The organism is Bacillus sp. V26 (assembly GCF_034296245.1).
Classification (GTDB): Bacteria; Bacillota; Bacilli; order Bacillales; family Bacillaceae; genus Bacillus; species Bacillus halotolerans.
Genome location: NZ_JAXKQF010000001.1, coordinates 1,258,256 through 1,315,926, shown reverse-complemented (window position 1 = coordinate 1,315,926; position 57,671 = coordinate 1,258,256). Strand labels below are relative to the sequence as shown.

60 protein-coding genes (2 of these 60 running past the window's edge) are annotated in these 57,671 nt (G+C 42.4%); all 60 read left to right on the top strand.

Annotated elements, in window-relative coordinates:
- Window positions 1–309, top strand: the 3' portion of a protein-coding gene (gene rimM, locus UJ203_RS06675; RefSeq protein ID WP_044155911.1) for a ribosome maturation factor RimM. It extends 216 nt beyond the left edge of the window; only the last 309 of its 525 coding nucleotides appear in the window; the start codon falls outside the window, past its left edge; it ends in the stop codon at window positions 307–309.
- Window positions 306–1,037, top strand: coding sequence for a tRNA (guanosine(37)-N1)-methyltransferase TrmD (gene trmD / locus UJ203_RS06670; RefSeq protein WP_322009291.1), 732 nt, complete (start codon window positions 306–308; stop codon window positions 1,035–1,037). The genes rimM and trmD overlap by 4 nt, the downstream gene beginning before the upstream one ends.
- Before the next feature lie 139 nt (window positions 1,038–1,176).
- Entirely contained in the window at window positions 1,177–1,524 is a 348-nt protein-coding gene (gene rplS, locus UJ203_RS06665) for a 50S ribosomal protein L19 (RefSeq protein WP_010334229.1), read from the top strand.
- A gap of 144 nt (window positions 1,525–1,668) precedes the next feature.
- Window positions 1,669–2,517, top strand: coding sequence for a ribosome biogenesis GTPase YlqF (gene ylqF, locus UJ203_RS06660; RefSeq protein ID WP_010334231.1), 849 nt, complete (start codon window positions 1,669–1,671; stop codon window positions 2,515–2,517).
- A 70-nt stretch (window positions 2,518–2,587) separates the two neighbouring features.
- On the top strand, window positions 2,588–3,355 hold the full coding sequence (locus UJ203_RS06655) for a ribonuclease HII (protein WP_322009286.1): 768 nt from the start codon (window positions 2,588–2,590) through the stop codon (window positions 3,353–3,355).
- Window positions 3,356–3,383: 28 nt separating this feature from the next.
- The gene (locus tag UJ203_RS06650; RefSeq protein WP_322009284.1) at window positions 3,384–5,117 is read left to right on the top strand and encodes a hypothetical protein; all 1,734 of its coding nucleotides are present in this window, start codon (window positions 3,384–3,386) and stop codon (window positions 5,115–5,117) included.
- Window positions 5,114–5,395 (top strand): FlhB-like flagellar biosynthesis protein, encoded by a 282-nt coding sequence (locus UJ203_RS06645; RefSeq protein WP_322009282.1) that lies wholly within the window; start codon window positions 5,114–5,116, stop codon window positions 5,393–5,395. Before UJ203_RS06650 ends, UJ203_RS06645 begins: the two co-directional genes overlap by 4 nt.
- 173 nt (window positions 5,396–5,568) lie before the next feature.
- Window positions 5,569–6,726: an ADP-forming succinate--CoA ligase subunit beta gene (gene sucC / locus UJ203_RS06640; protein ID WP_322009281.1), complete on the top strand. Its 1,158-nt coding sequence runs from the start codon at window positions 5,569–5,571 to the stop codon at window positions 6,724–6,726.
- Between the two features lie 28 nt (window positions 6,727–6,754).
- Complete coding sequence (gene sucD / locus UJ203_RS06635) at window positions 6,755–7,657, top strand: succinate--CoA ligase subunit alpha (RefSeq protein ID WP_024121388.1); 903 nt, start codon at window positions 6,755–6,757, stop codon at window positions 7,655–7,657.
- A gap of 60 nt (window positions 7,658–7,717) precedes the next feature.
- Window positions 7,718–8,617 carry a DNA-processing protein DprA gene (dprA, locus tag UJ203_RS06630; RefSeq protein ID WP_322009278.1) on the top strand — a complete coding sequence of 300 codons (900 nt, stop codon included), beginning with the start codon at window positions 7,718–7,720 and terminating at the stop codon, window positions 8,615–8,617.
- Window positions 8,618–8,807: 190 nt separating this feature from the next.
- The gene (gene topA / locus UJ203_RS06625; RefSeq protein ID WP_044155905.1) at window positions 8,808–10,883 is read left to right on the top strand and encodes a type I DNA topoisomerase; all 2,076 of its coding nucleotides are present in this window, start codon (window positions 8,808–8,810) and stop codon (window positions 10,881–10,883) included.
- 75 nt (window positions 10,884–10,958) lie between these two features.
- Entirely contained in the window at window positions 10,959–12,266 is a 1,308-nt protein-coding gene (gene trmFO, locus UJ203_RS06620) for an FADH(2)-oxidizing methylenetetrahydrofolate--tRNA-(uracil(54)-C(5))-methyltransferase TrmFO (protein ID WP_322009274.1), read from the top strand.
- A gap of 67 nt (window positions 12,267–12,333) precedes the next feature.
- Window positions 12,334–13,248: a tyrosine recombinase XerC gene (gene xerC / locus UJ203_RS06615; RefSeq protein ID WP_322009272.1), complete on the top strand. Its 915-nt coding sequence runs from the start codon at window positions 12,334–12,336 to the stop codon at window positions 13,246–13,248.
- 12 nt (window positions 13,249–13,260) lie between these two features.
- A complete protein-coding gene (clpQ, locus tag UJ203_RS06610; protein WP_014663962.1) occupies window positions 13,261–13,806 on the top strand; it encodes an ATP-dependent protease subunit ClpQ in 546 nt (181 codons plus the stop codon).
- Between the two features lie 16 nt (window positions 13,807–13,822).
- Entirely contained in the window at window positions 13,823–15,226 is a 1,404-nt protein-coding gene (gene hslU / locus UJ203_RS06605) for an HslU--HslV peptidase ATPase subunit (protein WP_415859179.1), read from the top strand.
- A 38-nt stretch (window positions 15,227–15,264) separates the two neighbouring features.
- The gene (codY, locus tag UJ203_RS06600) at window positions 15,265–16,044 is read left to right on the top strand and encodes a GTP-sensing pleiotropic transcriptional regulator CodY (RefSeq protein ID WP_003220850.1); all 780 of its coding nucleotides are present in this window, start codon (window positions 15,265–15,267) and stop codon (window positions 16,042–16,044) included.
- 379 nt (window positions 16,045–16,423) lie between these two features.
- The gene (gene flgB, locus UJ203_RS06595) at window positions 16,424–16,813 is read left to right on the top strand and encodes a flagellar basal body rod protein FlgB (protein WP_322009268.1); all 390 of its coding nucleotides are present in this window, start codon (window positions 16,424–16,426) and stop codon (window positions 16,811–16,813) included.
- Entirely contained in the window at window positions 16,813–17,265 is a 453-nt protein-coding gene (gene flgC, locus UJ203_RS06590) for a flagellar basal body rod protein FlgC (protein ID WP_044155899.1), read from the top strand. Before flgB ends, flgC begins: the two co-directional genes overlap by 1 nt.
- 10 nt (window positions 17,266–17,275) lie before the next feature.
- Window positions 17,276–17,596 (top strand): flagellar hook-basal body complex protein FliE, encoded by a 321-nt coding sequence (gene fliE / locus UJ203_RS06585; protein ID WP_024121395.1) that lies wholly within the window; start codon window positions 17,276–17,278, stop codon window positions 17,594–17,596.
- A 45-nt stretch (window positions 17,597–17,641) separates the two neighbouring features.
- On the top strand, window positions 17,642–19,252 hold the full coding sequence (gene fliF / locus UJ203_RS06580) for a flagellar basal-body MS-ring/collar protein FliF (RefSeq protein ID WP_322009265.1): 1,611 nt from the start codon (window positions 17,642–17,644) through the stop codon (window positions 19,250–19,252).
- A 12-nt stretch (window positions 19,253–19,264) separates the two neighbouring features.
- A complete protein-coding gene (gene fliG, locus UJ203_RS06575) occupies window positions 19,265–20,281 on the top strand; it encodes a flagellar motor switch protein FliG (protein WP_003231981.1) in 1,017 nt (338 codons plus the stop codon).
- Window positions 20,274–21,026: a flagellar assembly protein FliH gene (gene fliH, locus UJ203_RS06570; protein WP_322009262.1), complete on the top strand. Its 753-nt coding sequence runs from the start codon at window positions 20,274–20,276 to the stop codon at window positions 21,024–21,026. The genes fliG and fliH overlap by 8 nt, the downstream gene beginning before the upstream one ends.
- Complete coding sequence (gene fliI, locus UJ203_RS06565; protein ID WP_095713837.1) at window positions 21,023–22,339, top strand: flagellar protein export ATPase FliI; 1,317 nt, start codon at window positions 21,023–21,025, stop codon at window positions 22,337–22,339. Before fliH ends, fliI begins: the two co-directional genes overlap by 4 nt.
- Window positions 22,340–22,342: 3 nt before the next feature.
- Window positions 22,343–22,786 carry a flagellar export protein FliJ gene (gene fliJ, locus UJ203_RS06560; protein ID WP_322009259.1) on the top strand — a complete coding sequence of 148 codons (444 nt, stop codon included), beginning with the start codon at window positions 22,343–22,345 and terminating at the stop codon, window positions 22,784–22,786.
- Window positions 22,787–22,797: 11 nt separating this feature from the next.
- A complete protein-coding gene (locus UJ203_RS06555) occupies window positions 22,798–23,412 on the top strand; it encodes a MotE family protein (RefSeq protein WP_059292785.1) in 615 nt (204 codons plus the stop codon).
- A gap of 11 nt (window positions 23,413–23,423) precedes the next feature.
- A complete protein-coding gene (locus UJ203_RS06550) occupies window positions 23,424–24,899 on the top strand; it encodes a flagellar hook-length control protein FliK (protein WP_322009256.1) in 1,476 nt (491 codons plus the stop codon).
- The gene (gene flgD, locus UJ203_RS06545) at window positions 24,887–25,312 is read left to right on the top strand and encodes a flagellar hook assembly protein FlgD (RefSeq protein WP_322009254.1); all 426 of its coding nucleotides are present in this window, start codon (window positions 24,887–24,889) and stop codon (window positions 25,310–25,312) included. Before UJ203_RS06550 ends, flgD begins: the two co-directional genes overlap by 13 nt.
- 21 nt (window positions 25,313–25,333) lie before the next feature.
- Window positions 25,334–26,128, top strand: coding sequence for a flagellar basal body rod protein FlgG (gene flgG, locus UJ203_RS06540; protein WP_024121402.1), 795 nt, complete (start codon window positions 25,334–25,336; stop codon window positions 26,126–26,128).
- 39 nt (window positions 26,129–26,167) lie between these two features.
- Entirely contained in the window at window positions 26,168–26,383 is a 216-nt protein-coding gene (locus UJ203_RS06535) for a flagellar FlbD family protein (RefSeq protein WP_202853057.1), read from the top strand.
- Entirely contained in the window at window positions 26,380–26,802 is a 423-nt protein-coding gene (gene fliL / locus UJ203_RS06530) for a flagellar basal body-associated protein FliL (protein WP_202853056.1), read from the top strand. The genes UJ203_RS06535 and fliL overlap by 4 nt, the downstream gene beginning before the upstream one ends.
- Before the next feature lie 33 nt (window positions 26,803–26,835).
- Entirely contained in the window at window positions 26,836–27,834 is a 999-nt protein-coding gene (gene fliM / locus UJ203_RS06525; RefSeq protein WP_010334255.1) for a flagellar motor switch protein FliM, read from the top strand.
- The gene (fliY, locus tag UJ203_RS06520) at window positions 27,824–28,960 is read left to right on the top strand and encodes a flagellar motor switch phosphatase FliY (protein WP_202853055.1); all 1,137 of its coding nucleotides are present in this window, start codon (window positions 27,824–27,826) and stop codon (window positions 28,958–28,960) included. Before fliM ends, fliY begins: the two co-directional genes overlap by 11 nt.
- Window positions 28,961–28,987: 27 nt before the next feature.
- Complete coding sequence (gene cheY, locus UJ203_RS06515) at window positions 28,988–29,350, top strand: chemotaxis protein CheY (RefSeq protein ID WP_010334256.1); 363 nt, start codon at window positions 28,988–28,990, stop codon at window positions 29,348–29,350.
- Window positions 29,351–29,364: 14 nt separating this feature from the next.
- Window positions 29,365–30,024, top strand: a complete 660-nt coding sequence (gene fliZ / locus UJ203_RS06510) for a flagella biosynthesis regulatory protein FliZ (protein ID WP_322009246.1) — start codon at window positions 29,365–29,367, stop codon at window positions 30,022–30,024.
- The gene (gene fliP, locus UJ203_RS06505) at window positions 30,017–30,682 is read left to right on the top strand and encodes a flagellar type III secretion system pore protein FliP (RefSeq protein ID WP_024121406.1); all 666 of its coding nucleotides are present in this window, start codon (window positions 30,017–30,019) and stop codon (window positions 30,680–30,682) included. Before fliZ ends, fliP begins: the two co-directional genes overlap by 8 nt.
- A 14-nt stretch (window positions 30,683–30,696) precedes the next feature.
- A complete protein-coding gene (gene fliQ, locus UJ203_RS06500) occupies window positions 30,697–30,966 on the top strand; it encodes a flagellar biosynthesis protein FliQ (protein WP_010334259.1) in 270 nt (89 codons plus the stop codon).
- 7 nt (window positions 30,967–30,973) lie between these two features.
- Window positions 30,974–31,753, top strand: coding sequence for a flagellar biosynthetic protein FliR (gene fliR / locus UJ203_RS06495; RefSeq protein WP_024121407.1), 780 nt, complete (start codon window positions 30,974–30,976; stop codon window positions 31,751–31,753).
- Window positions 31,753–32,835, top strand: a complete 1,083-nt coding sequence (gene flhB / locus UJ203_RS06490) for a flagellar biosynthesis protein FlhB (protein ID WP_024121408.1) — start codon at window positions 31,753–31,755, stop codon at window positions 32,833–32,835. The genes fliR and flhB overlap by 1 nt, the downstream gene beginning before the upstream one ends.
- A gap of 32 nt (window positions 32,836–32,867) precedes the next feature.
- Window positions 32,868–34,901, top strand: coding sequence for a flagellar biosynthesis protein FlhA (gene flhA / locus UJ203_RS06485; protein ID WP_322009242.1), 2,034 nt, complete (start codon window positions 32,868–32,870; stop codon window positions 34,899–34,901).
- Window positions 34,901–35,998 (top strand): flagellar biosynthesis protein FlhF, encoded by a 1,098-nt coding sequence (locus UJ203_RS06480; protein WP_254503459.1) that lies wholly within the window; start codon window positions 34,901–34,903, stop codon window positions 35,996–35,998. Before flhA ends, UJ203_RS06480 begins: the two co-directional genes overlap by 1 nt.
- Window positions 35,989–36,885: a MinD/ParA family protein gene (locus UJ203_RS06475; RefSeq protein WP_322009238.1), complete on the top strand. Its 897-nt coding sequence runs from the start codon at window positions 35,989–35,991 to the stop codon at window positions 36,883–36,885. The genes UJ203_RS06480 and UJ203_RS06475 overlap by 10 nt, the downstream gene beginning before the upstream one ends.
- A gap of 1 nt (window position 36,886) precedes the next feature.
- Complete coding sequence (gene cheB, locus UJ203_RS06470; protein ID WP_044155877.1) at window positions 36,887–37,954, top strand: protein-glutamate O-methylesterase CheB; 1,068 nt, start codon at window positions 36,887–36,889, stop codon at window positions 37,952–37,954.
- Between the two features lie 5 nt (window positions 37,955–37,959).
- The gene (gene cheA, locus UJ203_RS06465) at window positions 37,960–39,978 is read left to right on the top strand and encodes a chemotaxis protein CheA (RefSeq protein WP_322009235.1); all 2,019 of its coding nucleotides are present in this window, start codon (window positions 37,960–37,962) and stop codon (window positions 39,976–39,978) included.
- 21 nt (window positions 39,979–39,999) lie between these two features.
- Window positions 40,000–40,470: a chemotaxis protein CheW gene (gene cheW, locus UJ203_RS06460; protein WP_105954241.1), complete on the top strand. Its 471-nt coding sequence runs from the start codon at window positions 40,000–40,002 to the stop codon at window positions 40,468–40,470.
- A gap of 18 nt (window positions 40,471–40,488) precedes the next feature.
- A complete protein-coding gene (cheC, locus tag UJ203_RS06455; protein WP_024121415.1) occupies window positions 40,489–41,118 on the top strand; it encodes a CheY-P phosphatase CheC in 630 nt (209 codons plus the stop codon).
- Entirely contained in the window at window positions 41,115–41,615 is a 501-nt protein-coding gene (gene cheD / locus UJ203_RS06450) for a chemoreceptor glutamine deamidase CheD (protein WP_059292774.1), read from the top strand. Before cheC ends, cheD begins: the two co-directional genes overlap by 4 nt.
- A gap of 22 nt (window positions 41,616–41,637) precedes the next feature.
- Window positions 41,638–42,402 (top strand): RNA polymerase sigma-28 factor SigD, encoded by a 765-nt coding sequence (gene sigD / locus UJ203_RS06445; protein ID WP_010334270.1) that lies wholly within the window; start codon window positions 41,638–41,640, stop codon window positions 42,400–42,402.
- Between the two features lie 29 nt (window positions 42,403–42,431).
- Entirely contained in the window at window positions 42,432–42,935 is a 504-nt protein-coding gene (locus UJ203_RS06440; protein WP_322009230.1) for a Swarming motility protein SwrB, read from the top strand.
- Between the two features lie 143 nt (window positions 42,936–43,078).
- Window positions 43,079–43,819: a 30S ribosomal protein S2 gene (gene rpsB, locus UJ203_RS06435; RefSeq protein WP_024121418.1), complete on the top strand. Its 741-nt coding sequence runs from the start codon at window positions 43,079–43,081 to the stop codon at window positions 43,817–43,819.
- A gap of 99 nt (window positions 43,820–43,918) precedes the next feature.
- Window positions 43,919–44,800, top strand: coding sequence for a translation elongation factor Ts (gene tsf, locus UJ203_RS06430; RefSeq protein WP_024121419.1), 882 nt, complete (start codon window positions 43,919–43,921; stop codon window positions 44,798–44,800).
- Window positions 44,801–44,945: 145 nt separating this feature from the next.
- Window positions 44,946–45,668 carry a UMP kinase gene (gene pyrH, locus UJ203_RS06425; RefSeq protein ID WP_010334275.1) on the top strand — a complete coding sequence of 241 codons (723 nt, stop codon included), beginning with the start codon at window positions 44,946–44,948 and terminating at the stop codon, window positions 45,666–45,668.
- A 1-nt stretch (window position 45,669) separates the two neighbouring features.
- Window positions 45,670–46,227: a ribosome recycling factor gene (gene frr, locus UJ203_RS06420; protein ID WP_024121420.1), complete on the top strand. Its 558-nt coding sequence runs from the start codon at window positions 45,670–45,672 to the stop codon at window positions 46,225–46,227.
- Window positions 46,228–46,357: 130 nt separating this feature from the next.
- Window positions 46,358–47,140, top strand: a complete 783-nt coding sequence (locus tag UJ203_RS06415) for an isoprenyl transferase (RefSeq protein ID WP_024121421.1) — start codon at window positions 46,358–46,360, stop codon at window positions 47,138–47,140.
- 3 nt (window positions 47,141–47,143) lie between these two features.
- Window positions 47,144–47,953: a phosphatidate cytidylyltransferase gene (gene cdsA / locus UJ203_RS06410; protein ID WP_081638302.1), complete on the top strand. Its 810-nt coding sequence runs from the start codon at window positions 47,144–47,146 to the stop codon at window positions 47,951–47,953.
- Window positions 47,954–48,013: 60 nt separating this feature from the next.
- Window positions 48,014–49,165 carry a 1-deoxy-D-xylulose-5-phosphate reductoisomerase gene (dxr, locus tag UJ203_RS06405; protein WP_322009223.1) on the top strand — a complete coding sequence of 384 codons (1,152 nt, stop codon included), beginning with the start codon at window positions 48,014–48,016 and terminating at the stop codon, window positions 49,163–49,165.
- Between the two features lie 6 nt (window positions 49,166–49,171).
- Window positions 49,172–50,440 carry an RIP metalloprotease RseP gene (gene rseP / locus UJ203_RS06400; protein WP_105954244.1) on the top strand — a complete coding sequence of 423 codons (1,269 nt, stop codon included), beginning with the start codon at window positions 49,172–49,174 and terminating at the stop codon, window positions 50,438–50,440.
- 32 nt (window positions 50,441–50,472) lie between these two features.
- Complete coding sequence (gene proS, locus UJ203_RS06395) at window positions 50,473–52,167, top strand: proline--tRNA ligase (RefSeq protein ID WP_322009220.1); 1,695 nt, start codon at window positions 50,473–50,475, stop codon at window positions 52,165–52,167.
- A gap of 107 nt (window positions 52,168–52,274) precedes the next feature.
- On the top strand, window positions 52,275–56,588 hold the full coding sequence (locus UJ203_RS06390) for a PolC-type DNA polymerase III (RefSeq protein ID WP_322009216.1): 4,314 nt from the start codon (window positions 52,275–52,277) through the stop codon (window positions 56,586–56,588).
- Window positions 56,589–56,922: 334 nt separating this feature from the next.
- On the top strand, window positions 56,923–57,393 hold the full coding sequence (rimP, locus tag UJ203_RS06385; protein WP_024121427.1) for a ribosome maturation factor RimP: 471 nt from the start codon (window positions 56,923–56,925) through the stop codon (window positions 57,391–57,393).
- Window positions 57,394–57,426: 33 nt separating this feature from the next.
- Window positions 57,427–57,671: the 5' portion of a transcription termination factor NusA gene (gene nusA, locus UJ203_RS06380; protein ID WP_024121428.1), read on the top strand. The gene runs 874 nt beyond the window's last position; 245 of the gene's 1,119 nt are visible here — the first part of the coding sequence; it begins with the start codon at window positions 57,427–57,429; its stop codon lies off the right edge, out of view.

The following is a 57,671-nucleotide window of genomic DNA, read 5'->3' as shown; positions in this document are numbered from 1 at the left end:
CAAAGCCTGAATGAAGTAGAGGAACTGAAAAACGCCATCATCAAAGTTCCTGAAGAGGATTTGGGTGAGCTGAATGAAGGAGAATTTTATTTCCACGAAATTATCGGCTGTGAAGTTTTTACCGAAGAAGGCGAACTGATCGGAAAGGTGAAAGAAATTTTAACACCGGGAGCCAATGATGTATGGGTAATCGGGCGTAAAGGTAAAAAAGACGCGCTGATCCCTTACATTGAATCAGTCGTCAAACAGATTGATGTCAGCGAAAAGAAAATTGAGATTCAACTCATGGAAGGATTAATAGACGAATGAAAATCGATTTTTTGACGCTGTTTCCTGAAATGTTTGAAGGGGTGCTCGGTTCATCCATTCTTCAAAAAGCCCAAGAAAAAGAAGCAGTGCAGTTCCAGATCGTCAATTTCCGGGAGTATTCTGATAACAAGCATAATACAGTGGATGATTATCCTTACGGTGGCGGAGCAGGTATGGTGCTGAAGCCTCAGCCTGTTTTTGACGCGGTTGAGGATCTGACCTCAAAAGCCGACAGTCCGCCGCGCGTTATCCTCGTCTGCCCGCAAGGTGAGCGTTTCACTCAAACAAAAGCCGAGGAATTGGCAAAGGAAGAGCATTTGCTGTTTATCTGCGGCCATTATGAAGGCTATGATGAGCGAATCCGTGAGCATTTGGTGACAGATGAAATATCAATTGGCGACTTCGTTCTGACAGGCGGTGAGCTGCCTGCGATGATGATTGCTGACAGTGTCGTCAGGCTGCTTCCGAATGTGCTTGGCAAAGAGGCTTCCCACATAGAGGATTCGTTCAGTACGGGGCTCTTGGAGCATCCGCATTATACAAGACCGGCAGATTATAAAGGTTTAAAAGTGCCTGAAACACTTCTATCAGGAAACCATGCTAAAATCAAAGAATGGCGGAATAAAGAATCGATCAGAAGAACCTATGTAAGACGCCCGGATCTTCTGAAAGACTATCCGCTTACAGAGCAAGAAAGAAAATGGATTTCTGAATGGGAAAAAGAATAGATTTTATTGCATAGGCTATGAAATTGTGATAAGATACTACTTGTGGCTTGAACGGGCTTATCCGTTGAAAGCTTGAAAACGATGTTCCGCTGTGCCGGGTTTTGAGGCCAAGAGCATCTGTTGGAAGGAGTTGAAAACGATGCAAAAACTAATTGAAGATATCACAAAAGAACAGCTTCGTACTGATCTTCCTACGTTCCGTCCTGGTGACACTTTACGTGTACACGTAAAAGTTGTTGAGGGTAACCGTGAGCGTATCCAGATCTTTGAAGGTGTTGTGATCAAGCGTCGTGGTGGTGGAATCAGCGAAACGTTCACAGTTCGTAAGATTTCTTACGGTGTTGGCGTTGAACGTACTTTCCCTGTACACACACCAAAAATCGCGAAAATCGAAGTTGTACGTTACGGTAAAGTACGCCGTGCTAAGCTTTACTACCTGCGTGAACTTCGCGGAAAAGCGGCTCGTATTAAAGAAATCAGACGATAATGATAACGAACGAAAAGAGCTTGTTACCAGTAACAGGCTCTTTTTTTATACAGAATTTGAAAATGCCGGTCAGGCATCGTAAAATACATAAAGAACAACTAAGAATCTTGCACACTCAGAAGATAAAGGCGGTGTTCGTGTCACATGACAATCCAATGGTTCCCTGGCCATATGGCAAAGGCAAGACGGGAAGTAACCGAAAAATTAAAATTAATCGATATTGTATATGAATTGGTAGATGCCAGAATCCCGATGTCATCAAGAAACCCAATGATTGAAGACATCTTGAAAAATAAGCCGAGAATTATGCTGTTAAATAAAGCTGACAAAGCAGATGCGGCAGTTACACAGCAGTGGAAAGAGCACTTTGAGAACCAAGGAATCCGCTCTCTGTCCATTAATTCTGTAAATGGCCAAGGATTAAATCAAATCGTTCCGGCTTCAAAAGATATCCTGCAGGAGAAATTTGACCGGATGAGAGCAAAAGGTGTAAAGCCAAGAGCGATCCGGGCGCTGATCATCGGCATTCCGAACGTCGGAAAATCAACGCTTATCAACCGGCTGGCAAAGAAAAACATTGCGAAAACCGGAGACAGACCGGGTATCACAACATCTCAGCAATGGGTCAAAGTCGGAAAAGAATTAGAGCTTTTAGACACTCCGGGGATTTTATGGCCTAAATTTGAGGACGAGCTTGTCGGGTTGAGGCTGGCAGTCACGGGGGCTATTAAAGACTCGATTATCAATCTTCAGGATGTTGCCGTGTTTGGCCTCCGTTTTCTCGAAGAACATTATCCTGAACGGCTTAAAGAACGATACGGGCTCGATGAGATACCCGAAGACATCGCGGAGCTGTTTGATGCAATAGGTGAAAAACGCGGCTGCCTCATGAGCGGTGGGCTTATTAACTATGATAAAACGACTGAAGTGATCATTCGTGATATCCGCACAGAAAAGTTCGGGAGGCTGTCATTCGAACAGCCGACGATGTAAAGACGCGCAGAAATGCGGGTCTTTATTTTTTCCTGACAGGACCGATACATACAGTAAGGGAGAAGAGAAAGTGAATACATTAACCGTAAAAGACATTAGAGACCGTCTGCAAGAGGTAAGAGATGACCAGGACCCATTTCTTGCCCAGTGTGAAAATGATCCGAGAAAAAGCGTACAAGCGCTTGTAGAGCAATGGCTGAAAAAGCACGCAAAGGAAAAAGCGCTAAAAGATCAGTGGGTGAATATGACCTCCTATGAAAGGCTTGCGAGAAACAAGGGGTTTCGTTTTATTGCAGGAGTAGACGAAGTAGGCCGGGGCCCATTGGCAGGGCCGGTTGTCGCCAGCGCAGTCATCCTTCCTGAGGAATGCGAAATACTTGGACTCACAGATTCAAAAAAGCTTACAGAAAAAAAGCGTGAGGAATATTACGATCACATTATGAAAGAAGCTGTGGCAGTCGGCATAGGAATTGTAGAAGCAGCTGTTATTGATGAGATCAATATTTATGAAGCCTCAAAATTGGCAATGGTCGAAGCAATCCGCGATTTGTCCGATACACCCGATTATTTGCTCGTTGACGCGATGACACTGCCGCTCGATACGTCTCAGTCTTCAATTATAAAAGGTGATGCCAAAAGCGTGTCTATCGCAGCCGGTGCGTGTATTGCGAAAGTAACGAGAGACCGGATGATGAGCGCATATGCCGAAAAGTATCCGCAGTACGGCTTTGAAAAAAATAAAGGCTATGGGACAAAAGAGCATCTTGAAGCGCTCGCAGCTTATGGACCGACCGACTTGCACCGGAAAACTTTCGCTCCTGTTCAATCTTACAGATAATCTAATGGACAAGGAGGCACCTTTTGAAATGAACATACGAAATGATGTACAGCAGGCGCTCAAAAACCTTTTTGGAAACACTGCAGCTCCGCAGGAAACATCAAATACAACCGACGAATCAAATACCGTAAAGCGTCTCCTTTTAGGAAAAGTGCTTCGTTTATTAGGGGACCAGCATGCACTGATCCAAGTAGGGAATCAAACGATTCAAGGCAAACTTGAAACCCAGCTTCGTCCTCAGGCGTATTACTGGTTTTCCTACGAAAAAAAACCAGCGGAACAGACAGGTCGTCTCCAGGTTGTTCAAAGCTTTGACCAAAATCCCAAAACCATTCAGGATGCTGCGGGCAAGCTTCTGAACGCTATTTCAGTGAAGCCGTCAAACGCATCCCTTATGCTGGCAGGCGCAATGCTGAAAAGCAAAACACCCATCACAGAAAATGATATCAAAACAGCCGTCCGCTGGATGGACACGCTGCCTGCGACAGACACAAAAAAAGCCATCGAAACAGTTTTATTTGCCTTAAAGCGGGATCTCCCCGTTCACCCCGATGTTTTGAGCGGAGTTCATGCTGTCAAATCGCCTGTACCGCTCCATCAGCACTTATCTCAGCTGATTCAGGCTATTCATCAAAATCCTCAGCCGAGCCAGGCGCTGACAAAGCTAAAAGAAGCCGTTACGGCACTTTTTAATAGCGAAACAGATGTCCATGCAGAACGTCTTATCGAGAAGCTTATCTCGTTAACGGATCATAACAGATCTGCCTCTTCAGTCAGTACAGGTGGAAACCGGGAGCTTAGCGCAGCAGACGGCTCCGCAGGAAAGGCAAACTGGTCGCCTGCAAACCCGCAGGAGCAGCAGCGAAACATACGAGACGGTGCCGCTAAAACTGTCTCAGACATTTCAATGAAAGAAGCAGGAAGGCTGCTGGCCACTCTGACGGAAGCTGCAGATAAAAACGGCAATCCAATCGTAAAAGAAGCAGCGAATTGGATAAAGGCTGTTGTTTCCTCTAGTCAAAATAAGCCTGGGGCAGCAGCATCTGCTTTGCAGGCCGCGCAAGTCACGGATCAAGAAGCAGAAGTGTTTTTAAAGGCTGTTCAGCAGACAGCTCCTAATTTGGCGGATAAGGCAGATGTTCTTTCCTTCTTATCCAAAGTGAAAATAGCAATAGGCGCTCGAGATGAGCTTGCTTTTATTAAAGCGTTTGAACAAGGCGCCGCAGGGCTGCCTGATGATATTCAATCAATTAAGATGGCTCTTCATGCTGCCAGAGCGTCACATGAGTTAGCGGAACCTGTCAAACAGGAAGCGGATCAGCTCTTCCATAAATTAAACGGTCAGCTTCTTATGCAGCAGGATCATCCTTCCTACAGCAGCCAAATTGTGATGTCATTTCCGATGTTTTCAAAATCGGGGGTTCAGGACATGACTGTTCTGTTTAAAGGACAAAAAGAAGCGGATGGAAAGCTCGACCCTTCCCATTGCCGGCTCTTGTTTTTACTGCAATTGGATACGTTAAAAGAAACAGTTGTTGACTGCCTGATACAGCAGCAAGTCATGACGATTACAATTGAGACGGACTTTGAACTTCAGCCGGCAATCGATCCCATGGTGCCCGCCCTCAAGCAATCGCTCAAAGAAATGGGCTACAGTCTTTCAGGAGTTAACGCTAAAAAACGCCTTCAATCTGATGAAAAGGCTACAATTGATCAATACATAACAAGCATCAGTGATCAGGGAGTGGATGTGAAAATATGAACGAACAAACGCCTTTAAGAAAAGCTGTAGCTCTCCATTATGACGAAAAAAAAGACAAGGCGCCAAGAGTAATTGCAACCGGGAAGGGCCATGTTGCTGACAACATTATCAAAGAAGCTAAAAAGGCGGGGGTCCCGATCCAAGAAGATCGGACCCTTGTCGAATTAATGCGCCATTTGACTGTGGATGACCAGATCCCGGAAGCACTTTATGAAACGGTAGCCGAGATTTTTTCTTTCATTTACAGATTGGACGAAAGTGTAAAAAATAAAAAATAGCTAAAATATTCCCCATTCTCCGCTTGAAATTTATGTTTTTAATAAAATAAAAGTTTGAATGTTTAGAAGGATTTTAAGATTTTGCATCGAACTCTAGACAATTCTTCCAGTATTATATAGAATGAAAGCGCAGTCTATTTTTAGTTTTGTTACATAAGTTAGGAGGATGGGAAATGAATATCCATGAGTACCAGGGAAAAGAAGTCCTCAGAAAATATGGGGTATCTGTTCCTGAAGGTAAAGTGGCTTTTACAGCAGAAGAAGCAGTTGAAAAAGCAAAGAGCTTATCCAGCTCGGTTTATGTCGTAAAGGCTCAAATTCATGCTGGCGGTCGAGGCAAAGCTGGTGGGGTAAAAATAGCAAAATCATTAGACGAAGTAAAAGCGTATGCCGAAGAACTTTTAGGTAAGACCCTAGTTACACATCAGACGGGTCCGGACGGGCAAGTAATAAAACGCTTACTTATTGAAGAAGGCTGCGATATTAAAAAGGAATACTATGTGGGGTTAGTGCTTGACCGTGCCACTTCAAGAATTGTTCTGATGGCCTCCGAAGAAGGCGGAACAGAAATTGAAGAAGTAGCAGAGAAAACACCGGAAAAAATCAAAAAGGCTGTCATTGATCCGGCTGTTGGCCTCCAAGGCTATCAAGCTAGAGAAATTGCATTCGCTATCAATATTCCAAAAGAGCTTGTGGGGAAAGCTGCTAAATTTATGCTTGGACTATACAAAGCGTTTGTTGAGAAAGACTGCTCGATCGCCGAAATCAATCCTCTCGTAGTAACTGGAGACGGGAATGTGATGGCGCTTGATGCGAAATTAAATTTTGACAGCAACGCATTATACAGACAAAAAGATATTTTGGAATACAGAGATTTGGACGAAGAAGATCCAAAAGAAATTGAAGCGTCTAAATACGATCTGAGCTACATTTCCCTTGATGGAAATATCGGATGCATGGTAAACGGCGCTGGACTAGCAATGTCCACGATGGATATCATTAAACATTATGGAGGAGAACCGGCCAACTTCCTTGATGTCGGGGGCGGCGCAACCGCAGAAAAAGTCACGGAAGCATTTAAAATCATTCTTTCTGATCAAAATGTTAAAGGGATTTTCGTCAACATTTTCGGAGGCATTATGAAATGTGATGTCATCGCAGAAGGGGTTGTTGAAGCGACAAGGCAAGTCGGTTTAACATTGCCGCTTGTCGTCCGTCTTGAAGGAACAAACGTGGATCTAGGGAAGAAAATCCTTAGTGAATCAGGATTAAATATTACATCTGCGGAATCCATGGCTGACGGCGCGCGGAAAATCGTATCTTTAGTATAGGAAAGAATGAAAGGCAGGGGACCAAATAATGAGTGTTTTTATCAATAAAGATACAAGAGTTATTGTACAAGGGATTACAGGTTCTACCGCTTTATTCCATACGAAGCAGATGCTTGAATACGGCACAAATATCGTGGGCGGTGTGACACCTGGAAAAGGCGGAACAGAAGTGGAAGGGGTACCTGTATTTAATACAGTGGCTGATGCAGTTCATACGACTGGCGCAAATGCGTCTGTTATCTATGTTCCGGCACCGTTTGCAGCTGATGCAATTATGGAAGCGGTAGATGCGGAGCTTGATCTGGTCATTTGCATCACAGAGCATATCCCGGTTTTAGATATGGTAAAAGTGAAACGCTTCATGGAAGGCAAGAAAACGAGATTAATAGGACCGAACTGTCCTGGCGTCATCACGCCTGATGAATGTAAAATCGGCATTATGCCCGGATATATCCATAAAAAGGGTCATGTAGGCGTTGTATCGCGTTCAGGAACTTTAACATACGAAGCAGTGCATCAGCTGTCAGAAGCGGGTGTAGGACAGTCTACAGCCGTTGGAATCGGCGGCGATCCTGTAAATGGAACCAACTTCATTGACGTTTTAAAAGCGTTTAACGAAGATCCTGAAACACACGCTGTCATCATGATCGGCGAAATCGGCGGTACAGCTGAAGAGGAAGCTGCTGAGTGGGTAAAAGCCAACATGACAAAACCGGTAGTCGGATTCATTGGCGGTAAAACAGCACCTCCAGGGAAGCGCATGGGGCATGCAGGCGCCATCATTTCCGGCGGAAAAGGCACGGCTGATGAAAAAATCAAAACACTTAATGAATGCGGAATCGAAGTTGCAGAGACACCTTCTGTCATGGGAGAAACATTAATTAAGGTGTTGAAAGAAAAGAATTTATTTGAAACGTGCAAAACTCATTAATAGAGAAGGGACAGCCATCTTGGCTGTTCCTGCTTTTGCTGTTAAAAGGAGGTTCTCATATTGGATCAGGCCGCTGCCTGTTTAATCACTTGCAGAATCAACCAATTACTATCCCCGTCTCTTCTATTAAAATGGTGGAAAGCTGATCCGTCAATGTCACTGTCAAATCCTTCATGTGCATTAGAAACAGCTTCACGCGGCAAAGTAAGGGCTGCGGCACTAAAAAATAAAATAGAAGAACAATATCCAAAACTCCAGCATTTACTCTCTGTATATCAACAGCAAGGCATTAAAGTCATCCCAATATCCTCAGATCAATATCCATTCTGGCTGAAAACCATTTATGATCCGCCTCCCGTGCTGTTTGCAAAAGGTGATATATCCCTTCTTTCTCAAGGGAGAAAAATAGGAATTGTAGGTACGAGACATCCGACAGCCTATGGAATCCGGGTTGTCAATCATCTTACAATAGAGCTTTGCCATAAAAAGTGGGTGATTGTCAGCGGGCTGGCGTCTGGGATTGACGGATTGTCCCATGCTGCAAGTATTAAGGCGAAGGGGCGGACAATCGGAGTCATCGCAGGCGGATTTCAGAACATTTATCCTCGAGAAAATCTTCAATTAGCAGAACACATGGCTAAACACCATCTTCTTCTGTCAGAGCATCCACCTGAAACCAAACCCCAAAAATGGCATTTCCCTATGAGAAACCGTATCATCAGCGGGTTAAGTGAGGGCATTATTGTTGTGCAGGGCAAAGAAAAAAGCGGTTCTTTGATTACCGCATACCAAGCGCTGGAACAAGGGAGAGAAGTATTTGCCGTACCCGGTTCTGTATTTGATCCTTACGCCGGAGGTCCTATAAAATTGATTCAAGAGGGGGCTAAAGCCATATGGTCAGCAGAGGATATTTATGCAGAGTTTCCTGAGAAAAACGTTCAATATACGGAACCCTTTTGAATTATCGTTTGACAAACAGCATTGTAATATTTAATAATAGTGAGGATTTAAAGTTGCATATTGTTTTCTATTTAAATAATGACGTTCATCATAAAGAATGAAATGTTGAAAGCCAAATAAAGACAGCTGCAAATATAAAATAAAATTTGAAATACTTGAAGAGAGAGAACACCTCTTGAGGGGGATGAAAATGTCTGATTATCTAGTCATCGTGGAATCGCCCGCTAAGGCGAAAACGATTGAACGTTACTTAGGTAAAAAATATAAAGTGAAAGCATCAATGGGACATGTCCGGGATCTTCCAAAAAGTCAAATGGGAGTTGACATAGAACAAAATTTCGAACCGAAATATATAACCATTCGAGGTAAAGGTCCGGTACTAAAAGAGCTGAAAACGGCTGCCAAAAAAGCTAAAAAAGTTTATCTCGCAGCCGACCCCGACAGAGAAGGGGAAGCGATTGCATGGCACTTGGCCCACAGCCTTGATTTGGATCTTCATTCAGACTGCCGTGTTGTGTTTAACGAAATTACGAAAGATGCAATTAAAGAATCATTTAAGCATCCCCGCATGATCAATATGGATTTGGTGGATGCACAGCAGGCGAGACGTATATTAGACAGGCTCGTTGGATATAAAATCAGCCCAATCCTTTGGAAAAAAGTCAAAAAAGGACTCAGTGCTGGCCGTGTTCAATCTGTTGCCCTTCGTTTAATTATTGATCGTGAAAAGGAAATTAACGACTTTAAGCCAGAGGAATATTGGACAATAGACGGCACGTTCTTAAAAGGACAGGAGACGTTTGAAGCGGGCTTTTTCGGTAAAAACGGCAAAAAACTTCCTTTAAAGAGTGAAGCGGATGTAAAAGACATACTTTCTCAGCTCAAAGGCAATAAGTATACAGTTGAAAAAGTAACTAAAAAGGAACGTAAACGTAATCCGGCCTTGCCATTTACAACTTCCACCCTTCAGCAGGAAGCAGCGCGTAAGCTCAATTTCAGAGCGAAGAAAACGATGATGATTGCGCAGCAATTATATGAAGGAATTGATCTTGGAAAAGAAGGAACTGTCGGTCTGATCACATATATGAGAACGGATTCAACCCGCATTTCCAATACAGCAGTTGATGAAGCGGCAGCGTTTATTGATCAAACGTACGGAAAAGAGTACTTAGGCGGCAAAAGAAAGCCCGCTAAAAAGAATGAAAATGCTCAGGATGCCCACGAAGCGATCCGTCCGACGTCGGTTCTTAGAAAACCAAGCGAATTAAAAGCAGTCCTTGGCAGAGATCAGCTGAGACTGTATAAATTAATTTGGGAGCGCTTTGTTGCCAGTCAAATGGCATCTGCTGTTTTAGATACAATGAGTGTTGATTTGACAAACAACGGTTTGACTTTTCGCGCAAACGGAAGTAAAGTCAAGTTTTCCGGGTTTATGAAAGTGTATGTTGAAGGCAAAGACGATCAATTGGAAGAAAAAGACCGGATGCTGCCTGACTTGCAAGAGGGAGACACTGTTTTATCTAAGGACATAGAACCGGAACAGCATTTTACCCAGCCGCCTCCGCGCTATACTGAGGCCCGTTTGGTTAAAACGCTTGAAGAACTCGGGATCGGCCGTCCTTCCACTTATGCTCCGACGCTTGATACGATTCAGCGGCGCGGGTACGTTGGTTTGGATAATAAACGGTTTGTTCCCACAGAATTAGGGCAGATCGTGCTTGAGCTGATCATGGAATTTTTCCCTGAAATCATTAACGTTGAGTTTACGGCAAAAATGGAAAAAGACCTTGATAATGTTGAGGAAGGCAATATAGAATGGGTACAGATTATTGATAACTTCTATACCGATTTTGAAAAGCGCGTGAAAAAAGCCGAATCAGAAATGAAGGAAGTTGAAATAGAACCAGAATATGCTGGAGAAGATTGTGAATTATGCAGTTCTCCTATGGTATATAAAATGGGCCGATACGGTAAATTCTTAGCTTGCTCCAATTTCCCCGATTGCCGGAATACAAAGCCGATTGTCAAACAAATCGGTGTGAAGTGTCCGAGCTGCGGAGAAGGAAATATTGTTGAGCGAAAATCGAAAAAGAAGCGGGTTTTTTACGGCTGTGACCGTTATCCGGACTGTGAATTCGTTTCCTGGGACAAACCAATTGAACGAAAATGTCCGAAATGCGGAAAAATGCTTGTTGAGAAAAAGCTCAAAAAAGGCATACAAGTCCAATGCGTGGAATGCGATTATAAGGAAGAACCACAGAAGTAGCGGTGAGCAGGGTCTTGCTCACCTTCTTTGTGTGTTAAAAGAAGACAATGAATAATAAACTAGGAGATGTGAAAGATGAATCAACAAACAGTGAATGTAATCGGAGCCGGACTCGCAGGCAGTGAAGCGGCGTGGCAGCTTGCCAAACGGGGGATTCAAGTCAGATTATATGAAATGCGCCCAGTCAAACAGACGCCTGCCCATCATACTGATAAATTTGCAGAACTGGTATGCAGCAACTCTTTACGCTCCAATACACTTGCTAACGCTGTAGGTGTATTAAAAGAAGAAATGCGTGCGCTTGATTCGGCAATTATTGCTGCGGCTGACGAATGCTCAGTGCCAGCCGGCGGCGCACTTGCTGTAGACCGGCATGAATTTGCGGCAAGTGTGACAAACCGGGTGAAAAACCATCCCAACGTTACCGTCGTTAATGAAGAAGTAACAGAAATACCTGAAGGACCAACGATTATCGCAACTGGTCCGTTAACTTCAGAATCATTGTCTGCACAGTTAAAAGAGCTTACTGGAGAGGACTATTTATACTTCTATGATGCAGCGGCGCCTATCGTAGAGAAAGACAGCCTTGACATGGATAAAGTGTATTTGAAATCCCGTTATGACAAGGGAGAAGCGGCTTATCTAAACTGCCCGATGACAGAAGAAGAGTTTGACCGTTTTCATGAAGCTTTGACATCAGCGGAAACTGTGCCGTTAAAAGAGTTTGAAAAAGAGATTTTCTTTGAGGGCTGCATGCCGATTGAAGTAATGGCAAAACGAGGAAAGAAAACAATGCTTTTCGGACCGATGAAGCCAGTGGGATTAGAGCATCCTGTTACCGGAAAACGTCCATATGCAGTCGTTCAGCTCAGACAGGATGATGCGGCGGGAACTCTCTATAATATTGTAGGATTCCAAACTCATTTAAAATGGGGAGACCAAAAGGAAGTCCTCAAATTGATTCCCGGACTTGAAAATGTGGAAATCGTCAGATACGGTGTTATGCACAGAAATACATTCATTAATTCTCCAAGCTTGTTAAAACCGACTTACCAATTTAAAAAACGGAAGGATTTGTTCTTCGCAGGACAAATGACGGGAGTAGAAGGATATGTGGAATCAGCTGCTTCTGGGCTTGTAGCAGGTATTAATGCGGCTAAACTTGTTTTAGGAGAAGAGCTTGTCACTTTTCCTCAGGAAACAGCAATAGGCAGTATGGCTCACTATATTACAACAACAAACCAGAAGAACTTCCAGCCGATGAATGCAAACTTTGGGCTTTTGAAAGATTTGCCTGTTAAAATTAAAAATAAAAAAGAGCGTAATGAACAGTACGCAAATCGGGCGATCGAGACAATTCAAACAATTTCGAAAACAATATAGGTATTGATTGCAACTTGATCGCGATTTGTGATACCATTTAAAAGCCCTTCCTGGGGAGGTATTTGGCATGGTGAATGTTAAGAATTTCGTAAAGTTATTCGTTGAATATTTACAAATTGAAAAAAATTATTCACAATATACTATTGTGAATTATGTGGATTCAATTGAAGAATTCGAGACTTTCCTGCGCGTTCAAGGTATAAATGGATTTGAAAAAGTTGCATATCAAGATACTAGAATTTTTTTGACGGAAGCCTATGAAAAGGGTTTATCGAGAAGAACAATCAGCAAAAAAATTTCTGCATTGAGAAGCTTTTACAAATTTCTGATGCGAGAAAAGCTTGTTGATGATAATCCGTTCCAGCTTGTTCATCTGCCGAAACAAGAGAAACGGATACCGAAGTTTCTATATCAAAAAGAGCTTGAGGAACTGTTTGAAGTTTCAGATATAAGCCAGCCGACCGGCATGAGGGATCAAGCGCTATTAGAGCTTCTCTATGCCACTGGAATGAGGGTCAGTGAATGCTCTTCCATAAGTGTTCACGATCTTGATTTATTTATGGATACAGTGCTTGTTCACGGGAAAGGCAAGAAGCAGCGTTATATCCCTTTTGGGTCTTACGCCCGCGAAGCGTTGAAGTTATATATGAATAGCGGAAGACAGTGCTTGCTGAAAAAAGCAAAAGAACCTCATGATCTATTATTCGTGAATCAAAGAGGCGGACCGCTTACAGCCCGAGGCATTAGGCACATTTTAAGCGGGCTTGTCAAAAAAGCGTCCGGCACTTTACATATCCATCCGCATATGCTTCGACATACGTTCGCCACTCATCTATTAAACGAAGGAGCAGATTTGAGGAGCGTTCAAGAACTGCTCGGGCATTCCAATCTGTCTTCGACACAGATATACACGCACGTTTCGAAGGAAATGTTGAGAAACACATATATGTCTCACCATCCAAGAGCTTTTAAGAAAAATTAAAGGAGGCCCTTTATGTCATCTTTTCATGCGACCACAATCTTTGCAGTACAGCATAAGGGACGAAGCGCAATGTCCGGAGACGGTCAAGTTACATTTGGTCAGGCTGTTGTAATGAAACATACTGCGAGAAAAGTAAGAAAACTGTTTAACGGCAAGGTTCTCGCAGGATTTGCGGGATCTGTTGCAGACGCTTTCACTCTATTCGAAAAGTTCGAAGCGAAACTTGAAGAATATAATGGCAACTTAAAACGGGCTGCTGTTGAGCTTGCAAAGGAATGGCGAAGCGACAAAGTGCTTAGAAAGCTTGAAGCCATGCTGATCGTTATGAATCAAGATACCTTGCTTCTCGTATCGGGAACGGGTGAGGTTATCGAGCCGGATGACGGCATTCTGGCAATTGGATCAGGCGGCAATTACGCTTTGGCAGCCGGAAGAGCGCTGAAAAAGCATGCCGGGGAGAGCATGACTGCAAGTGAGATTGCTAGAGCTGCGCTGGAAACAGCGGGCGAAATTTGTGTATACACGAACGATCAAATCATACTGGAAGAGCTTGAATAGAAAGGACTTGAGGCGCATGGAAAAAAAACCGTTAACACCAAGACAGATTGTAGATCGGTTAGACCAATACATCGTCGGTCAGCAAAACGCGAAAAAAGCTGTCGCCGTGGCATTAAGAAACCGCTATAGAAGAAGTCTCCTGGATGAAAAGCTGAAAGACGAGGTCGTTCCGAAAAACATTTTAATGATGGGGCCTACCGGGGTAGGGAAAACTGAAATTGCCAGACGAATCGCTAAGCTTTCAGGTGCGCCATTTATCAAAATTGAAGCAACAAAATTTACAGAAGTCGGCTATGTAGGCAGAGACGTTGAATCAATGGTCAGAGACCTTGTGGAAACTTCTGTTCGTCTTATAAAGGAAGAAAAAATCAACGAAGTGAAGGAGCAGGCAGAAGAAAATGCAAACAAACGCATTGTTCGCCTGTTAGTTCCAGGGAAGAAAAAACAATCAGGCGTTAAAAACCCGTTTGAAATGTTTTTCGGCGGCAGCCAGCCAAACGGCGAGGACGAAATGGAAAGCCAGGAAGAAGCAAACATTGAAGAAAAAAGAAAACGCATGGCTCATCAGCTGGCATTAGGAGAGCTCGAAGACCACTATGTTACTGTAGAAGTTGAAGAGCAGCAGCCTTCTATGTTTGACATGCTGCAGGGCTCGGGTATGGAGCAGATGGGCATGAATATGCAGGATGCACTGAGCGGATTGATGCCAAAGAAAAAGAAACGCCGTAAAATGACAGTCAGAGAAGCCAGAAAAGTCCTGACGAATGAAGAAGCAAGCAAACTCATCGATATGGATGAAGTCAGCCAGGAAGCTGTCCATCGGGCAGAAGAGAGCGGAATTATCTTTATCGACGAGATTGATAAAATTGCAAAAAACGGTGGCGCGTCATCTTCAGCTGATGTATCAAGAGAAGGTGTTCAGCGTGATATTCTCCCAATTGTTGAGGGTTCTACCGTTGTCACTAAATACGGTTCAGTTAAAACAGACCATGTATTGTTTATTGCAGCGGGAGCATTTCATATGGCCAAACCGTCTGATCTGATTCCTGAACTGCAAGGGCGTTTTCCAATTCGTGTAGAACTGAGCAAACTGACGGTTGACGATTTCGTGAGAATTTTAGTTGAACCCGATAACGCGCTCTTGAAACAATATCAGGCATTATTGCAGACAGAGGGTATATCTCTTGAATTTTCTGACGAAGCTATTCATAAGATTGCTGAAGTCGCCTATCATGTGAACCAGGAAACAGATAATATCGGTGCGAGACGCCTTCATACAATACTCGAACGTCTGTTAGAAGATCTCTCTTTTGAAGCTCCGGATGTAACAATGGAGAAAATAACGATTACACCGCAGTATGTGGAAGAAAAGCTCGGAACGATAGCTAAAAACAAAGATTTAAGTCAATTTATATTGTGAAAATTTAATAAGAGGAATGTTTAGGAGGATCATTTATCATGGCTTTATTACAAAAAACAAGAATTATTAACTCCATGCTGCAAGCTGCGGCAGGGAAACCGGTTAACTTTAAAGAAATGGCGGAAACGCTTCGGGATGTAATTGATTCCAATATTTTCGTTGTGAGCCGCAGAGGAAAACTTCTCGGCTACTCTATCAACCAGCAAATTGAAAATGACCGTATGAAAAAAATGCTTGAGGATCGCCAATTCCCAGAGGAATATACGAAGAATCTGTTCAACGTCCCTGAAACATCTTCTAACTTGGATATCAACAGTGAGTATACTGCTTTCCCTGTTGAAAACAGAGACTTGTTCCAAGCTGGTTTAACAACAATTGTGCCGATCATCGGAGGCGGAGAAAGATTAGGTACACTCATTCTTTCACGTTTACAGGATCAATTTAATGATGATGATTTAATTCTTGCTGAATACGGCGCTACAGTTGTCGGAATGGAAATTCTGAGAGAAAAAGCAGAAGAAATTGAAGAAGAAGCAAGAAGCAAAGCAGTCGTACAAATGGCAATCAGCTCTCTTTCTTATAGTGAGCTTGAAGCAATTGAACACATCTTTGAAGAGCTTGACGGAAACGAAGGTCTCCTTGTTGCAAGTAAGATTGCAGACCGTGTCGGCATTACCCGCTCAGTTATTGTTAATGCACTCAGAAAGCTTGAAAGCGCCGGTGTAATTGAGTCAAGATCATTAGGAATGAAGGGTACTTATATTAAAGTGCTCAACAACAAATTCCTGATTGAATTAGAAAATCTGAAATCCCATTAATAAAAAAAGAACCCCTTTTTAAGGGGTTCTTTTTTTATTCAAATAAAGGAAATCAATAAGCTTTATTTCCTGGGCGAAAAGTCTTTCTTTGTAATAATTTTAATAAAGTTTATTATTTTCTTCATAAAAACAGAAAAATGACGAAATAAATGGGGAAAATACAGAAATTCAGCTATTTTCAGCCTTATATCAATGTAAAAAACGTAGTTCAAATAATCTAGGACTATGTACCTAGTTGTAAAATAGATATATATGAGGACATTTTTTTACACGAACTTCATAGACTTTATGCCTGTTATTTCTTACAATAAGCATATGGTTTTACAAATCTCGACAAGGATATTGAGGGTGAAAAAAACTGAAATGGAGGTAAGTGGATTTGAGCTTATTTTCTGGAACGATACAAAATCTTGAAAATGCCTTGGGCAGAGCGAATATTAAGCAAAAAGTCATAACTAATAATATTGCTAATATAGATACACCGAACTATAAGGCAAAAAAAGCCTCTTTCCAAAATTTATTAGATCAAGAATCCTCTCGTCTCGAATCTATAAAAACAGACTATCGGCATGTTGATTTTTCTGATGCTGATTCAAATTATTCAATTGTAACGAGCGGAGATACATCTTATCAGCAAAACGGAAATAACGTTGACGTTGACAAAGAGATGACAGAACTAGCTGAAAATCAGATTAACTATCAAGCTTTAGTTGAAAGAATGAACGGCAAATTCAATTCTCTGAAGACCGTGCTAACAGGAGGAAAATAATGACAGCTTTTCAAAGCTTAAATGTTTCAGCATCAGCTTTAACAGCTCAGCGCCTCAGAATGGATGTTGTATCGTCTAACTTGGCGAATATGGATACGACAAGAGCCAAGCAGGTAAACGGTGAGTGGGTGCCTTACAGAAGGAAAATGGTTTCGCTTCAGTCAAAAGGTGAATCGTTCTCGTCGATTTTGAATTCTAAAATGAGCGGAAGCGGCAATGTCGGAAATGGGGTAAAGGTTACAAAAATCACTGAAGATAACTCTGATTTTAATCTGGTCTATGATCCGACTGACCCTGATGCAAACGCTGAAGGATATGTGCAAAAGCCGAATGTTGATCCATTAAAAGAAATGGTAGACCTTGTCAGCAGTACGAGATCATATGAGGCCAATGTCACAGCGATGAATGCCTCAAAGGGAATGCTGATGAAGGCTCTAGAAATCGGAAAGTAAGGTGATGAATGTGATCAATGCAATATCTCCTTTTCAGGTTCAAAATACTCAAAACACTCAAAATGCAACAAATCAATTAAACAATAGCCAAAAAACAGACTCTTCAAATCAAACAAGCTTTTCGGAGCTTTTAAAAAACTCTATAAGTTCGTTAAATGAGTCCCAAGTAGCTTCTGACAATATGACTAATGCCTTGGCTGCAGGAAAAGATGTGAATCTTGATGAGGTCATGATCGCCGCTCAAAAAGCAAGCATCTCTCTGACTGCTGCAACTGAGTTCCGCAACAAAGCTGTGGAAGCATACCAGGAGATTATGAGAATGCAAATGTAGGGGGTCTGACGAGAAAGAGAAAGAGTGGAATGACCGGGGGTTAACATGAATCGTACTCTAATGCAAATGAAAAACAAAACGAGTGAGTTTTGGAAAAATAGATCTAAATTACAAAAGGTTTTAATGATTAGTGCTTTAGCGGCAATTATCATTCTTGCCATTATTATCAGTATTTTTTCTTCTAATCAGAAAATGGCGCCGCTGTACAAAGATTTGTCAGCTGAAGAAGCCGGACAGATCAAAGAGGAATTGGATGCAAAAAAAGTGCCTAGCGAACTTTCAAATGGCGGTACGGTCATTAAGGTTCCGGAAGATCAGGTTGATTCACTGAAAGTTCAGCTGGCGGCAGAAGGGCTTCCTAAAACCGGATCAATTGATTACTCATTTTTTGGACAGAACGCCGGCTTTGGTTTAACAGATAATGAATTTGATATGGTGAAAGTCAAAGCCACACAAACGGAACTATCCAATCTGATTAATGAAATGGACGGTATCAAAAATTCAAAAGTAATGATTAACCTTCCGAAAGACGCTGTCTTTGTCGGTGAAGAGCAATCAGCAGCATCTGCTTCAATCGTCCTGCAGACTCAGCCTGGATACACTCTGGACCAAAGCCAGATCAACGGATTATATCATCTGGTATCAAAAAGTGTGCCGAACTTAAAAGAAGATAACATCGTCATCATGGACCAGAACTCTACATACTATGACAAAACAGACAGCGGTTCAGGGTCCTACGCTGATAGTTATTCTTCGCAGCAGGGAGTTAAATCCCAAGTTGAAAAAGACATTCAAAAACATGTTCAGTCATTGCTTGGAACGATGATGGGGCAGGACAAAGTTGTTGTTTCTGTCACGGCTGATATTGACTTTACAAAAGAAAATCGCACAGAAGACATCGTCGAGCCTGTTGACAAAGAAAACATGGAAGGCATCGCGGTCAGTGCTGAAAAAGTATCGGAAACATATCAGGGAGACGGCGCAGCTAATGGCGGAACTGCCGGAACCGGTGATGAAGATGTAACAAACTATCAAGCTGACGGTGGAAATACCGAAAGTGGGAACTACGAAAAAAGCAGTAATAAAATCAATTACGAGGTTAATCGAATCCATAAAGAAATAGCTGAAAGCCCTTATAAGGTAAGGGATTTAGGGATTCAAGTAATGGTAGAGCCGCCTGATGCCAAAAACACAGCGTCACTATCAACTGAAAGACAGGATGATATACAAAAAATCCTTTCAACTGTTGTCAGAACATCATTGGATAAGGATGAAACACAGAACCAGAACCTTTCTGATGAAGATATCAATAATAAAATTGTTGTCTCGGTTCAGCCTTTTGACGGAAAAGTAAGTCTTGATACTGATACGGAAAAATCCTCCGGTATCCCAATGTGGGTATATATCGTTGGGGGCGTTTTGATCGCAGTCATCATCATTCTGATCATTATGTTTATCAGAAAGAAACGCGTTCAAGAGGATGAATTTGAGGAATACACGTACGAAGTGCCTCAGGAGCCTATCAATTTGCCTGATATTAATGAAGAGGAAAATGAAACAGAGGAAACAGTCAGACGAAAACAGCTTGAAAAGATGGCGAAAGATAAGCCTGAAGACTTTGCAAAACTGCTGAGAAGCTGGCTGGCCGAGGATTAGGAGGGATTAGAAATGGCGAGACGTGATCAAGACAAGCTTACAGGAAAACAAAAAGCAGCCATTCTCATGATTTCCTTAGGTTTAGATGTGTCAGCTTCTGTATATAAGCATTTAACCGATGAAGAAATTGAAAGGCTTACCCTTGAAATATCAGGAGTTAGAAGTGTCGATCATCAAAAAAAGGATGAAATTATAGAGGAATTTCATAATATAGCGATTGCCCAGGATTATATTTCTCAGGGCGGATTAAGCTATGCCAGACAAGTTCTTGAGAAGGCGCTGGGAGAAGATAAGGCTGAAAACATACTAAACAGGCTGACTTCTTCTCTGCAAGTTAAACCATTTGACTTTGCCAGAAAAGCAGAGCCTGAACAAATTTTAAATTTCATCCAACAAGAGCATCCGCAAACGATGGCTTTAATCTTGTCTTACCTTGACCCTGTGCAGGCCGGACAAATTTTATCCGAGCTGAATCCTGAGGTACAGGCAGAAGTCGCAAGAAGGATTGCGGTAATGGACAGAACGTCACCTGAAATTATTAATGAAGTAGAACGGATTCTGGAACAGAAATTATCCTCCGCATTTACTCAGGATTATACACAAACCGGCGGAATCGAAGCTGTTGTTGAAGTGTTGAACGGTGTAGACAGAGGAACAGAAAAGACGATATTGGATTCCTTGGAAATTCAGGATCCTGATCTTGCTGAAGAAATCAAGAAGCGGATGTTTGTCTTTGAGGATATTGTTACCCTTGATAACCGAGCAATTCAGCGGGTTATACGCGATGTTGAAAACGACGATCTGCTCCTTTCATTAAAGGTGGCAAGCGAGGAAGTCAAAGAAATTGTATTCAACAATATGTCACAGCGTATGGTTGAAACGTTCAAAGAAGAAATGGAATTTATGGGCCCTGTACGTTTGAAGGATGTTGAAGAGGCTCAATCAAGAATTGTAAGCATCGTCAGAAAGCTTGAAGAAGCCGGTGAAATTGTTATAGCAAGAGGCGGAGGAGACGATATTATTGTCTAATATCATTAAACAAGAATCATCTTTTTCCCCACAGCAGGAAAGAAGGAAGCTTTCTTTACAAGAGGTTCGGATCGATAATTCACATCTTTTACAGACTGAAGAAAATCCGGAAGCGTTAATGGCCCGGATCAAAGAAGAAGCTGATCGGATTTCCGAGCAAGCGAACAGCCAGATGGAAGACATCCGCCGTCAAATTGAAAAGGAAAAAAATGATTGGGCGGCTGAAAAACAGCAGCTTATTGAAGAAGCGAAAACTGAAGGTTTCGAACAAGGTGTTGCATTAGGGAGATCTGAAGTCTTGCAACAGTATGCTGAGCTGATTGATCAGGCAAACAGCATAACAGAGATGTCCAGAAAAGCTGTAGAGGATAAGCTTGAAGATGCCTCCGGAGAAATCGTTGAGCTTGCCGTTGCGTTAGCTAAAAAAGTATGGCAGCAAAAATCTGATGATAAAGAGGCCTTTATCCTGCTTGTGAAACAGGTGGTAAACGAAGTAAAGGAATATGACGATATATCAATATATGTTGACCCTTATTACTATGAAACAGTTTTTCAGCATAAAGACGAAATCCAGCAGCTTCTTTACAAAGAATGCCGGCTGGGTTTATACGCCGATGAAAAAGCTGAAAAAGGATCATGCTATATAGAAACTCCTTTTGGAAGAGTTGATGCAAGCATTGATACCCAGCTGGTGCAACTGAAGCATAAGCTCCTCACAGCACTGGAAGCAGGTGCGGATCAATGAAGACACAGAGTCTGATAGATTGCATAGAAATGACAGACTCGTATAAGCGTTATGGAAAAGTGAAACGGGTGATCGGCCTGATGATCGAATCAAAGGGGCCGGCAAGCTCAATAGGCGACCTGTGCCTGATTTATGCAAAAGGTCAATCAGGTAAAGTCATCAAAGCTGAAGTTGTTGGATTTCAGGAAGAAAATATTTTGTTAATGCCCTATTTAGAGGCCGCTAGCATTGCCCCCGGGAGCATTGTTGAAGCCACTGGTGAATCTCTTCGTGTAAAGGTAGGAGCCGGTCTGATCGGACAAGTCATTGATGCGTTTGGCGAACCGCTCGACGGAAAACTTTTGCCGAAAGGACTTTCGCCTGTATCGACGGAGCAATCACCTCCTAACCCGATGAAACGCCCGCCTATCCGGGAAAAAATGGGTGTTGGAGTCAGGTCTATTGACAGTCTGCTGACTGTCGGAAAAGGCCAGCGGATTGGTATTTTCGCAGGAAGCGGCGTCGGGAAAAGCACATTAATGGGAATGATCGCTAAACAGACCGAAGCTGATTTGAACGTAATTGCACTCGTCGGAGAACGCGGTCGAGAGGTTCGGGAGTTTATTGAAAAAGACTTGGGAGCAGAGGGTCTGAAGCGGTCAATTGTAGTTGTTGCTACCTCAGACCAGCCTGCATTAACGAGGTTGAAAGCCGCTTATACGGCGACAGCCATTGCTGAGTACTTTCGTGATAAAGGACAAAATGTCATGTTTATGATGGATTCTGTCACAAGGGTGGCGATGGCTCAGAGGGAGATCGGACTTGCCGCTGGAGAGCCTCCGACGACAAAAGGATATACGCCCTCTGTGTTCGCTATTTTACCTCGTTTACTAGAGAGAACAGGTGCAAATGAACACGGAACAATCACAGCGTTTTATACAGTGTTAGTCGACGGAGATGACATGAATGAGCCTATTGCTGATACTGTTCGCGGAATCTTAGACGGACACATTGTGTTAGACAGGGCACTTGCTAATAAAGGCCAGTTTCCTGCCGTCAATGTGTTAAAAAGCATCAGCAGGGTGATGTCAAACATCTCGACAAAACAGCACTTAGACGCAGCGAATAAATTCCGTGAACTTTTATCAACGTATCAAAATTCTGAAGATCTCATTAATATTGGAGCTTACAAAAGAGGGTCCTCAAGAGAAATTGATGAGGCGATACAATTTTATCCGCAGCTTATTCAATTTCTGAAGCAGGGAACAGAAGAATCAGCATCATTGGAAGAAAGCATTGCTGCATTAACTAGTTTGACAGGAAATGAGGAATAGAACGTGGCCTATCAATTTAGATTCCAAAAGCTGCTGGAACTAAAAGAGAACGAAAAAGACCAGTCTTTGTCTGAGTATCAGCAATCAGTTTCTGAATTTGAAACTGTAGCGGAGAAACTATATGAGAATATGAGCAAAAAGGAATTGCTTGAGCAAAATAAAGAAAACAAACTGAAAAGCGGGATGAGCGTTCAAGAGATGAGGCATTATCAGCAATTTGTCTCAAATCTTGAAAACACCATTTATCACTACCAAAAGCTCGTCATTTTGAAAAGGAATCAAATGAACCAAAAGCAAGAAGTGTTAACAGAAAAAAATATTGAAGTGAAGAAGTTTGAAAAGATGCGTGAAAAACAGTTTAAAATGTTTGCTCTTGAAGACAAAGCTGCAGAGATGAAAGAAATGGACGATATTTCGATCAAGCAGTTTATGATTCAAGGCCATTAGGAGCGAATGTAATGTCCGGCAAAAAGAAAGAATCAGGTAAGTTCCGATCGGTTTTGCTGATCATTATCCTTCCGCTGATATTTCTGCTTATAGCAGGGGGGATTGTTCTCTGGGCGGCTGGTGTCAATGTCTTAAAGCCGATACAGGAAGCTGCAGCCAAAACGCCAGTTCTTAAAGAATTGGTTCCTGAGACCGAAGATAAAAAAGATACATCATCAGCAGCTAAGAATAACAGTAATACGGCGGCTCTGGAAAAAACCATTAAGGATCAAAAAAGTGAGATCAGTATATTGAATAAGGATTTGGATACAAGCAAATCTGAAATAGACAGGCTGAATCAAAAAATACGTTCTCTTGAAAAAACAGCGGAAGACCAAAAAAAGACATCGAAGGATAACACAGAAGGTTCATCAAGTTCTGATAAAGCTTCTGATGATAAAGTCATCAGTGTTTATAAAAGCATGGACAGCGGAAAGGCTGCTAAAATCATTGCCCAATTAAAGGAGAAAGAAGCGCTGAAAATATTGAATGGACTGAGCAAAAAGCAGCTTGCTGAAATTTTGGCAAAAATGACTCCTGAGCAAGCGGCAACATATACAGAAAAAATTGCTGCCAGCCAAGAATAGGGGGAATAAAGGTGAAGCTGCTTGAATTAGCCGGACCTCGGCTGCAAACTACAGCAGGGACAGCTGCTAAATCAATCAAAAATAGCCAGGGAGTTTTTCAAAATTGGCTTATGTCTGAAGCCGGCTCGAAAGAACCTTCATCACAAGGAAATGGGACTCTGACTGACGATCAGCTTTTAAAAGATGCATGTAAAAAGATCAGTGATTGGCTAAATGCAACTCCTGAAAACCAAGACAAGCAAAAAGCCGATCTTCTGCAAACGTTAAGTAAACTAACAGGAAAGCAGCTGGATGAATCCGCTCAGCAAATGTTACAGAACCTGCTGCAAGCAGTTGAATTAAAATTGGCTGACGGAACTGATCAACTGCACATGGGGCAAATACTTGCAGACAAAACCATTTCTGAAGAGAAAACTGCTCTGACTGCAAAGAATTCAGCTGGTGATGCCGCTACTGATGAATTCAAGTCTGACAGAGAGCAAGAAGTTCAGGGAAATGAGGCATCAGCAGAAGATGTTAAAACGCTTATTCATATCCAAATGCTTATCAGTCAGCTTTTAGAAGGAAATAAAATGACTGACCGTGATCATCAAGCTCATACTGTCTACAAAAATGGAGATGAATTTCTTTCGGCATTAGATAAAAAGGGCATATCGGAACAGCTTATTCAGGATCTTAAACAGCAGATATTTACAAAAGACGAGTCAAGTTCAAAGCTTTATACGATGTCAAAGTCAGAGCTGAAAAGTTTTCAAAGCTTAATGGAACAGATGTCAGTGCTTCCTCAAAAAGGGACGAAGGAATGGAATATAGCTGAAAGTCAGCTGAAAGCTTTTTTGTTATCGAAATCATCCGAATCGTCACTAGAGGTCGGAAAACGTGCCCTTTCGCCGGACACTCTGACATCAGGTAATAAAAGTACGGCAGATTCCTCTGTAAGTATTCAGCCCATAGATAGTAAGTCAGGAATTCAAATGATGTTTTCAGGCTACCGGAGCACCGGAGGAGTTCAGGCACTGGATTTGCAGCTCTCATCTGATTTGCATGCAGCCGAAACGAAAACCGTTGCTGATCAAGTGATCAGTGCATGGAAGCAGATGAAATATACACCCTTTGGGAGGTCAACCGGCAGTTTTACAATTCGGCTGAACCCTGAACATTTAGGATTTGTCACAATTAAGCTGACAAATGAAAATGGAATGTTCCAGAGTAAAATCATTGCATCCAGCCAATCTGCAAAAGAGCTGCTCGAACAACATCTGCCTCAGCTGAAGCAATCACTGCCGAATATGGCTGTCCAAGTAGACCGTTTTACATTGCCGATTCAAAGCGGAGACCAGCCGATATATGGCCAGCTTGCTGATGAACAGAAACAGCAGCAAGAGGGACAGAAGCAGCAAAGACAGAAAAAGCAATCAAACGAGTTTGGAGACTTGCTTGATGAAGTGTCAATGGCTGAATTGGAGGAAGAAGAATGGCATCAATAAGCTCAGAATATAAATTGCCTGAAAAAACAAGCAGCACTGCCGCTGCAAGCAACAGCAGCCTGGGAAAAGACGAGTTTTTAAAAATATTAATGACTCAAGTCCAAAACCAAGATCCGCTTAATCCGGTTGATGACAAAGAATTTATCAGCCAGATGGCGACTTTTTCAAGCCTGGAACAGATGATGAATCTGAATACGACGATGACTAAATTCGTTGAAAACCAAGATCCGTTTACAACGTATGTTGATTGGATGGGAAAAGAAGTATCTTGGACTGATGGTAAAAGTGCGACAGATAAAACAGGCACAGTAAGCTCTGTTAAACATTCTAAAGGAAATTATTATCTCGTTCTTGATGATGGGACCGAGATCAGTCCGGCGAATGTCATGTCTGTGGGACAATCATCTAAATAAAAACATCTGGGGGAATATATTATGTTACGTTCACTTTATTCTGGAATTAGCGGTATGAAAAACTTTCAAACAAAACTTGATGTTATCGGCAATAACATTGCCAACGTGAATACAGTGGGATTCAAAAAGAGCCGGGTTACCTTTAAAGATATGGTAAGTCAAACGATTGCCGGCGGTTCTGCTGCTGGTGCAACAATCGGCGGAACAAACTCTAAGCAGATCGGTTTAGGTTCATCATCTGGCACAATTGATACCATCCATTCAACAAGCGCGACACAAAGCACAGGAAGAACGCTTGATTTAGCGATTGACGGCGACGGTTATTTTCAAATCGATACAGGTGATGGAACGGCTTACACAAGAGCCGGAAACTTCTATTTAGATAATACCGGAACATTGGTGACTGGTGACGGCTACCATGTGTTAAATATGACGGGAGGAACAATAAAAATTCCTCTAGATGCCCAAAGCTTTAGTATCGGATCTGATGGAAAAGTGTCAATTGTTGATGCTGGCGGTAAACCACAAGATGGCGGTCAGATCGGGATTGTTACTTTTGCAAACAGTGACGGCTTAGATAAAATTGGAAGCAACTTGTATCGTGAATCTTTGAACTCTGGAACTGCTAGTGCAGCTAATCAGCCTGGTGATGGCGGTACAGGTGCCTTGAAGTCAGGATTTATAGAAATGTCTAACGTTGATTTAACAGACGAGTTTACTGAAATGATTGTTGCTCAGCGCGGGTTCCAATCAAACTCCAAGATTATTACAACATCGGATGAAATCCTTCAAGAGCTGGTAAACCTTAAACGTTAAGGAGGGAGGGGAGGCGAGTAATCGCTTCTCCGCTGTTTTATGATTAAAGTAACCCGTTTAAATGGGCAGCCCTTTACGCTGAATGCGTTATTTATTGAACAGATTGAATGCTTTCCGGATACTACAATCACACTGTCGAACGGTAAGAAGTTTGTAGTAAAAGAAAATGAAGAAGCTGTTCTGGAGAAGATTGCGTCTTTCTATCAAAAAATACAAATATTTTCAATGGACCATGGAATAGAGGAACCGGAATGAAGAAAAAATTATTGATCATTTTACTAATTATTCTTATCGTAATTGGTGCTCTCGGGACGGCGGCTTATTTTGTTTTAGGCGGAAAGTCCGAAAAAAGTGAGGCAAAACGGAGTATTGATGAAATCGTTGCATCTTCTGTTGATGTAGCAGAAATTACAACGAATTTAAAGTCCGATAACATTATTCGCTTAGCGATTAAACTTGAAACTGACTCTGATAAATCAAAAGAAGAGCTTGAAAAACGTGATTTTCAAGTGAAAGATGCTGTTATATCACTGCTGGCTGATACGAATGCTGATGAGATTGAGGGAGACAAGGGAAAAGAAACCTTTAAGAAGGAACTAAAAGATAAAGTGAATAGCTACCTCCAAGAAGGAAAAGTAGAAAAAGTGTATATTACCTCTTTTAATCTGCAATAAAGCATAATTTGACAGAATACGGAGGTGAGGAAAATGTCAGGAGAAGTTCTCTCCCAAAATGAAATAGATGCACTGCTTTCTGCAATATCAACGGGTGAAATGGATGCTGAAGAGCTGAAAAAAGAAGAAAAAGAGAAAAAAGTAAAGGTTTATGATTTCAAACGCGCGCTGCGGTTTTCTAAAGACCAAATCCGCAGTTTAACAAGAATTCATGACAATTTTGCAAGACTTCTTACAACTCACTTTTCTGCTCAGCTCAGAACATATATCCATATATCGGTCAGCTCTGTTGATCAGGTTCCATACGAGGAATTTATCCGATCCATACCGAATATGACGATCCTGAATTTATTCGATGTCCATCCGATGGAAGGCAGAATTATGATGGAAGTTAACCCGACAATTGCCTATACGATGATGGATCGTGTGATGGGGGGCATCGGGATCAGTCACAATAAGGTTGATAGTTTAACAGAAATTGAAACAAAAATTATTTCTAATTTATTTGAAAATGCACTGGGAAATTATAAAGAAGCTTGGCAGTCCATTGCTGATATTGAACCCGAAATGACTGAGTTTGAAGTGAATCCGCAATTTGTTCAGATGGTATCTCCTAATGAAACGGTTGTTGTTATTTCACTCAACACACAAATCGGCGAAATCAGCGGAGTCATTAATCTTTGTATCCCGCATATCGTCCTCGAGCCGCTCATACCAAAGCTTTCGGTCCATTATTGGATGCAATCAGAAAGAAATGAACCGAAACCTGAGGAAACAAAGTCGCTTGAAAAACGTATCATGACAGCACAAATACCTGTCGTGGCCGAACTCGGCACATCTGAACTGACAATAGAAGAGTTTTTAAGTTTAGAAGTCGGAGACTGCATAACTTTGGACAAATCAGTAACAGATCCTCTTACTGTATTGGTCGGAGATAAGCCGAAATTTTTAGGACAGGCCGGCCGGGTGAATCGAAAACAGGCAGTGCAAATTTTAGACCACGACATAAGAGGTGAACAAGATGGAGAATAACAGATTATCTCAAGATGAGATTGACGCGCTTCTTAACGGCACGAGCAGCACACCTGACGAGCCTGAGGCTACGGAAGTGCATGACTTATCGGACATGGAGCGTGATGCGATCGGTGAAATCGGAAATATTTCATTCGGCAGTTCAGCGACCGCTTTATCCACGCTTTTAAATCAAAAAGTTGATATTACGACTCCAAACGTAACTGTCATCCCAAGAAGCAAAATCAGTGATGCGTTTCCTGAACCGTATGTTGCAATTGAAGTGAATTATACGGAAGGTTTCAGCGGCAGCAACCTGCTAGTCGTCGAACAAAGTGACGCGGCGATTATTGCGGACCTAATGATCGGGGGAGACGGGAAAGGGGCAGATCCTTCACTTGGAGAGATCCATTTGAGCGCGGTTCAAGAAGCGATGAACCAAATGATGGGGTCGGCAGCAACGTCAATGTCTACTGTATTCAGTAAAAAAATTGATATTTCACCCCCGCGTGTAGAACTGCTTGATGTAAATGAAGAAAAAGGTACAGACCGTATTCCTGCTGATGAAATGCTGGTTAAAGTTTCTTTCCGCTTGAAGGTGGGCGAGTTAATAGACTCTAACATCATGCAGCTATATCCGCTGACATTTGCTAAAGATTTGATCTCGAGCCTTATGAACACGGAGGAAAGTCCAGCTGAAGAAACAACGCCGGAGCCTGAGGTTACATATGAACAGCCGAAAGAGCCTGTGATGTCCGAGCCGCGGAACGAACCACAGCAGCAAGCGCCGGCTAAAAGGCAGGGGAAACCGAAGAAAGCCGCGCCTGTTCAAGTTTCACCAGTGGAATTTTCATCATTTGATCCAAATGAGAGCACACAAGCTCCTATAAACAATCTGGATATGCTTTTGGATATCCCGCTTTCGATCACTGTTGAACTCGGCAGAACGAAAAGAAGTGTAAAAGAAATTTTAGAACTTTCAGCCGGAAGTATTATTGAGTTGGATAAATTAGCCGGTGAGCCGGTAGATATTTTAGTGAATCAGCGTATTGTCGCCAAAGGCGAAGTCGTGGTCATTGAGGAAAACTTCGGAGTAAGGGTCACTGACATATTAAGCCAGGCAGAACGCATTAATAATTTAAAATAAAGAAACACGAGGAGAGAGAAAAAAATTATGGCACATAGAATTTTAATTGTAGATGACGCAGCATTTATGAGAATGATGATCAAAGATATTTTGGTAAAAAACGGTTTTGACGTAGTGGCAGAAGCCGAAAATGGCGCTCAGGCTGTAGAAAAATTTAAAGAGCATTCTCCTGACTTAGTTACAATGGATATCACAATGCCAGAAATGGACGGTATTACTGCACTAAAAGAAATTAAACAAATTGATGCTCAAGCTAAAATCATTATGTGTTCTGCCATGGGGCAGCAATCAATGGTTATCGATGCTATTCAAGCCGGCGCTAAGGATTTTATCGTAAAACCTTTCCAGGCGGACCGTGTGCTTGAAGCAATCAACAAAACATTAAGCTAAAGGGTGTACGACTGTTGAAAAAGAGTCAATGTTTCATTGCTTTTATATGTTTTTTCATTTTATTCAGTGTGCATCCGCTTGCTGCTGATGCGGCGGCATCTGATGATTCAACTGTAAACGAATGGTTTCAAAAGAAAGAGGAAAAGACCGCAGATAAGCCAGAGCAAAAGAAAGAAAAAACGGCACAAATTGCTGATGAGACGGAGGGAGCTGCTGCTCCTTCTGTTTCAGCTTTTGATTTTGTGAAGATGATTTTCGCTTTATTGTTTGTCATCGCGCTGATTTACGGGCTTGTTAAGCTTATGAACAAAAGAAACCGGCTGCTAAAGCCTTTTCAATATGTTGAAAATATCGGCGGAACATCGGTTGGCCAAAACCGATCTATCCAATTGATTAAAGTCGGCAACAGTGTTCTCGTCGTTGGGGTAGGAGAGACGATCCAGCTCCTTAAAGAAATTGAGGATGAAAAGGAAATCGAAGTCATACTCAGCCAGCATGAAGAGGCGATGTCAAGCAAAATAGAGTGGCAAAAGCTTGTCAAACCCCTAAAGGGTTCCGAGAATCAGCCGCAGCAAAAGCTGCCTTCATTTTCAAAAGCATTAAAAGAGCAGCTTGAAGAGCTAAAACAAAACCGTTCAGAAGGAAAAAAGAAAGGCCCACGTCATCATGAATGAGTTTATAAATATTTTCAGTTCTAGCGATCCGGGTAACGTCAGTTCAACTGTTAAATTACTATTATTGTTAACTGTATTTTCAGTGGCGCCTGGAATATTGATTCTTATGACTTGTTTTACCCGCATCGTCATCGTTCTGTCGTTTGTCAGAACTTCACTGGCGACGCAATCAATGCCGCCCAACCAGGTCCTTATCGGCCTTGCGCTATTTTTAACATTTTTTATTATGGCTCCTACTTTTTCAGAGATTAATAAAGAAGCGCTGACACCATTGATGGACAATAAAATCAGTTTGGACGAAGCGTATACAAAAGCTGAGGAACCGATTAAAGAATTTATGAGTAAGCACACAAGACAGAAGGATTTGGCACTGTTTATGAATTACGCGAAAATGGATAAACCCGAATCATTAAAAGATATTCCTCTTACAACGATGGTTCCCGCTTTTGCCATTTCGGAGCTCAAAACAGCGTTTCAAATAGGCTTTATGATTTTTATCCCCTTTTTAATTATTGATATGGTAGTGGCGAGCGTTCTGATGTCAATGGGGATGATGATGCTCCCTCCAGTTATGATTTCTCTGCCCTTTAAAATTTTACTTTTTGTTTTAGTAGACGGCTGGTATTTAATTGTGAAATCTTTGCTTCAGAGCTTTTAGGGTAGGTGCTAAACGTGAATTCAGAATTTGTAATTTCTATGGCGGAAAAAGCCGTATATGTAACGCTGATGATCAGCGCGCCTCTGCTTGCGATCGCCTTATTGGTCGGATTAATCGTCAGCATCTTTCAGGCGACAACTCAAATCCAGGAACAGACTTTGGCGTTTATTCCCAAAATCGTGGCAGTCCTCTTGGCACTGATTTTTTTCGGGCCATGGATGCTGTCGACCATCCTTTCGTTCACAACAGAGCTGTTTTCTAATTTAAATCGTTTTGCAGGGTAATACAGTGATGAATTCGATTATTGATTTATTTCCTGCTTTTTTATTGGTTTTTATTAGAATCTCTGCTTTTTTTGTAACGGTTCCGCTATACGGCCACAGAAACGTTCCGGCTGTTCATCGTATCGGATTTGCTTTTTTTCTTGCAGTCATTTGCTTCAGTACGATTGATAAACCTCCGTCTTTGGAGGTTGACGAGCAATATATGCTGCTGGCGTTTAAAGAAGCTTTGGTGGGTCTGTGTCTTGGTTTGATTGCTTATATGATGATTGCTGCTGTTCAGATAGCCGGTTCGTTTATTGATTTTCAGATGGGTTTTTCAATTGCGAACGTTATCGATCCGCAAACGGGCGCACAGAGTCCATTGATCGGCCAGTTTATCTATACGATGGCTCTTTTGTTTATGCTGAGTGTCAATGCGCATCATTTGCTGCTGGACGGTATTTACTACAGCTTTCAGTATATTTCGGTTGATCAGGCATTTCCGAATTTTGGCGATGAAAAGTTTGCTTATCTTATCGCCAAAAGCTTTAATGCAATGTTTATTATCGCATTTCAAATGTCGGCGCCGGTTGTTGCCAGTTTGTTTCTTGTGGATCTTGCATTAGGCATCGTGGCCCGGACAGTTCCGCAATTAAATGTATTTGTCGTCGGTCTGCCTTTAAAGATTGCTGTCAGTTTTATCATGCTCATCGTGTGTATGTCCGTTATCTTCGTCGTTGTTCGGAATGTTTTCGGCTTAACGATTGAAACGATGCGGAATCTTTTAGCATTGGTCGGTGTTTCTTAATGAAGCTAAGAATTGACCTCCAATTTTTTGCGGGAGAAAAAACAGAGAAAGCCACTCCGAAAAAACGGAAGGATACTAGAAAAAAAGGGCAGGTTGCAAAAAGCTCTGATGTGAATACTGCCGTTTCGTTATTAGTCATCTTCCTTTCGTTTATTGCGATCGGCCCGTATATGAGAGACCGGCTGCTGTCATTTATAGAGACATTTTACACGGAGTCACTCACAATGAAGCTCTCAGAATCAAATGTGCACATCCTGTTTATCAGCTTATTAAAGGATACTGGCATCGTACTTGCTCCGATTCTGCTTGTTGCCCTTGTTGCAGGAGTTGTAAGCAACTATATGCAGGTGGGATTTTTATTTTCTACGGAAGTGATCCAGCCTAAGCTTGAAAAATTGGATCCGATAAAAGGCTTTAAACGGATATACAGCATGAGGGCGATTGTAGAGCTGCTGAAATCGATTTTGAAAATTGCTGTTGTAGGGTTTGCGGCGTTTGTTGTGCTTTGGATGCACTATGGAGAAATTCTCCGCCTTCCGCTTCTGACACCTGAAGAGGCACTTTCCTTTGTTTCAAAACTCACCCTGTGGATGGGGCTGAGCGGAGCAGGGGCTTTGTTGATTCTTGCCGGACTCGATTATTTGTATCAGAGATTTGACTATGAGAAAAATATCAAAATGTCAAAGCAGGATATAAAAGATGAGTACAAAAAATCTGAGGGAGATCCGATTATTAAGTCTAAAATTAAGCAACGACAGCGGGAAATGGCGATGAGGCGGATGATGCAGGAAGTGCCGAAAGCTGATGTCATCATCACAAACCCGACTCACTATGCGATCGCACTTAAATATGACGAAGAAAAAATGGACGCGCCATACATTGTTGCAAAAGGTGTTGACCACCTTGCATTAAAAATAAGGAAGATTGCTAAAGAGCATGATGTCATGATGGTAGAAAACAGGCCGCTTGCCCGTGCGTTATATGATCAGGTTGAAATTGACCAGGCAGTGCCGGAAGAGTTTTTTAAAGTCTTGGCAGAAATCTTGGCGTACGTATTTAAAACGAAACAAAAAGTAAATTGAATTTTACGATTCAAAAGGAGAGAAAAAACAGCATGTCAACAAGAGATTTATCCGTTTTAATAAGTGTTGTCCTCATTGTGGCAATGCTGGTGATACCATTTCCTCCATGGCTGTTAAGTATTTTGATCATTATTAATATTTCTCTTGCGTTGATCGTGCTTCTCACCACAATGAATATGCAAGAACCGCTGCAGTTTTCGATTTTTCCGTCACTGCTGCTGCTTTTGACCTTATTTCGTCTGGGCTTGAATGTGTCAACGACGCGTTCGATCCTTTCGCACGGCGAAGGAGGGAAGGTTGTTGAGACCTTCGGTAACTTCGTTGTCGGCGGAAATGTTTTAGTCGGACTTGTTGTATTTATTATCTTAATTATTATTCAGTTTATCGTCATCACAAAGGGCGCGGAACGTGTTTCCGAGGTTGCGGCAAGATTTACGCTTGATGCAATGCCGGGAAAGCAGATGAGTATTGATGCTGATTTAAACGCAGGCATGATTAACGAACAGGAAGCGAAACACCGCCGTGAAAAAGTATCTCGAGAAGCAGACTTTTACGGTGCGATGGACGGTGCCAGCAAATTTGTGAAAGGTGATGCAATTGCCGGAATTATTATTGTGATGATCAATATCATTTTCGGAATCATTATCGGTATGCTGCAGCAAGGCATGGCGATACAAGAGGCAGCCTCTCATTTTACGATGCTGACTGTAGGAGATGGAATTGTATCGCAAATTCCGGCGCTGTTAATTTCTACAGCTACAGGTATTGTCGTGACAAGAGCAGCCTCCGAAGGAAACTTAGGTCATGACATCACAGGCCAGCTGTTCGCTTATCCAAAGCTCTTATATGTTACAGCAGCAACTATTCTGCTTCTTGGCTTGTTTACTCCAATTGGTATTTTCCTAACAGGGCCGCTTGCAGGGCTGCTTGCTTTTGGCGGTTATACGCTATCTAAAACAGGTAAGGAAAAAGAAGAAGTGGAAGAGATTCTTGAGGAAGAGGCTGAAGTTGACGAGCTCAAAAGCCCCGAAAGTGTTGTGCAGCTTCTGCATATAGATCCGATAGAATTCGAGTTTGGCTATGGTCTGATTCCGCTGGCGGATGCTAATCAGGGCGGGGATTTATTAGACCGAATTGTGATGATTCGCCGTCAGCTGGCGCTGGAACTTGGGCTTGTCATTCCTGTCGTGCGTATCAGAGACAATATCGCTTTGCAGCCTAATGAATACCGATTGAAAATTAAAGGAAATGAAGTAGCAAAAGGCGAGCTATTACTAGATCATTATCTAGCAATGTCGCCTACCCCTGAAGACGACCTGATTGAAGGGATCGAAACAGTAGAACCGTCGTTTGGGCTTCCAGCCAAATGGATTGGCGAATCGGTGAAGGATGAAGCTGACATGCTGGGCTATACAGTTGTAGATCCGGCTTCAGTTGTCTCAACACATATTACAGAGAAAATTAAGCAGCATGCTCATGAATTAATCGGCAGACAGGAGACGAAACAGCTTATTGATCATTTGAAAGAAACGTATCCGGTCCTGGTGGAAGAGGTTACGCCAAATCCATTATCTGTCGGAGATATTCAGAAAGTGCTGGCTAAACTGTTAAAAGAAAAAGTTTCAATCCGCAATTTGGTAACCATTTTTGAAACACTTGCCGATTACGGAAAACTGACAACGGACTCTGATCTTTTAACAGAGTACACAAGACAGGCACTTGCTAAGCAAATTACTGCCCAGTTTGCCAAAGAAAATGAAGTGTTAAAAGTGATCACTTGTTCCGGCCGTGTAGAAAAGGCAATTGCTGACGGTGTACAGCAAACAGAACATGGGAACTATTTGTCGCTTGAACCAGATGTGTCGGAAAGCATTGTGCGCTCTGTTGCAAAAGAAGCCGAACAGCTCTCAATACGGCAAGAGACTGCGATTCTTCTTTGCTCGCCTCCTGTAAGGATGTATGTGAAACAGCTTCTGGAACGATATTTTCCGGATCTTCCTGTTCTTTCTTATAACGAGCTTGAGGCTAATGTCGAAGTTCAAAGCATTGGAGTGGTGGATATTTAATGAAAATCAAAAAATTTACTGCTGCTTCAATGCAAGAAGCGGCACAGCTTATCAGAAAAGAACTAGGCAATGAAGCGGTTATACTAAATTCCAAAAAAATCAATAAGCGTAAATGGTTCGGGCTTTTAAAAAAACCGGCTGTTGAAGTGATAGCCGTATTGGATCAAGATTTTCTTGAGAAAAAAACAGCTGAAAAGGCAGCAGAGCCGAAACAAACATCAAAACCTCCTGTCAGCAGTCCGAAAATAGAGGAGAGGATAATCCCTCAAATTCCGGCTCAATCTGAGCCAGGTGATTTTTCAGCATATCAATCCGTACTTCCTGAACCGCTCAGAAAAGCCGAACAGCTTTTGGGAGAAACCGGCGTTAATGAATCAATTAAGACCAGTACTATGAAAAAAATACTGCGATTCTCTGTTGAATCGGGCGGACTGACAGAAGAAAACGTGGCCGGTAAACTTCAGGATATACTGTGCGAGGCACTACCTCCAGCAGACAAGTGGCAGGAGCCCATTCGTTCGAAGTATATCGTGCTGTTTGGTTCGACGGGCGCGGGTAAAACAACAACGCTTGCAAAACTAGCAGCGTCTTCTCTGCTTGAAAAACAGAAAAAAATTGCTTTTATTACAACAGATACTTATCGGATTGCAGCAGTTGAACAGTTGAAAACATATGCCGAGCTGCTGCAGGCTCCTCTGGAAGTCTGTTATACAAAAGAGGAATTTCAGCGGGCGAAAGAATTATTTGCTGAATATGATCATGTATTTATTGATACAGCAGGAAGAAACTTCAGAGAACAGCAATATATCGATGAACTGAAAGAGACGATTCCTTTTGAAAGCAGCATTCAGTCATTTCTCGTTTTGTCAGCGACTGCAAAATATGAAGATATGAAACAAATTGTCAGACGTTTTTCATCTGTTCCTGTCAATCAGTTTATTTTTACGAAAATAGATGAGACTGCTTCCTTAGGCTCTGTATTCAGTATACTCGCAGAATCAAAGATAGGCGCCGGGTTTATCACAAACGGCCAGAATGTGCCGGAGGATATACAGACAGTCTCGCCGCGGGAGTTTGTAGGGATGCTGTGCAGATGAACAGATTTGACCAAGCAGCAACTTTACGGGCGAAAATGAAGAAGCGTGAGCGCGATCTGCCGATTGTTTTTGCACAGAAAACTAAAACACTTGCAGTCATAAGCGGCAAGGGCGGTGTCGGAAAATCCAACATCACTTTAAATATGGCTCTTGCGCTGCAGGATAAAGGCAAGAAGGTACTGCTTATTGATCTTGATATCGGAATGGGGAACATTGATATATTAATGGGAAACTCGTCTTCCGCGACTATTATTGATGTTCTAACTGAGCGCAAGCCTTTTATGCAATCCATATCTACTGGGCCAAAGGGTCTTCGGTATATATCTGGCGGAACTGGGCTGGATGTGATGTTTCAGCTGGACCAGAAAAAATGGACCTTTTTTGCTAATGAGCTTTCTCATGCGTTAAGCCAGTTCGATTATGTACTGTTTGACATGGGGGCGGGCTTATCAAAAGACCAGCTGCCTTTTATTTTATCAGCAGAAGACATTTTGATTATAACAACCCCGGAGCCTACAGCCATTATGGATGCATATAGCGCTGTCAAACATTTAGCTTTGACAGGAAATCAGCTTTCAATGAAAGTAGCTGTCAATCGGTGCCATGATCAAAAGGAAGGGCTTGACGCTTTTACCCGCCTTTCCCGGACCATTCACATGTTTTTAGGCGAAGCGGTTCAGTTTGCCGGTTCAGTCCCTGACGACGGGATCGTGAGCAAAGCAGTTGTCGAACAGGTTCCTTTTTTATTAAAAAGTCCTCAGGCAAAAGCCAGCCGATCAGTCCGTCTCCTAGCGGACGCCTTGTTTGAAAGAGAAGAAACTAGACACAAAGAAGAAAAACAGACATTTATTGAGAAATTATCTTCTTTTTTAATGAGGAGGGCTTAATTTGATTCGTGTGCTTGTAGTTGATGATTCGGCTTTTATGAGAAAAATGATAAGTGATTTTCTAACCGAGGAAAAGCAGATAGAAGTAATCGGAACTGCGAGAAACGGAGAAGAGGCACTTAAAAAGATAGAATTGCTGAAACCGGATGTTATCACACTTGATATCGAAATGCCGGTGATGAATGGAACAGACACACTGCGGAAAATTATTGAGCTTTATCAGCTGCCGGTCATTATGGTTTCAAGCCAGACCCAGCAAGGAAAAGAGTGTACGATTAACTGTTTAGAGATAGGCGCCTTTGATTTTATCACAAAGCCATCTGGTTCTATATCTTTAGATTTATACAAAATTAAAGAACAATTAGTTGAGCGGGTCATCGCGGCTGGGCTTTCCGGCCAGCAAAAAGCTGCGGCTCCGGCGGTCATTCGGCCTGAGCCTAAACGCATCGCTAAGCCTGCAGTGAGTCAGTCAAAATCTGGAACAGGCAGACATATTGTTTGTATCGGCACGTCAACAGGCGGACCAAGGGCGCTTCAAAAGGTGATACCAAAGCTTCCTAAGGATTTAAACGCGCCTGTAGTCGTTGTACAGCACATGCCTGAAGGCTTTACTGCTTCTCTGGCTGATCGGCTGAACCATCTGTCTGACATTCATGTAAAGGAAGCAAAAGATGGCGAAGCAGCTCTTAACGGCTGTGTGTACATAGCTCCGGGGGGAAAAAACATATCCGTTATCAAAAACAGCGGCGGCCTTAAAATCGTTCTTGATAATCACGATACGCCAAGCCGTCATAAACCATCAGCAGACTACTTGTTCCGTTCTGTCGGCAAACTTGCAGACTATGAAAAAGTAGCGGTCATTATGACTGGAATGGGCAGTGACGGTACTGCCGGTCTTAAGGACATGCTTGCGTCCGGCAATGTGAAAACCATTGCAGAGTCTGAAGAATCTTGTGTTGTATTTGGGATGCCGAAAGCAGCCGTTAAGGCGGGCCTTATTCATGAAATTAAACATGTGGAAGATATCGCAGCATCCATCACAAGCTGTGTGAAAAAAGAGAGGGTGTGATTCAAATGGATATGAATCAATATTTAGATGTCTTTATTGATGAAAGTAAAGAACATTTACAAACATGTAATGAAAAGCTTCTCCTTTTAGAGAAAGACCCGACAGATCTTCAGCTCGTTCACGATATATTCAGGGCAGCCCATACACTAAAAGGTATGAGCGCAACGATGGGGTATACGGATTTAGCCCATTTAACCCATCTGCTTGAAAACGTATTGGATGCTTTTCGAAACGGAGATATGGCAGTTACATCAGACTGGATGGATATCTTGTTTGAAGCGCTGGATCATCTGGAAGCAATGGTTCAGTCTATTATTGACGGCGGGGATGGTAAAAGAGACATCTCCGAAGTGAGCGCAAAGCTTGACGTGAACGGTGCGCATGCTGAGACTGCTGCTTCAGCGGAACCTGCTGAAGCGAAGGGTTCAGCATCTGATTGGGGATATGATGAGTTTGAACGAACAGTGATAGAAGAAGCGGAGGAGCAAGGTTTCAAACGGTATGAAATCACGATTTCTCTGAAAGAAGACTGTATGTTAAAAGCGGTTCGTGTATATATGGTTTTTGAGAAGCTCAATGAGATCGGAGAAGTAGCCAAAACAATACCGAGTGCGGAAGTGCTTGAGACGGAAGATTTCGGCACTGACTTCCAGGTGTGCTTCTTAACGAATCAAACGGCTGAAGACGTTGAACAGATCATCAACGGAGTTTCAGAGGTCGAGCATGTTGAAATTATTCAGGGCTCGCCTTTACAACCAGCCGAAAATCCGGAGGAGCCTCAGGCGGATACACCAGCTGCTGCACAGGCACCTGTTGAGCAGGATAAACAAAAGCAGCCTGCTAAAAACGAGGAACAGTCGAAGCATACATCAGGCGGATCTAAAACAATTCGTGTCAATATCGACAGGCTTGATTCTTTAATGAACTTATTTGAAGAGCTTGTCATTGACCGCGGGCGTCTTGAGCAGATTGCAAAAGAGCTTGAGCACAATGAATTGACTGAAACAGTAGAGCGAATGACGAGAATTTCCGGCGATTTGCAGTCTATTATTCTCAACATGAGAATGGTTCCGGTTGAAACTGTTTTTAACCGTTTCCCAAGAATGATTCGCCAGCTTCAAAAAGAGCTGAATAAAAAAATCGAACTCTCCATCATCGGCGCGGAAACAGAACTTGATCGAACAGTAATTGATGAAATTGGAGATCCGCTCGTTCACTTAATCAGAAACAGTATTGACCATGGAATTGAGTCTCCGGAAACACGTTTGCAAAAAGGAAAACCTGAGTCTGGAAAAGTTGTGCTGAAAGCTTATCACAGCGGAAATCACGTCTTTATTGAAGTAGAGGATGACGGGGCAGGACTTAATCGCAAAAAAATCCTTGAAAAAGCGCTTGAGCGCGGTGTCATTACAGAAAGAGAAGCTGAAACCTTAGAAGACAATGAAATTTATGAATTGATATTTGCTCCGGGGTTCTCTACTGCTGATCAAATTTCGGATATTTCCGGGCGGGGTGTCGGGCTTGATGTTGTGAAAAATAAACTCGAGTCACTCGGCGGTTCAGTCAGTGTGAAATCTGCAGAAGGACAAGGATCACTATTCAGCATTCAGCTTCCGCTTACACTGTCCATTATTTCAGTTCTGCTGATCAAATTGGAAGAAGAGACATTTGCGATTCCGATTTCTTCTATAATTGAAACGGCAGTTATAGACAGAAAAGATATTCTGCAAACGCATGACCGTGAAGTAATCGATTTTAGAGGGCATATTGTCCCTGTCGTTTATTTAAAAGAAGAGTTTAAAATAGAAGATACAAGACAAGATGCGGAACTGCTCCATATCATTGTCGTGAAAAAAGGCGACAAACCTACTGCATTTGTGGTGGACTCCTTTATTGGCCAGCAGGAAGTTGTGCTGAAATCACTCGGAGATTATTTAACAAACGTCTTTGCGATTTCCGGAGCTACTATTTTAGGAGATGGAGAAGTAGCGCTCATTATCGATTGTAATGCACTGATTATTTAACCATACGAGGAGGTGTCTCACATGACTGCAGAAATTAAAACAGGCGAAAAAATGATTGTCTTTATGGTAAATGGCAAAGAATATGCCATTTCTGTCACTCAGGTGAAATCAATTGAGAAATGGCAAAAGCCAACGAGAGTGCCAGGCGTTGAATCTTATATTTGCGGAGTGATCAATTTGCGCGGCGTGGTGACTCCGGTTATTGATTTAAGAAAGCGTCTCAGCTTGCCTGAGTATGAAATTACCGATGAAACACGAATTATCATTATTGCTTATCGTGATATTGAAGTCGGCTGGATTGTGGATGAAGCAAATGATGTCATAACAGTTCATGAAAGTGAAATAGAGTCCGCTCCGGAAAGTGTTCAAAAAGACACGTATGTGTCGATTAAACAGATTGTAAAACAAGAGAACAGGCTCTTAAATATTATTGATGCAAATGCGGTTTTGGATAAAGAATCATCTCAGTCCGCTGTGCCCGATCAAGCTTAATCTTAAAGGGGTTATGACATGAGTATTTTTAATGGAATCAAAGAAGAGCAGATGGACATTTTGCGGGAAGTCGGCAATATCGGAGCCGGCCACTCTGCTTCTGCAATGGCCCAGCTGTTAAATAGAAAGATTGATATGGAAGTCCCGTTTGCAAAGTTACTATCGTTTGATGAACTTGTAGACTTTTTCGGCGGAGCAGAAATGCCGGTCGCCAGCATCTTTTTAAGAATGGAAGGCGATTTGACGGGCTCAATGTTCTTTATAATGCCTTTTTATCAGGCGGAGCAGTTTATCAGAGAGCTGATCGGCAACCCGGATTTTGATATAGAAAACCTGGGTGAAGATCATATGAGTTCTTCCGCTTTGCATGAACTGGGCAATATTTTAGCAGGATCGTATTTAACGGCATTGGCTGATTTGACGAAACTCCAGCTTTACCCGAGTGTTCCAGAAGTTTCACTGGACATGTTCGGTGCTGTCATCAGTGAAGGTCTGATGGAGCTCAGTCAGGTTGGAGAACATGCAATTGTTGTTGATACGTCAATTTTTGACCAAAGCCATCAGCAGGAGCTAAAAGCGCATATGTTTATGCTGCCGGACTATGATTCATTTGAAAAGCTCTTTGTCGCCTTGGGTGCTTCATTATGAGTACAACTGCGGCTGCTGTTGTAAAGGTTGGAATTGCGGACGTGAAGATCGCCCGCTTCCCGGATTCAATCCGGACGTCTGGTTTAGGATCGTGCGTAGGGCTGGTGCTTTACGATAAAGAAAAGCAAACGGCGGGGCTTGTCCATGTCATGCTGCCGGATTCGACGTTATCAAAAACAGCTGAACTCAATCGGGCAAAATATGCCGATACCGCTGTAAAAGCTACGATTGATATGCTGGTAGAAGCGGGCTGCCGAAAGTTTGCGTTAAAAGCAAAGCTTGCCGGCGGATCAGAGATGTTTAAATTTAAAATGACGAATGATTTGATGAAGATCGGACCGAGAAATGTCTTGGCGATAAAGGAACAGCTGTCGTTATATAATATTCCGATTATCAGTGAAGATACGGGAGGCTCAAGCGGCCGGACGATAGAATTTGAACCGAAGTCCTGTATGCTGCATATTCGAACTGTTAAACAAGGTGAAAAAACGATTTAATTAAGGTATTAGGGGGATAACAATGCAATCCTTGAATTATGAAGATCAGGTGCTTTGGTCGCGCTGGAAAGAGTGGAAAGATCCTAAGGCCGGTGATGATTTAATGCGCCGTTACATGCCGCTTGTCACATATCATGTAGGCAGAATTTCTGTCGGACTGCCAAAATCAGTGCATAAAGACGATCTTATGAGCCTTGGTATGCTTGGTTTATATGATGCCCTTGAAAAATTTGACCCCAGCCGGGACTTAAAATTTGATACCTACGCCTCGTTTAGAATTCGCGGTGCAATTATTGACGGGCTTCGTAAAGAGGATTGGCTGCCCAGAACCTCGCGTGAAAAAACAAAGAAGGTTGAAGCGGCGATTGAAAAGCTTGAACAGCGCTATCTTCGGAATGTATCGCCCGCAGAAATTGCAGAGGAACTCGGAATGACGGAACAGGATGTAGTGTCAACAATGAATGAAGGTTTTTTTGCAAATCTGCTGTCAATTGACGAAAAGCTTCATGATCAGGATGACGGGGAAAACATCCAGGTCATGATCAGAGATGACAAAAATGTCCCGCCGGAAGAAAAGATCATGAAAGATGAGCTGATAGCGCAGCTTGCGGACAAAATTCACGAACTCTCTGAAAAAGAACAGCTTGTGGTCAGTTTGTTCTATAAAGAGGAATTGACACTGACAGAAATCGGACAGGTATTGAATCTTTCTACGTCCCGTATATCACAAATACATTCAAAGGCACTATTTAAATTAAAGAATCTGCTTGAAAAAGTAATTCAATAAAGAATTCTCATGATTAGCGAGTGAAAAACATGTCAACACTATTATGGCTTTTAAGCTTCACGCTTCACGGCGTTCTTCTGTACGCTGTCATTATCCTGTATATGAGGCTCGCAGCTGTGAAAGAAACAGAAAAACAGCAAAAGAAGCTGCTGGAAGAGACGGAGAACACACTTGCGGCATTTCTTCTTGAACTAAAAGAAGAAAATGAGAAGTTGATAGACAACTTGGATGTACCTTCTGTTCAAACTGAAGAAAAACAGAAGGAAGAGCATCATCACGCTGAACAACATTCAGAGCGAGGTGCTGTTCAGGTAGAAGACAACGCTCTTCCCGAGCATATCGAAGGTCTGATCAACGAGGTTGAGAGGGCGGAAGAGAACGTAAACAGCGATGCCCGATCATTTGAAGATGAAGTTATGGCATTATATGAACAGGGATATTCAGCTGGTGAAATTGCTCAGAAATTGAAGAGCGGAAAGACAGAAATCGAGCTATTTTTAAAATTTCGCTCCAAAGCTGTAAAGGATTCTTGATTGTCGCATAAAGCTGTGTTATATTATGTCTTGGTGTTAAATACACACGCTTAACGATTTATGCAGAGGGTGCTGCAGGCGGCAGTTCTGCACAAAAATGACCTAAGCGGAGGAAAAAAACCATTATATTAGGAGGAAATAACATGTCAGTCATTTCTATGAAGCAATTGCTTGAAGCTGGTGTTCACTTCGGTCACCAAACACGCCGTTGGAACCCAAAAATGAAGCGTTACATTTTCACGGAGCGTAACGGAATCTACATCATTGACCTTCAAAAAACGGTCAAAAAAGTAGAGGAAGCTTACAACTTCACTAAAAATCTTGCTGCTGAAGGCGGAAGAATCCTTTTCGTCGGCACAAAAAAACAAGCTCAAGATTCTGTTAAAGAAGAAGCTCAACGCTCTGGCATGTACTATGTCAACCAACGCTGGTTGGGCGGTACATTAACAAACTTTGAAACAATCCAAAAACGTATTAAACGTCTTAAAGACATTGAAAAAATGCAAGAAAACGGTACGTTTGAAGTACTTCCTAAAAAAGAAGTCGTTCAATTGAAAAAAGAATTAGAGCGTCTTGAAAAATTCCTAGGCGGAATTAAAGAAATGAAGGATCTTCCTGATGCATTGTTCATCATCGATCCTCGCAAAGAGCGCATCGCTGTTGCGGAAGCTCGCAAATTAAACATCCCTATCATCGGAATTGTAGATACTAACTGTGATCCTGATGAAATCGATGTTGTTATTCCTGCGAACGATGACGCTATCCGCGCTGTTAAACTTCTAACTTCTAAAATGGCAGATGCAATCTTAGAAGCGAAGCAAGGCGAAGAAGAAGCGGAAGTTGCTGAAGAAACTGCACCAGAAACTGAAACAACAACTGCGTAACCTATTCAAAAGGTGATAAGAGGGACTGCCTTTTATCACCTTTTTTCAAGAAAAATGTCATGATACATATCTTGTTTAAACATATAAGGAGGAATACAAATGGCTATTACTGCACAGCAAGTAAAAGAACTGCGTCAAAAAACTGGCGCGGGTATGATGGATTGTAAAAAAGCGTTAACTGAAACTGATGGAGATATGGACAAAGCAATTGACCTTCTTAGAGAAAAAGGAATTGCAAAAGCAGCGAAAAAAGCTGACCGTATCGCAGCAGAAGGTTCAACTCTTATTAAAACTGACGGCAACAAAGGTGTTATTTTAGAAGTAAACTCTGAAACTGATTTCGTTGCGAAAAACGAAGGCTTCGTAGAGCTTCTTAACACATTGGCTGACCACCTTCTTGCAAACACTCCTGCAGATGTTGAAGAAGCAATGGGCCAAAAAATGGACAACGGCTCTACTGTAGAAGAGTACATTACAAGTGCAGTTGCTAAAATCGGTGAGAAAATCACGCTTCGCCGCTTTGCTGTTCTTACAAAAGATGACAGCTCTGCATTCGGTGCTTACCTTCACATGGGCGGACGCATCGGCGTATTAACTGTTCTTAACGGTACAACTGACGAAGAAACTGCGAAAGATATCGCAATGCATGTTGCTGCGGTTAACCCTCGTTACATTTCTCGTGACCAAGTATCAGAAGAAGAAACAGACCATGAGCGTCAAATCTTAACTCAGCAAGCTCTTCAAGAAGGAAAACCTGAAAACATCGTAGCGAAAATGGTTGAAGGCCGTCTGAACAAATTCTTCGAAGAAATTTGTCTGTTAGACCAAGCATTCGTTAAAAACCCAGATGAAAAAGTGAAACAAGTTGTTGCAGCGAAAAACGCAACTGTTGAAACTTTCGTTCGCTATGAAGTTGGCGAAGGTATCGAAAAACGTCAAGAAAACTTTGCTGAAGAAGTAATGAACCAAGTGAAAAAATAATGGTGAAAAGATGTCGCGATCAAGTCGCGTCTTTTCAGGCAGTATAGGGGACACACTTTGTGTTCCCTATTTTTAAAACTATATTTACAAACCTTTTTTTCTCTTGCATAATAGAAAACGGCAATGTTTACACTTGGAGGTTATTATGGAAAAACCAAAATACAAACGTATCGTATTAAAGCTTAGCGGGGAAGCATTGGCAGGGGAACAGGGTAACGGAATTAACCCTACTGTCATTCAATCCATTGCAAAGCAAGTGAAAGAAATCGCTGAGCTTGAAGTCGAAGTGGCTGTTGTAGTAGGCGGCGGCAACTTATGGCGCGGAAAAACAGGAAGTGACCTGGGCATGGACCGCGCAACTGCAGACTATATGGGGATGCTGGCGACAGTGATGAACTCGCTTGCTCTTCAAGACAGCTTGGAAACACTCGGAATCCAGTCCAGAGTGCAAACATCCATTGAAATGAGACAAGTTGCTGAACCGTATATCAGAAGAAAAGCGATACGCCACTTAGAGAAAAAACGTGTCGTTATTTTTGCTGCGGGTACAGGAAACCCATATTTCTCAACTGATACGACAGCTGCACTGCGCGCTGCTGAAATTGAAGCAGACGTTATTTTAATGGCTAAAAACAATGTTGACGGTGTGTATAATGCTGATCCTAGAAAAGATGAATCAGCTGTAAAATATGAATCGCTTTCTTACCTTGACGTTCTAAAAGACGGCTTGGAAGTGATGGATTCAACAGCATCATCATTATGCATGGATAATGACATTCCGCTAATCGTCTTTTCTATTATGGAAGAAGGAAATATTAAACGCGCCGTGACAGGCGAATCAATCGGAACGATCGTGAGGGGGAAATAACGTGTCAAAAGAAGTATTAACACAAACGAAAGAAAAAATGGAAAAAGCAATTGCTGCTTATCAGCGTGAATTGGCTACTGTACGCGCAGGCCGTGCGAACCCATCTTTATTAGATAAAGTAACAGTTGAATATTACGGAGCGCAGACACCTTTAAACCAGCTGTCTTCTATTAACGTGCCTGAAGCTCGTATGCTGGTCATAACACCATACGACAAGTCAGCAATCGGTGATATCGAAAAAGCAATTTTAAAAGCGGATTTAGGCTTAACGCCAACGAGCGACGGCAATATGATTCGCATTGCGATTCCTGCGCTAACAGAAGAAAGACGTAAAGAATTAGTCAAAGTTGTAAAAAAATATGCTGAAGACGCAAAAGTAGCTGTACGAAATGTACGCCGTGATGCGAACGATGATCTCAAAAAACTTGAGAAAAACGGAGACATCACTGAAGATGAGCTGCGTGCTTCCAATGAAGATGTTCAAAAACTGACAGATGAATATGTGTCAAAAATTGACAGTGTCACAAAAGACAAAGAAAAAGAAATCATGGAAGTTTAATGAAAAACTATGTACAATAGATAATAGTGAAAAGACCCTCTCATGTTTACAGGGGGTTTTTTTGTTAATACTGTTGATTACATTGGTTATCAGCAGGGAATGCAACCTTTTTGGGTGACGGAGGAATCTCATGCTCAACATACTCAAAAATTGGAAGAACCAGCAAACTGCGGCTTCCAACTTAGAACGCTATACAAAAGAAGACATACTTAAGGGAGAAATCCCCGAACACATCGCCATTATAATGGATGGAAATGGCCGTTGGGCTAAAAAACGCTCTCTCCCCCGAATTGCAGGCCACCACGAAGGAATGAAGGTGGTTAAAAGGACAACAAAGCTTGCTAACGAATTGGGTGTCAAGGTACTGACCCTGTACGCATTTTCAACAGAAAACTGGAAGCGGCCGAAAATGGAAGTTGATTTTTTGATGAAGCTTCCTGAAGAGTTTTTAAATACGTATCTGCCGGAACTCGTTGAGGAGAATGTGCAGGTCCGGATTATAGGAGATGAATCAGCCTTGCCGCCGCACACAATGCGTGCGATTGAAAAGGCTGTAAAGGATACGGCGCAAAATGACGGACTGATCCTTAATTTTGCTCTCAATTATGGAGGGCGTACTGAAATTGTCACTGCTGCAAAAACACTCGCGGAAAAAGTGAAGGATGGTTCTTTGAAAATAGAAGACATTGATGAATCGCTTTTTTCTAATCATTTAATGACTGAATCTTTGCAGGATCCTGAACTTTTAATTCGAACGAGCGGCGAGATTAGACTAAGCAACTTTATGCTTTGGCAGGTTGCCTACAGTGAATTTGTCTTTACTGACGTTCTGTGGCCTGACTTTAAAGAAAATCATTTCTTGCAGGCGTTAGGAGAATATCAGCAACGGGGCCGGAGGTTTGGCGGAATTTAGAGGATGGTGGACATGAAACAAAGAATTTTGACAGGTGTTCTGGCAGCAATTGTTTTTTTATTTTTAGTTATTGTCGGGAATTTGCCGTTCACCATATTAGTTTATGCAATGGGCAGTGTAGCGCTTTTTGAGCTTCTGCGGATGAAAAAACTTAAGCTTGTTTCACTGCCTGGATTGATCAGTCTTTTATTGTTATGGATGTTCTTAATGCCAAGCCAGTATTCTTTTTTTGAAGCGAATGGTATCTCGAAAATTGAAACGGCTTTGTTCGCAGTACTGATTTTACTGACGTACACAGTATTGGTGAAGAACACTTTTACCTTTGATGAAGTCGGCTTTATTACCCTTGCAACGATTTACATCGGAATGTGTTTTCATTATTTTATTGAAATCAGAAACCTTGATCAGCACGGGCTGACATACATTTTTTATGCCTGTGTCGTGATTTGGTCGACTGATTCCGGTGCATATTTTGTCGGGAAATCGCTTGGGAAACGAAAACTGTGGCCTGAAATCAGCCCTAATAAAACAGTTGAGGGATTTGTAGGCGGAATCGTCATTGCACTTGTACTTTCGACGATTTTTCAGCTTGTCGCAAACTTGCCGATCCCATATTTCTATCTGCTTTTGATCACACTGTTTTTGTCTGTTTTCGGACAGATTGGGGATTTAGTAGAATCCGCTCTGAAAAGACATTACGATGTAAAGGATTCTGGGAAGATCCTTCCCGGGCATGGCGGTGTGCTAGACCGTTTTGACAGTTTTTTGTTTGTCATGCCTTTCTTGTACTTTCTGCTTGCCCTTTTTTCATAAAAAAGTCTAATATGAATATGAGACTGAATATGCAGCAAAAAGAATAGGAGTAGTGGCACTTTGAAAAATATTTGTCTTTTAGGAGCAACAGGATCAATCGGCGAACAGACTCTTGACGTATTGCGTACGCACCAAGACCAATTTCAGCTGGTATCTATGTCGTTCGGCAAAAATATTGATAAGGCCGTGCCGATGATAGAGGCCTTTCAGCCGAAGTTTGTATCTGTCGGTGATCTGGATACATATCACAAATTAAAACAAGTTTCTTTTTCATTTGATTGCCAGATCGGGCTTGGTGAAGAAGGCCTGATTGAAGCGGCAGTTATGGAGGAAGTCGATATTGTTGTCAATGCCTTGCTTGGAAGTGTCGGTCTCATCCCTACGTTAAAGGCGATCGAACAGAAAAAAACAATTGCGCTTGCAAATAAGGAAACTCTTGTCACTGCCGGGCATATAGTTAAAGAACATGCTAAGAAATACAATGTTCCGCTGCTGCCCGTTGACAGTGAGCATTCAGCCATTTTTCAAGCCCTACAAGGCGAACAGGCTAAAAACATTGATCGCCTTATCATTACGGCGTCCGGCGGAAGTTTTCGGGACAAGACGCGGGAGCAGCTCGAAACAGTTACAATTGAAGATGCATTACAGCACCCGAATTGGTCAATGGGTGCAAAAATTACAATTGATTCGGCTACAATGATGAATAAGGGATTAGAGGTGATTGAGGCGCATTGGCTTTTCGATATTCCATATGAACAAATCGATGTGGTCTTACATAAGGAGAGCATCATCCATTCCATGGTAGAGTTTCATGACAAAAGTGTGATTGCACAGCTCGGCACTCCTGATATGAGGGTTCCGATTCAATATGCGCTCACCTATCCCGACCGATTGCCATTGCCAGACGCCAAAAGGCTCGAGCTGTGGGAAATCGGCAGTCTTCATTTTGAGAAAGCTGACTTTGACAGGTTCCGCTGCTTACAATTTGCCTTTGAATCAGGTAAAATAGGGGAAACAATGCCGACTGTGCTAAACGCGGCAAATGAAGTGGCTGTCGCCGCCTTTTTAACGGGCAAGATATCGTTTTTAGCGATTGAAGACTGTATCGAAAAGGCATTAAACCGCCATCAGGTTATTCAAAAGCCTAGCTTGGCAGACATTCAGGAAGTGGACAAAGATACCCGGGGATACGTCAATTCAATACTCACATAAGGTGGTATGTTCGTGAATACAGTTATAGCGTTTATCATTATTTTCGGAACGCTCGTTTTCTTCCATGAACTGGGCCATTTGTTGTTAGCCCAAAGAGCGGGAATTTTGTGCCGTGAATTTGCGATCGGCTTTGGTCCAAAAATCTTTTCATTCAAAAAAAATGAAACGGTTTATACGATCAGACTTCTCCCGGTCGGCGGGTTTGTCCGCATGGCCGGCGAAGATCCGGAAATGATTGAGGTGAAACCCGGCTACACGATCGGGCTTCTTTTTAACAAAGAGGATCAGGTGGAAAAAGTCATCATCAATCAAAAGGAAAAATACCCGGATGCTTTAATTATCGAGGTGGAAACGGCGGACCTAGAGCATGACATGAAGATCACCGGCTATGAACAGGGGAAAGAGGATGAGCTTTCCAGCTTTAGTGTGAGTGAAACCTCCTTTTTCATTGTAGACGGAGAAGAAGTTCAGATCGCGCCGTATAACCGCCAGTTTGGTTCCAAACCTGTGTGGCAGCGAATTAAGGCGATTGCCGCAGGTCCGATTATGAATTTCATATTGGCTTATGTCATTTTAGTGATGCTTGGGCTGATTCAGGGTGTTCCGTCAAATGAGCCTATGCTTGGACAACTGACAGACAACGGACGGGCAGCCGAAGCAGGGCTAAAAGAAGGAGATTACATTCAAAGCATTAACGGAGAGAAGATGAGGTCCTGGACCGACATTGTCTCTGCGGTAAAAGAAAACCCGGAAAAAGAAATTGACGTTGAGGTAAATAGAGATAACAAAACGCTCCACATTTCAGTTACTCCGGAAGCCGTTAAAGATGAGAACAAAAAAACAATCGGCCGCTTTGGTTCTTACGCGCCAACTGAGAAAGGCGTTCTCTCAGCAGTTGCTTATGGTGCAACATCAACTGTTGATGTTACAAAAGCGATATTAACAAATCTCAGTAAATTAGTGACAGGACAATTTAAAATTGATATGCTTTCAGGTCCTGTCGGCATATACGATATGACAGACCAAGTGGCAAAAACGGGAATCATTAATTTATTCCAGTTTGCTGCGTTTTTAAGTATTAACCTTGGTATCGTCAACCTGCTTCCGATTCCGGCTCTTGACGGCGGAAGACTGTTGTTTCTATTTATAGAAGCCATTCGGGGCAAACCGATCAACAGAGAAAAAGAAGCCTTTGTGGTGTTTATCGGAGTCGCTTTCCTAATGCTTCTTATGCTGGTCGTTACATGGAACGATATCCAGCGGCTGTTTTTGTAAATGAAAAGTAAATCAATCAGAGGTGCGAAGAAATGAGACAAAGCTTGACGCTTATTCCTACGCTCCGTGAAGTTCCAGCTGATGCCGAAGCGAAAAGTCATCAGCTTCTTCTAAGAGCAGGATTTATCAGACAGAATACGAGCGGGGTATACAGCTATATGCCTCTTGCGTATAAGGTTATTCAAAACATTCAGCAGATCGTCCGTGAGGAAATGGAAAAAATCGACGCTGTAGAAATGCTTATGCCCGCGCTGCAGCAGGCTGAGACATGGCAGGAATCAGGCAGATGGTATACGTACGGTCCTGAACTGATGAGACTTAAAGACCGTCACGGCCGTGAATTTGCTTTAGGGGCAACGCATGAAGAAGTGATCACTTCACTCGTTCGCGATGAGGTTAAATCCTATAAGCGTCTCCCTCTGACTCTGTACCAAATCCAGTCTAAATTCAGGGATGAAAAACGCCCTCGCTTCGGTTTATTAAGAGGCCGCGAATTCATTATGAAGGATGCTTATTCTTTCCATGCTTCTGAAGAGAGCTTGGATGAAACATATCAAAAAATGTACAATGCGTATTCTAATGTTTTCGCCCGCTGCGGCATTAATGTAAGACCTGTTATCGCTGACTCAGGTGCCATGGGTGGAAAAGATACACATGAGTTTATGGCACTTTCTGAAATCGGAGAGGATACCATTGCGTACTCTGATGAATCACAATATGCAGCCAATATCGAAATGGCTGAGGTTCTTTATCAGGAAGTCCCTTCAAATGAAGAGCCTATCGCTTTAGAAAAAGTGCACACTCCTAATGTGAAAACGATCGATGAGCTGACTGCATTTTTACAGGTTTCAGCTGAAGCCTGCATTAAATCGGTATTGTTTAAAGCGGATGACCGTTTTGTTCTGGTGCTTGTAAGAGGGGATCACGAAGTGAATGATATTAAAGTGAAGAATCTTCTGCATGCAGAGGTTATGGAACTTGCTTCTCATGAAGAGGTCGTTCAGCAGCTTGGAACAGAGCCTGGTTTTGTCGGACCTATCGGTGTGAATCAAGAGATTGACGTCTATGCAGATTTCGCTGTTAAAGCAATGGTTAATGCTGTTGCCGGTGCGAATGAAGGAGATTATCATTATAAAAATGTCAACGTAACCCGTGATGCGCAAATTAAAGAATTTGCCGATCTTCGCTTTATTAAGGAGGGCGACCCGTCACCAGACGGCAAAGGCACGATCCGTTTTGCAGAAGGAATCGAAGTCGGACAAGTCTTTAAGCTTGGAACTCGTTATTCTGAAGCAATGAATGCGACATATTTAGATGAAAACGGACGAGCACAGCCAATGCTGATGGGCTGTTACGGAATCGGTGTTTCCAGAACCCTTTCTGCTATTGCTGAACAGCATCACGACGAAAAAGGCTTAATATGGCCAAAAAGCGTCGCGCCGTATGATCTTCATATTCTTGCACTGAATATCAAAAACGATGCGCAAAAAGAATTGGCTGAAAAGCTGTACGCTGATTTAAAGGCGAAAGGCTATGAAGTGCTGTATGACGATCGTGCGGAACGTGCCGGCGTAAAATTTGCTGACTCGGATCTAATCGGTCTTCCAATCCGTATTACTGTCGGCAAACGGGCTGATGAAGGAATTGTGGAAGTGAAAATCCGCAAAACAGGTGAGTCAACAGAAGTTTCTGTTGATGAGTTATCTGCTTTTATCAGCAAGCAGTAAACACCATAACGATTTATCAAAAAACATGTTAAAATAGAAATAATAGAAGGTACCTCATTGCCTGAGGTACCTTCACTTATGATGTTTTTAGGGGGGATACTGTCTTAATGGAACAGTTATCAGTAAACAGAAGGCAGTTTCAAATTCTTCTGCAGCAGATTAATATGACAGATGATACCTTCATGACATACTTTGAAGATGGCGAGATTAAAAAGCTGACGATACACAAAGCGTCTAAATCCTGGCATTTTCATTTTAAATTTAAATCTTTGCTGCCTTATCAAATATATGACATGTTAACCATGAGGCTGACGCAATCGTTTGCCCATATTGCAAAAGTGACGTCTTCAATCGAAGTGCATGATGCCGAGGTTGATGAAGGCCTCGTGCAGGATTACTGGACACGCTGCATTGAAGAGCTGCAAGGCATTTCACCGCCGATTATCAGTCTCTTAAGCCAGCAAAAACCAAAGCTGAAGGGCAACAAACTGATTGTCAAAACAAAAACGGATACAGAAGCATCTGCTCTTAAGAACAAATACAGTGCGATGATTCAAGCGGGATACCGTCAATTTGGGTTTCCTGATTTTCAGCTTGATGCTGAAATATTTGTATCTGATCAAGAAGTGCAAAAGTTTCGGGAACAAAAGCTAGCTGAAGATCAAGAACGGGCGATGCAGGCTTTAAATGAAATGGAGAAGAAAGATAAAGAAAGTGATGAAGATCAAGCTCCTTCAGGGCCTCTTGTTATCGGCTATCAAATTAAAGATAACGAGGAAATCAGAACACTTGACAGCATAATGGACGAGGAACGGAGAATTACGGTTCAGGGTTATGTGTTTGATGTGGAAACCAGAGAACTGAAAAGCGGGCGCACGCTGTGCATCTTCAAAATTACTGACTACACAAATAGTATCTTAATTAAAATGTTTGCAAGAGAAAAAGAAGATGCGGCCCTGATGAAGTCTCTGAAAAAAGGCATGTGGGTAAAAGCGCGCGGAAGCATTCAAAACGACACCTTTGTCCGAGATCTGGTCATGATTGCAAACGATGTAAATGAGATAAAAGCAAAAAACCGTGAAGACACGGCGCCTGAAGGAGAAAAAAGGGTAGAATTGCATCTGCATTCCCCAATGAGCCAAATGGATGCTGTAACAGGCATCGGAAAGCTTGTTGAACAGGCGAAAAAATGGGGGCATGAGGCGATCGCTTTGACTGACCATGCTGTCGTTCAATCCTTCCCAGATGCGTATTCTGCTGCCCAAAAACATGGAATTAAAATGATTTACGGAATGGAAGCCAATATCGTAGATGACGGGGTGCCGATTGCTTATAATCCCGCTCACCGTATGCTTGATGAAGAAACATATGTCGTTTTTGACGTCGAAACAACCGGACTTTCCGCTGTGTATGATACGATTATTGAACTGGCGGCTGTAAAAGTGAAAGGCGGGGAGATCATTGATAAATTTGAGTCATTTGCCAACCCGCATCGTCCGCTTTCGGCGACAATCATTGAACTGACAGGCATCACTGATGATATGCTGGTCGACGCGCCGGATGTAATAGACGTGATAAGAGATTTCAGAGAATGGATTGGCGATGATATTCTCGTCGCCCATAATGCAAGCTTCGATATGGGATTTTTAAACGTTGCTTTCAAAAAGCTTCTCCAAGTTGAAAAAGCAAAAAATCCTGTCATTGATACACTGGAGCTCGGCCGTTTTCTTTATCCGGAATTTAAGAATCACCGTCTGAACACGCTGTGTAAAAAGTTTAACATTGAACTTACACAGCACCACCGTGCGATCTATGATACCGAGGCAACCGCTTATTTGCTTTTGAAAATGCTGGAGGATGCTGCTGAAAAGGGCATTCAGTATCATGACCAGCTGAATGAAAATATGGGTCAGTCCAACGCTTATCAAAGGTCAAGACCGTATCATGCAACAGTGCTGGCGGTGAACAGCACAGGCTTGAAAAACTTATTTAAGCTCGTTTCACTTTCCCATATTCATTATTTTTACAGAGTACCGCGTATTCCAAGGTCTCAGCTTGAGAAATACAGGGAAGGCCTTCTGATCGGTTCAGCCTGCGACAGAGGAGAGGTTTTTGAAGGCATGATGCAAAAGTCGCCGGAAGAGGTGGAGGATGTTGCGTCATTCTACGATTACCTCGAGGTTCAACCGCCTGAGGTGTACCGCCACTTGCTTGAGCTAGAACTGGTTCGCGATGAAAAATCGCTGAAAGAAATCATTACGAATATCACCAAGCTCGGTGAAAAGCTTAATAAACCTGTTGTCGCAACAGGAAATGTTCATTATTTGAATGATGAGGACAAAATTTACAGAAAGATTTTAGTATCCTCTCAGGGCGGCGCGAATCCGCTGAACAGACACGAACTTCCGAAAGTGCATTTCAGAACGACTGATGAAATGCTTGAAGCCTTTTCCTTCTTAGGTGAAGAAAAAGCAAAGGAAATCGTGGTTACCAACACACAAAAGGTTGCATCTTTAATTGAAGACATCAAGCCGATTAAAGATGATTTATATACGCCGAAAATCGAAGGCGCTGATGAAGAAATCAGGGAAATGAGCTATCAGCGTGCACGAAGCATTTACGGAGAGCAGCTCCCTGAAATCGTTGAAGCGCGTATTGAAAAAGAACTGAAAAGTATCATCGGCCACGGCTTTGCTGTTATTTATTTGATCTCTCATAAACTCGTAAAGAGATCTCTCGATGACGGGTATCTGGTAGGATCACGGGGATCGGTAGGTTCTTCATTAGTTGCGACACTTACTGAGATCACAGAGGTGAACCCGCTGCCGCCGCACTATATATGTGCTGAATGCCAGCATTCTGAGTTCTTTAATGACGGATCTATCGGTTCAGGTTTTGACCTGCCTGACAAAATGTGTCCTCATTGCGGAACGCCTTTGAAAAAAGACGGGCACGATATTCCGTTTGAAACGTTCCTGGGATTTAAAGGGGATAAAGTACCTGATATCGATTTGAACTTCTCAGGGGAATATCAGCCGCAGGCCCACAATTATACAAAAGTATTGTTCGGAGAAGACAACGTATATCGTGCGGGAACGATCGGCACGGTTGCAGAAAAAACAGCCTACGGTTACGTAAAAGGCTATGCCGGCGACAATAATCTCCATATGCGCGGCGCCGAAATCGACCGGCTTGTACAGGGCTGTACAGGTGTAAAACGGACGACCGGACAGCACCCTGGCGGTATTATTGTAGTACCGGATTATATGGATATTTATGATTTCTCTCCGATTCAGTTTCCGGCAGATGCGACAGGTTCTGAATGGAAAACGACTCATTTTGACTTCCATTCCATTCATGACAACCTGCTGAAGCTTGATATTCTGGGGCACGATGACCCGACGGTAATCCGTATGCTTCAAGATTTAAGCGGAATTGATCCGAAAACGATTCCGACGGATGACCCTGAAGTAATGAAAATCTTCCAAGGAACCGAATCACTCGGTGTCACACAGGAACAGATTGGATGTAAAACGGGCACTCTGGGAATTCCTGAATTCGGAACCCGCTTTGTCCGGCAAATGCTTGAAGACACAAAGCCGACAACGTTTTCTGAGCTCGTTCAGATTTCAGGGCTGTCTCACGGAACAGATGTATGGCTCGGTAATGCGCAAGAGCTCATTCACAATAATATTTGTGAGCTGAGTGAGGTGATCGGCTGCCGTGATGACATTATGGTTTATTTAATCTATCAAGGGCTCGAGCCGTCACTGGCGTTTAAAATTATGGAATTTGTCCGTAAAGGAAAAGGTTTAACGCCTGAATGGGAAGAAGAAATGAAAAATAACAATGTCCCAGACTGGTATATCGATTCCTGCAAAAAGATTAAATACATGTTCCCGAAAGCCCACGCCGCGGCTTATGTATTAATGGCGGTCCGTATTGCTTACTTTAAAGTGCATCACGCGCTTCTGTATTATGCGGCTTATTTTACGGTTCGTGCAGACGACTTTGATATTGATACAATGATCAAAGGCTCCACAGCAATCAAAGCCGTAATGGAGGATATCAACTCCAAAGGGCTTGATGCGTCGCCGAAGGAAAAAAACCTTCTCACAGTATTAGAATTAGCGCTGGAAATGTGTGAAAGAGGCTATTCATTCCAAAAAGTCGATTTATACCGCTCCAGCGCAACGGAATTTATTATTGACGGCAACAGCCTGATCCCGCCGTTTAATTCTATTCCTGGATTAGGTACGAACGCCGCTCTAAATATTGTAAAGGCCCGTGAAGAAGGAGAATTTCTCTCAAAAGAAGATTTGCAAAAGAGAGGAAAAGTATCAAAAACGATTTTAGAGTATTTAGATCGTCACGGCTGTTTGGAGTCATTGCCGGATCAAAACCAATTATCGCTGTTTTAGCATATAAAAGCCGAATTTCTTAAGAAATTCGGCTTTTATGCATACATGAGCGGCAAAAGTGCAATCGTATGAGTAAGAGTCCCTGTGATCAGCTTAACAGCGTAAAGGTAAACGTATATCCATTTGCAATAAAAATATGGTTATGGTATAGTTTTATTGGAAATGCTAACGATTACCGAGGCAAAGAGTGGGGAAACCCGCTCTTTTGTATTGAACAAGACAATTTTGTCTCGACATGTTCATCGTTTACTTTAAAGCCCCTGCTCTTTTGAAGCAGGGTTTTTATGCAGAGTGACGAGTCGAATATGATATCGACAGCACAAGGAGGAAGAACATGAGCAAAAAAGTGACTGACACCGTTCAAGAAATGGCTCAGCCAATCGTAGACAGCCTTCAGCTCGAACTCGTTGACATTGAATTTGTCAAAGAGGGTCAAAGCTGGTTCCTTCGCGTGTTTATTGATTCCGATGACGGTGTGGATATTGAGGAATGTGCCAAAGTAAGCGAAGCTCTAAGCGAGAAGCTTGATGAGGCAGACCCAATCAGCCAAAATTACTTTCTTGAGGTTTCATCCCCGGGAGCTGAGCGTCCATTAAAGAAAAAAGCCGATTTCGAAAAATCACTTGGGAAAAATGTATACATTAAGACCTATGAGCCGATTGACGGCGTAAAAGTGTTTGAAGGACAGCTGGCTGAATTCGATGGACAAACAGTGACAGTTGAGATGACAATCAAAACAAGAAAGAAACGGATCGATATTCCGTATGAAAAAATAGCTAACGCAAGATTAGCTGTAACATTCTAATGAATACAAGTTTTAAGGGGGGAGACCGTTAACATGAGCAGTGAATTATTAGATGCTCTCACCATTCTTGAAAAAGAAAAAGGCATCAGCAAAGAAATTATCATTGAAGCAATCGAAGCTGCTTTAATTTCTGCTTATAAGCGAAATTTTAATCAGGCGCAGAATGTACGGGTGGATTTGAACCGTGAAACAGGTACAATCCGTGTATTCGCAAGAAAAGATGTCGTTGATGAGGTATACGATCAAAGACTGGAGATCTCAATCGAAGAGGCGCAAAG

What these genes read in the sequence shown, in the direction of transcription:
- trmD (WP_322009291.1), top strand. Translation starts at nt 306, where the DNA reads ATGAAAATCGATTTTTTGACGCTGTTTCCTGAAATGTTTGAAGGGGTG.
- codY (WP_003220850.1), top strand. Translation starts at nt 15,265, where the DNA reads ATGGCTTTATTACAAAAAACAAGAATTATTAACTCCATGCTGCAAGCT.
- UJ203_RS06555 (WP_059292785.1), top strand. Translation starts at nt 22,798, where the DNA reads ATGTCCGGCAAAAAGAAAGAATCAGGTAAGTTCCGATCGGTTTTGCTG.
- flgC (WP_044155899.1), top strand. Translation starts at nt 16,813, where the DNA reads ATGACAGCTTTTCAAAGCTTAAATGTTTCAGCATCAGCTTTAACAGCT.
- UJ203_RS06480 (WP_254503459.1), top strand. Translation starts at nt 34,901, where the DNA reads ATGAAAATCAAAAAATTTACTGCTGCTTCAATGCAAGAAGCGGCACAG.
- clpQ (WP_014663962.1), top strand. Translation starts at nt 13,261, where the DNA reads ATGTCATCTTTTCATGCGACCACAATCTTTGCAGTACAGCATAAGGGA.
- fliL (WP_202853056.1), top strand. Translation starts at nt 26,380, where the DNA reads ATGAAGAAAAAATTATTGATCATTTTACTAATTATTCTTATCGTAATT.
- flhB (WP_024121408.1), top strand. Translation starts at nt 31,753, where the DNA reads ATGAAGCTAAGAATTGACCTCCAATTTTTTGCGGGAGAAAAAACAGAG.
- proS (WP_322009220.1), top strand. Translation starts at nt 50,473, where the DNA reads ATGAGACAAAGCTTGACGCTTATTCCTACGCTCCGTGAAGTTCCAGCT.
- fliF (WP_322009265.1), top strand. Translation starts at nt 17,642, where the DNA reads ATGAATCGTACTCTAATGCAAATGAAAAACAAAACGAGTGAGTTTTGG.
- fliR (WP_024121407.1), top strand. Translation starts at nt 30,974, where the DNA reads ATGAATTCGATTATTGATTTATTTCCTGCTTTTTTATTGGTTTTTATT.
- flgD (WP_322009254.1), top strand. Translation starts at nt 24,887, where the DNA reads ATGGCATCAATAAGCTCAGAATATAAATTGCCTGAAAAAACAAGCAGC.
- xerC (WP_322009272.1), top strand. Translation starts at nt 12,334, where the DNA reads ATGGTGAATGTTAAGAATTTCGTAAAGTTATTCGTTGAATATTTACAA.
- cheA (WP_322009235.1), top strand. Translation starts at nt 37,960, where the DNA reads ATGGATATGAATCAATATTTAGATGTCTTTATTGATGAAAGTAAAGAA.
- fliG (WP_003231981.1), top strand. Translation starts at nt 19,265, where the DNA reads ATGGCGAGACGTGATCAAGACAAGCTTACAGGAAAACAAAAAGCAGCC.
- UJ203_RS06415 (WP_024121421.1), top strand. Translation starts at nt 46,358, where the DNA reads ATGCTCAACATACTCAAAAATTGGAAGAACCAGCAAACTGCGGCTTCC.
- sucC (WP_322009281.1), top strand. Translation starts at nt 5,569, where the DNA reads ATGAATATCCATGAGTACCAGGGAAAAGAAGTCCTCAGAAAATATGGG.
- flhA (WP_322009242.1), top strand. Translation starts at nt 32,868, where the DNA reads ATGTCAACAAGAGATTTATCCGTTTTAATAAGTGTTGTCCTCATTGTG.
- rpsB (WP_024121418.1), top strand. Translation starts at nt 43,079, where the DNA reads ATGTCAGTCATTTCTATGAAGCAATTGCTTGAAGCTGGTGTTCACTTC.
- cheD (WP_059292774.1), top strand. Translation starts at nt 41,115, where the DNA reads ATGAGTACAACTGCGGCTGCTGTTGTAAAGGTTGGAATTGCGGACGTG.
- UJ203_RS06440 (WP_322009230.1), top strand. Translation starts at nt 42,432, where the DNA reads ATGTCAACACTATTATGGCTTTTAAGCTTCACGCTTCACGGCGTTCTT.
- ylqF (WP_010334231.1), top strand. Translation starts at nt 1,669, where the DNA reads ATGACAATCCAATGGTTCCCTGGCCATATGGCAAAGGCAAGACGGGAA.
- fliI (WP_095713837.1), top strand. Translation starts at nt 21,023, where the DNA reads ATGAAGACACAGAGTCTGATAGATTGCATAGAAATGACAGACTCGTAT.
- rseP (WP_105954244.1), top strand. Translation starts at nt 49,172, where the DNA reads ATGTTCGTGAATACAGTTATAGCGTTTATCATTATTTTCGGAACGCTC.
- tsf (WP_024121419.1), top strand. Translation starts at nt 43,919, where the DNA reads ATGGCTATTACTGCACAGCAAGTAAAAGAACTGCGTCAAAAAACTGGC.
- topA (WP_044155905.1), top strand. Translation starts at nt 8,808, where the DNA reads ATGTCTGATTATCTAGTCATCGTGGAATCGCCCGCTAAGGCGAAAACG.
- cheW (WP_105954241.1), top strand. Translation starts at nt 40,000, where the DNA reads ATGACTGCAGAAATTAAAACAGGCGAAAAAATGATTGTCTTTATGGTA.
- hslU (WP_415859179.1), top strand. Translation starts at nt 13,823, where the DNA reads ATGGAAAAAAAACCGTTAACACCAAGACAGATTGTAGATCGGTTAGAC.
- cheC (WP_024121415.1), top strand. Translation starts at nt 40,489, where the DNA reads ATGAGTATTTTTAATGGAATCAAAGAAGAGCAGATGGACATTTTGCGG.
- flgG (WP_024121402.1), top strand. Translation starts at nt 25,334, where the DNA reads ATGTTACGTTCACTTTATTCTGGAATTAGCGGTATGAAAAACTTTCAA.
- UJ203_RS06535 (WP_202853057.1), top strand. Translation starts at nt 26,168, where the DNA reads ATGATTAAAGTAACCCGTTTAAATGGGCAGCCCTTTACGCTGAATGCG.
- cdsA (WP_081638302.1), top strand. Translation starts at nt 47,144, where the DNA reads ATGGTGGACATGAAACAAAGAATTTTGACAGGTGTTCTGGCAGCAATT.
- fliP (WP_024121406.1), top strand. Translation starts at nt 30,017, where the DNA reads ATGAATGAGTTTATAAATATTTTCAGTTCTAGCGATCCGGGTAACGTC.
- sigD (WP_010334270.1), top strand. Translation starts at nt 41,638, where the DNA reads ATGCAATCCTTGAATTATGAAGATCAGGTGCTTTGGTCGCGCTGGAAA.
- rplS (WP_010334229.1), top strand. Translation starts at nt 1,177, where the DNA reads ATGCAAAAACTAATTGAAGATATCACAAAAGAACAGCTTCGTACTGAT.
- UJ203_RS06645 (WP_322009282.1), top strand. Translation starts at nt 5,114, where the DNA reads ATGAACGAACAAACGCCTTTAAGAAAAGCTGTAGCTCTCCATTATGAC.
- UJ203_RS06650 (WP_322009284.1), top strand. Translation starts at nt 3,384, where the DNA reads ATGAACATACGAAATGATGTACAGCAGGCGCTCAAAAACCTTTTTGGA.
- trmFO (WP_322009274.1), top strand. Translation starts at nt 10,959, where the DNA reads ATGAATCAACAAACAGTGAATGTAATCGGAGCCGGACTCGCAGGCAGT.
- sucD (WP_024121388.1), top strand. Translation starts at nt 6,755, where the DNA reads ATGAGTGTTTTTATCAATAAAGATACAAGAGTTATTGTACAAGGGATT.
- fliM (WP_010334255.1), top strand. Translation starts at nt 26,836, where the DNA reads ATGTCAGGAGAAGTTCTCTCCCAAAATGAAATAGATGCACTGCTTTCT.
- pyrH (WP_010334275.1), top strand. Translation starts at nt 44,946, where the DNA reads ATGGAAAAACCAAAATACAAACGTATCGTATTAAAGCTTAGCGGGGAA.
- rimP (WP_024121427.1), top strand. Translation starts at nt 56,923, where the DNA reads ATGAGCAAAAAAGTGACTGACACCGTTCAAGAAATGGCTCAGCCAATC.
- fliY (WP_202853055.1), top strand. Translation starts at nt 27,824, where the DNA reads ATGGAGAATAACAGATTATCTCAAGATGAGATTGACGCGCTTCTTAAC.
- UJ203_RS06390 (WP_322009216.1), top strand. Translation starts at nt 52,275, where the DNA reads ATGGAACAGTTATCAGTAAACAGAAGGCAGTTTCAAATTCTTCTGCAG.
- cheY (WP_010334256.1), top strand. Translation starts at nt 28,988, where the DNA reads ATGGCACATAGAATTTTAATTGTAGATGACGCAGCATTTATGAGAATG.